Raw genomic sequence first — 57,671 nt, 5'->3', positions numbered from 1 at the left:
CGTGCGCCGGGTCGAGCACCCAGCCGATCTCGGCGACGCGACGCTCGACGTCGGTGAGCCAGAGCTGCACGTCGCCGATAGCCACACCCTCGCGCTCGATCACGAGCATGAGCGCGCCGGTATCGCCCGAGAGGCTTGTCTTCGGCAAGCGCTCGGCGACCTTCTCGCGCGCGGTGTCGCTCGTCCAGGGCTCGTCGAGCAGGAAGCGCGCGACCTCAGGAATCGCGTAGATGCGGTGCAGCGCCTCGGCGTCGGTTGAGCGGTGTGGCCGGAGCGAGAGCCGCTCGGTGTGCAGCGGAAGTCCGGTGTGCAGCGGGGGTACGTGTGAAGTCATTACCCGTAATGCTACGCGTGCCCGCCGACCCTCCGCGAACCCTCCGCACCCCGTTTTTTCTATTCCGAGCCATGCAGCGCCTGAAAAAGGCTCAGGTGAGAAAGAACGGGGAGGTGGGGATGCGGAGAGGCCGTGTGGGCCATGCGCAGCGCAAGGCAGCCCCGAAGCGTTCCGCAGGTCAGGCAGCCCGGGCCGCAAGCGCCGCCCGCGCCGACAGCGGCAGGTCCGTGATGATCGCGTCGATGCCGTCGCGCGCGAACTGTGCCCACAGTGCCGGGTCGTTCACCGTCCATGCCCGCACCGTGAGGCCAGCCGCACGAAAGCCTGCAACCGTCTCGGGGTCACCGAGCGCCGTGAAGTGCGGGTGCACCTCCTGAATGTCGAGCTCCGCGAGGTACTGCCACGGCCGGATGAGCCCATCCGCGTAGAGCGCGGCGAGTGCGAGCCCGGGCGACAGTTCGCGAAGGTCGAGCAGTAGCCGGTGGTGGAACGCGCTCACTACCACCCGGTCTGCCATGCCCGAGCCCGCTACGGACGCCGCGATGGTCTCCGCCATCTGCGGGTAGCGGCGCTCGAGGTTCTTTGCCTCGACATTGAGCCGCAGCGGCGTGGGCCGCAGCAACTCATAGACCTCATCGAGCAGCGGCACACGCCCCTCAGGCCCGGGCATTCGCGGATCCTGATAGTCGGCGAGCGCGGCGTAGTCCAGCGAGCCGATATCCCAGCCCCTCCCCGAATCATCGAAGATCACCGGGTCGTGCGCGCACACGAGCTTGCCGTCACGGGTGCGGTGCACGTCGAGCTCGAGGCCGTCGGCCCCCTCGGCGACGGCTCCCGCGAACGACGGTAGGAGGTTCGCGACGGGCTGGTGTTCGGAGCGGGCGTGCGCCCAGATCTCGGTCATTCTGCGTCTCTCTGCGTGGAGCGGGGCTCGCGGACCCTGTGGTTTGGGACGATGTGCGCGGTGGCGGCGACCGCGTCGAGCGCACGGTCGTGGTCGAGCTGTGCGATGCGCGTGTACAGGATGTCGATGAGCAGGAGCTGGCCGTGCCGTGCCGCAAACGACGCGGTCCGGTAGGTCGTTCCCGTGCCGATCGTCGTGAGGTGGACGTCAGCGGCGAGGGCGACGGGTGACGCCGGGTCGCTCGTGAGCGCGATCGTTTTCGCCCCGCGCTCCCTGCCACTCACGAGCGCTTCGTAGGTCTCGCGGGTACGCCCGGAGGCGGAGATTGCGACAATAACGTCCTCGGGGCTGCGCAGCGCGGCAGAGGTCGCTGCCGCGTGCGTTTCAACCCAGGCGCGGATCGGCACCCCCAGCCGGAACAGTCTGAGTTCGAGCTCCTGCGCGATGAGCCCACTCGCGCCGACACCGTAGACGTCGGTGTGACGTGCCGCCGCAACCATCTGCGCTGCCGCCTCGATTGCCTCGAAGTCGAGTTGCCGCGCCACGAGTTCCATGGCATCGATGTCGAGCCGCGTGAGCATGTGCGCGACCTGCTCGAGCGAGTCGTCAGGGCTCAAGCCATCAGCGAGGGGCTTCATGGGCGAAGCCCCGTGGCTCTGCCCCGCTTCTCCAGCAAGGGCGAGCAGTAGCGCCTGGTAGCTGCCGAGCCCGAGCGCCTGACAGAAGCGGGTGACGGAGGGCTGCGAGACGCCAACCTTCGCGGCCAGCTGGGCGGCCGAGAGCTGCGTCACCTGTTCGGCGTTGCGCAGCACGTAGCGGGCGATCTGTTCGTGGGCGTGGGAGAGGTTGGGCAGCGCGAGCCTGATCCGGTCGGTGATGAGCGCGCCGCGGCCCGGCTCAGCGCCGTTCGCGGGGAAATCCTGTGTCTTCATCTTGGCTCCGATCGTAGACGTGAATTGGCGTTTGCGCCCGCCCGCTGCGGCGCCTCAGCAAACCATTTCACCCAGAGTTCATTCTGCGTGTAATAATCATTCACACTCACTGAGTTAAGTGTATTAGAGATTCACCAATCGTGGATCGCAACATGCAAGGGAGAAGTCTGATGGCAGAACGCGTCGTGGAATTTCACGATGAGGTGGGGCGGCGACTCGAGCAGCTCACCCACACTGAGCAAGACGGGGGCTACGACGCCGCGATCGCGCTCATGACCGATGCGGTCGCCGCAGACGGAGTGATCCACGCCTTCGGTACCGGCCACTCCGAGGCGTTCGCAATGGAGATCGCGGGCCGCGCGGGTGGCCTGATCCCCACGAACAAGGTCGCCCTGCGCGACGTCGTGATCCGCGGAAACCGCAGCATCGATGCGCTCTTCGGGTTCCCGCCGCTCGAGCGCGACCCGGCGGTAGCAGAGGAGCTCTTCGCAACGATTCACCGCCAGCCGAACGACGTCTTCATCATCGCCTCGAACTCGGGCGTCAACGGCTCGATCGTCGGCCTCGCACTGCTTGCGAAAGCAGCAGGCCACCCCGTCATCGCCGTCACCAGCTTCGAGCACACCGCACGGGTCGAGCCGAGCCATCCGAGCGGCAAGCGCCTGAGCGAGATCGCCGACGTCGTCATCGACAACCTCGCCCCGTTCGGCGACGCGGTGCTCACGGGTGCCGTGCCCGTCGGCGCCGTCTCCTCCGTCACGTCGGCGTACATCGCGCAGCTCCTCACCATCGGCGTCGTCGATCGCCTCGCGGAAGCGGGCCACGACACCCCAGTCTTCCTGTCCGCCAATATCCCCGGAGGCGACGAGCACAACCGTCGCTTCGAAGCTCACTACGGCGAGCGCATCCGTCGCATCGCCTGACCCCACCACGAAGGACTGTCATGAAATCATCACGTTTCACCCTGTCCCGGCGCGCACTCGGCGCCGCCGCCGGCGCTACGATTCTTGCGCTCTCGCTCGGTGCCTGCGCGGCCACCCCCGGTGGCCCAACCGACCGCCCCGCGGGCGAAAGCACAGCGACTGGCGACCCAAAGAACCCCTTCGGCGTGGTCGAGGGCTCCACGGTCGACTCCGTGATCTTCGATAACGCGAATAACGTCGCGTTCTTCGATCACGTCGCACCCGAGTTGCAGGCGCTGCACGGCGTCGACCTGAAGGTCACTCCATCGACCCAGATCGCCCAGCAGGTGCAGCCGCGCTTTGTCGCGGGCAACCCGCCAGACCTGCTCCACTCAGCGGGCTCGGGATCGATCCCCGTCGCCTCGATGCTCAACGACATTGAAGATCTCTCGGCGGTCACCGAGGCAGCAAATCTCGAAGGCGACCCCATAGCCGACACACTCTACCCTGGTGTTCTCGACCTGGCGAAGTACGACGACAAGCTCGCCGCAGTGAACTACTCACTCAACGTGCACGCCCTCTGGTACTCGCAGTCCATGTTCGACAAGTACGGCTGGGAAGCACCGAAGACGTGGGACGAAGCGATGGCGCTTGGCGCGGCTGCGAAGCAAGAGGGCAAATACCTCTTCACCTGGGGCAAGGAGGCGTCGGCCTACTACCTCTCGCTCGCGATCGACACCGCGGTCAAGGAGGGCGGCAAGGATGTGCTCGCCGAGCTCGCGAATCTGGAGGCGGACTCGTGGAGCCAGCCCGAAGTGCAGGAGTCGTTTGCGGCGCTCAAGGAGATCGTCGACGCGGGCTACATGATGCCAGGCGGCGCGGGCACCCAGTTCAAGGCCGCCCAGGCGCAGTGGAGCCTGAAGCAGGAGGCCCTCATGTACCCGACGGGTTCATGGATCGAGGGCGAGATGGGCGAGGAAATCGCCGACGGCTTCGAGATGGTGGGCGCCCCGGCCCCGACCATCACCGATGATTCGGCGCTCCCCTATTCGGCAATGCGCTTCGCCGGCGGCAACCGCTTCGTGGTGCCCTCTGACGCGGCGAACGTCGCAGGCGCCAAGGAGACCCTGCGCGTCATGCTCTCCAAGGATGCCGCGACCGAGTTCTCGCGGATCAACAAGTCGCTCTCGGTTGTGAAGGACACGATCCCCGAGGACGGCTTCGGATCCACCGCGCTCGTCTCCGCGCGCGACCTGCTCGACGCCTCAGGCGAAGACGCGTTCGCCTGGGACTTCACCGACGCTTACCCCTTCGGTGACGACAAGACCCGCATCTGGAACGATTTCCTCTCGGGCAACATGGACGTACCCGAGCTCACGAGCGAAATGCAGAAGCTCTCGGACAAGATCCGCGAGGACGACTCGATCGTGAAGATCAAGGTGAGCAAGTGACCCCATCCGTCACCGCACCACACGGGGCCCCCGGACGCACTCGCGCCCGGGGGCCCCGCGGGGGCTTCGACCGCACCTCGATGCTCGTCGTGTTCGTCGGAGCTCCCCTCGCGCTCTACCTCGCGTTCGTCATCTGGCCCATGCTCCAGGCGACCGTGTACTCGTTCACCGACTGGAGCGGCTTCAGTAGCACGTTTTCTTTCCTCGGCATCGAGAACTACGTCAAGCTGTTCGCCGATGAGTCGTTCCTCATCGCGATCCGCAACAACCTCATCATCCTGCTCGCGCTCCCCGTGCTCTCGCTCACAATCGGGCTCGCCCTCGCGGTAATGGTGTCGGTCGCCGGATCGTCTCGCGGCGGAGTGCGCGGGGTTCGCGGTTCGGGGTTCTATCGCGTCGTCGCGTTCTTCCCAGCGGTGATCCCGTCAATCATCATCGGCATCATCTTTGCCCAGGTGTACGACCCGAACAACGGCATCCTGAACGGCGCACTTACACGGATCGGGCTCGAGCAATTCCACTCGTTCGCTTGGCTCGGCGAGGCGTCGACCGCGATGGCTGCCACGATCGCCGCGATGGTGTGGGCGACGTCGGGCTTCTACATGGTGCTGTTCATCGCCGCGATCCGCGGCATCGACACCGAGCTGTTCGAGGCAGCGCGGCTCGACGGCGCGGGCCGCGCACGCATCACCTGGTCGATTGTGCTGCCCGGAATCGCAGGCAACGTGAAAACCTCCTACGTTTACGCTGGCATCGCTGCACTCGACTCGTTCGTGTTCTTGCAGGCCTTTAACCCGAGCGGCGGGCCGCAGCGATCCACCCTCGGCATCACCCAGGAGATCTATTCGACCGCGTTCCAAGACGGCCAGTTCGGTCTCGCCTGCGCGATGGGGATCGTCCTCACCCTGATCACCTTTGCCTTCGTCGGGCTCGTCACCCGTACCGGAAAGAGAGACAAGCAATGACCCTCACCGCAACGTTCCGGCGAGACGCCGCGGCTTTGCGTCCCGCAAGCAGACGCCGTCAGGGCGTACGCTCCTCTGAGAAACTCGTCGGGGTGAGCTCGCAGGCGATCCTCATCGCTTGGACCGCGGTGATCGCAGTTCCGCTGCTCTGGACACTCATGAGTTCGTTCAAGACGAGCCGCGAAATCCTGGCTTCTCCGTTCTCACTGCCGAGCGAGTGGTCGTTCACGAACTACGTGAACGCGTGGACAGATGCGAGAATCGGAGAGTTCTTCGCGAACACGCTCATCGTCGTCGCCGGGGCGCTCGTGTGCACCATGCTGCTCGGGGCAATGTGCGCCTACGCGCTCGCTCGCTTCGAGTTTCCCGGCCGCACCGCGATCCGGAACCTCGTGCTCGCCGGCCTCACCTTCCCCGTGTTCCTCGCCGTCGTGCCGCTGTTCTTTGTCGTACAGCAGTTCGGACTCATGAATTCGCTCGCCGGCCTCATCATCACATACACCGCCTACGCGCTGCCCTTCACTGTGTTGTTTCTTACCGCATTTTTCGAGCGGCTGCCCAACGAGATCGCCGAGGCCGCCTCAATCGATGGAGCCTCGCAGTGGCGCACGTTCTTCTCGGTCATGCTACCGATGGCAGGGCCAGGCATGTCGGCGATCGCCCTCCTGAACTTCGTGGGGCTGTGGAACCAGTATCTGCTGCCGGTCATCCTCATCACCGACCCATCAAAGTCGGTGCTCACCCAGGGCATGCAGGTGTTCGCCGTGCAGGCTGGCTTCAACGTCGACTTCGGCGCGCTGTTCGCCGCCGCTGTGATGACGATTGTGCCGGTACTCGTCGTCTACGTGATCTTCCAGAAACGACTGCTCACGTCGGTGTCGCAGGGGGCGCTCAAGTGACGCTGCTCGCCGTCGATGCGGGCGGTACGCACACCCGGGTTGCCTGCGTAAGCTTGAGCGGACGGCTGCTCGGGGTCGGCACCAGCGCTTCAGGAAACCCCACGGCTGTGGGCATCGAGGCTGCAGACAACGCAGTCGCTGCGGCGATCCGCGGGGCACTTGCCGCGGCCGGTCTGCCCGCGAGCGCGGTGCGCGGCGGGGCCGTTTGCGCGGCGGGAGCGCAAACACCCGGCCGGCTGCGTGCGGTGGCAACGGCGGCCGGCCTTCCTCCCAAAGCACCCTTCGTACTTGTGGGTGACGCGGTCGCCGCGTATCTCTCGGTTGCCGACGAGCACACTGGATTCGCCCTCGTCGTCGGAACGGGCAGCATCGCCGCGCGAGTTGAGGGCACCGCCGCTGTTTCAGTGAGCGATGGCGCGGGCTGGTTGCTTGGCGACACTGGGAGTGGGTTCTGGATCGGTCACCAGATCGCTCGCGCTGTGCTCGCGGACCTCGACGGGCGCGGGCCGTCGACCGGCCTCACCGCACGGCTGATGGAGCGGATCGCGGCGGAGGGAGTGGACAGCTCAGCGCCAGTCAGTTCTGGATCTGGATCTGGATCTGGATCTGGCAGCACTGGATCAGGCAACGCCGACAGCAACGCTGCTGCCTCGCTCGCTTGGGGTCAGGGCCGCACGAACGCCGTGAGCCGCCTCCTCGCGGCGGTGTACGAGCGCCCCGCCGTTGAACTGTCAAGGTTTGCCGACCTTGCCTTCGTCGAATCTCCCGGCGACGCGGTGGCAGCCGAGATCGTGCGTACCGGGGCGAGCGCGGTCGCCGCGACGCTGCGCACCGCTCGCCTGGGCTACGCAGACGCTCCCATCGCGGGCACCGGATCGGTTCTTCTGAAGGGCTATCTTGCGCCCGCGATCCCGGCAAACGAGCTCACTCGGGAGCTCGCTGACGCAGACCTTCGGCTCAGCGCCAACGGGCTCGTGGGTGCTGCGATGCTCGCGCTGCGCTGCGCTGGCCGCCCGACAGGAGGAACGGTCCGCCGTAGCTTCACCGCGGAGCTGCAGCATTGGGACGATCGCTGAGGGATACGGCTACACTCATTCTCACAAAGCTACATGCGGGCGGAGAACAATGAAACGACGGCTGCCTTCCCCGCAGGAGCCCCCAGTTCCGTCATCCGCCGCTACGCCGCGGCCAGCACGGGCGGTTGAGTCGGGGAACCACGGGGGCTGATTGCCCGTCAGGAGATCATAGAGGTAGACGTTCCCCCACATGGGCAGCCCGAGCTCAAATCGAGCCTCACCGCAGCGCTCGCCGAAAGACCCGCTCATAGAATCGTCTCTCTCACGATGGCCGCCTACGGCGAGTTCCCCTTGCACTACCGGATTCTCGCCGTCATCGAATACGTCTGAAACGACAGATCCTCCCCGCAATGACCTGAAGAACCCCATTGACTCTTTGTAACACGATCCGTGCCGAGGCATCCGGCTCCAGCGCTGCAGTGACGCGACGACTCATAGACCGAGCGGCGTTCGTGCCAGCAGGCGAGGTCGACGCGCGTATCCCTGCGGTCCCTGGCTTGTACGCAATACGGATCAACGAACGAACCGCTCTGCCTCGGCATTTCGCCGCACTGAGCGCAGAGCGCGGGCACGATTTCGTCTACGTCGGGAAGGCAAGCCGAAGCTTGCGTCGACGGCTGCTCGAGCAGGAGCTACGAGCTAAAGGCCACGGCACATTCTTCCGGAGCATCGGCGCGGTGCTCGGCTATCGCCCCATTCCGGGCAGTCTCATCGGTAAAGGCAATCAGCGCAACTACCGTTTCAGCCCCGCTGACGAAGCCACGCTCATCGCATGGATTAACGAGCACCTCAGCATCAATTGGGTCGAGCTCGCCGCCGAAGATCAGTCAGCTATCGAAGCGGGGTTGATTCGTGAGTTACGACCCATTCTCAACCTCGCCGGTAACCCGGCCGGCTCTCCCGAACTGTCTCGGCTCAGAGCCGAGTGCGTACGTATCGGGCTCGCAGAAGTATAGGATTCTCGCTGCAACGCAGGGCGCACACAGCGTCAGGACTCCTCTGAGATGTCTCGGGCAGGGTGATCGCTCAGGGACTCGCCACCAGTCTCCGCGACCACAGAGTCGCGGCGGTCGCGCTTCTCCTGCTTGCGCGTCTTTCGCTTCTTGGCCGGTATCACGAGCGCGAGCACGAACGCGCCGGTTGCACCGACAAGCAGCAGCCCCCAGAGCGGGAAGCCAGCCTTCTTGCCGGTGCCGGGCACCTCGTACTTTTCCTGGTTCGCAAACGGTGGGTCCACCCGCTCGCCGCGGACCAGCAGCCGGTGCGAGTTCACGGCGACCGGCGTGCAGGTAATGAGCGTGAGGTAGTCCTTGCCGTCGACCGTCTGCACGGCGTCAGTCTCGTGCGGCAACACAGTTTCGATCTGATCGACACGGTAGTAGAGCGTCTCGCCGAGCACGGTGACCGTGAACACGTCGTCGATCGGCACCCGCTCGAGGTCGGTGAAGAGCTCCGCGCTCGCGAGGCCGGAGTGCGCAGTGAGCACGCTGTGGGTGCCTACCCCACCGACAGGCAGGGCGGTGCCGTAGAGGTGGCCGACGCCCTTGGAGAGCGTCGTCTCGTCGGTGCCGTGGTAGAGCGGTAGGTCGACGCCGATCGATGCGATACGCACGCGGCCCATCGTTTGACTCCCGGGAGTGCGAAGGCGGTCGAAGTACTCTTCTGCTCCCTCACCGATCGCGGTCTCTTCGCCAGCCGTACTGTTCGCGTAGGGATCGCGCAGCGGTCCGCGCGGAAGCGCCTGACTGTACTCGCGAGCTTCAGTGAGCTGCCGCGCTTTGTCTTCCATCGGAAGCGAAGCGACGGACTCGATATAGCCGGTGACCTCGGCCTCGTGGGCGCGGGTCGAGAACCAGTTCGCTGTCATGGGGTAGAGCAGCACGAGCAGGCCGACCACCGCGATCACGATGATCCCGACGTCGGCTTTCTTGAGCTTGCGGCGCTTGGCGGAGACGTCGGTCACTTTTTCGTTCCCCGCGCTCACGGCGCCTCTGCGCTTCCCCTTGCTTCGCACACCCAGCATTTTGTCACACCGTTCACTCGTTCACTGGGGCAAGCCCCCGAGGTATGAACCTCGGGGGCTTGCCCGTTGCATCATGCGCGTCCTGCGGCCGGGCCGGCCAGCTGCGCACACTGCGGTTGTGCTTACGCGTCAGCCTTGCGGCGGCTGCGGATCGTCAGCACCACTGCGCCTGCGACAAGCAAGCCACCGACGATGGTGAAGAGTGCGGTACCAGCGCCACCGGTCAGCGGCAGCTCGAAGCCGCCGTTGTCCTTGACGTTCTTCACGGTGAGGTCGATCTTCTGGTCGGCGTTGTCGACCTTGAACATGATCGGCTGCGCGAGCAGCTCGTACTCGGCCGGAGCCTTGATCTCGGCGAGCCAGTATTCGCGGTAGTCCGCGTGGCCTTCCTTGACCTCGATGCCGTTCGCCCACTCGCTGTAGCGGAGGCCCTCGATCGTGACGATGCCGTTCTTGTCAGTGACCCACTGCTTGCCGAAGTCGATTGCGTTCGTGCCAGCCTTGGCGTCCTTCTCCGTGAGGAAGACGGCGAACTCTGCGCCCTCGAGCTTCTTGGCCTTGTCCTTGGAATCGACCTTCTCGATGGTGAGCTTGCCCCACTTGGAGATAACCTCGGGCGTCACGATCGGGCCGCCGGGCTCGCCCGGCTTCTTGTCGAACGACGGAGCGTTCGGGTAGATGACTGCCTCGTTCTTGACGTCGCCAATCGCGTTGACCGTCGTGACGATATCGAAGACGACCTTGCTCGTCTTGTTCGCGACGAGGATCGCGCGGCCAGGCTCCGTGAAGTCAACGGTTACGGTGTTCGTTGCGGGATCGTGGGCAATCGTGTAGTCGGTGCCCTCGGTGAGAGTTGCGCCGTTTGCCAGCGAAACCGTCGTGCTCACGTAGTCGAGCTTGGGGTCGAGCGCATCCGTCATCCGGTAGCCGTCGATGATCTTCTCGTTCGGGATCGTGCCCGTGATCTGGAACTTGACCTCGTCGCCGAGCTTCTTCGACGCCGCATCCTCGACGGTCTTCTCGGCGGTGGTCACCGAGTTCTTCGGGTACACGTGAACGTCGTAGAGCCACGCGTTGCGGTTGTCGGGGTCCGTGAGCGGGACCGTAACGAGGAACGGAGCAGCCGGGGTTGCGCCAGCCGGGTACTTCGTCTCGGTCACAAGGTAGAGGCCCAGCGGCAGCTCAGCGAAGGTGTACTCGCCGTTGGCGTCGGTTGCGCCGACGATTGGCGCGCCCTTCGTCTGTGCTGCTGCGGTCTCAACCGTCAGGTCTGCTGCGGCTGTCCAGCCCGCGTTGGTCTTGAGGTCGACGTTGATCTGCTGGATCGTGAACTCGACGTCAGCCATCGGCTTCAATCCAACCGGGGTCTTGACCTCGGTGCCGTTGCTCTCGATGTCGCCGTGCTCAGCGGTCTTCGCGAACTTGTGGACCGTGAGCGAGCCGGTGCGGTCTTCGATGGTGGGAGCTGCGACAGCGCTCGTAGCGCCCATGCCGAGCAGGGCGAGACCGGCGACAGCTGCAAGCGCTGCCCGGAACGGGCCCTTCTTCTTGTTAATGAACACGTGGTTCTCCTTCATTTCGTGCTCGTGGTGATGTTCGGGGCGACGGTGCCGACCCGAAGTGTGGTGTGGATGACGGAAAAGCTAGTCGTCTTCCGTAACCACGGCTTCAGCGCGGCGTCGACGCAGGAGCGCAAACATCGCGACGCTTAGAATCGCGACACCGATGACGGTGTACGCGGCGGTTCCGAGACCGCCTGAATTTGGCAGGACAAAGCCTGGGCGGTTAACCACCTTGATGGTCGACCCTTCGGAGCTGACGGCGCTCGCCTCCTCAACGGGGGTGAGCACGATGTCTCCGTTACCCCGTACTTGGAAAGGAACCGGTTGCGCGAGCAGCTGATAGGGCTGCTTGCCTTCTGCCGCTTCGGGTGACTGGGTTTCAATGAGCCAGTACCAACCGGGAGTCATGTCTGCAAGCGTGAACTTCGAGGCATCCTGCGGATCCTTCACGAGGTTCGGGCTGAGCTCCTTCCCCGGTTTCCCGGGCCGCTCAGCGCCACCACCGTCGTTGCTCTTCACAACGAACTCTGCGCCGGGAAGCGCGGTGCCGTTCTCGTTAAGCTTCTGCACGGTAATCGCGGCTCCGGTGCGATGCGTGGTCACGCAGGCGTCGACACTGGTCTCGGGCTTGCCCGTGACACATTGATCGGGCTCCGCTGATCCAGCACCGGTCACACTGTTGGTGATGGTCTGGAGCGGCTTGCCGGCCTTGACGGTCACGCTGTAGCTGAGCTTCGCGACGTCGCCGCCGTGCAGCGTCACCGCCGGCGATACCAGCGTGGTGCCGGTGAGAACGGAGTCGTCGAGCTTCTGGGTGCGCCCCATGAACTCCCAGGTGACAGACCCCTTGACGAAGTCCGCGGTCTCGAGCACACCGCTCAGGTCGTCAGTGAGCACGACGTCCCTGATCTCGCCAAGCTTGGAGGTGGCCGTCAGCGTGTAGGTGATCTTCTGCCCGGAACGCACGATCTCGGCCGCCCCGTCTTTTCCGTCAACCGCAGCGGTCTTCGCGACCGTCCAGTTCGGCTGCAGTGGGGTGACGACCTCGCAGTCGCCGGGCTCGCAGACACCGTCGCTCGAGACAACGAGGTTGTGGATCTCATTCAGCGGGTCGCCGTCATTCAGCAGCGCCTTCGCGTCGCCGACGGTCACGGTGAATGTTGCCGTATCGGTGGCGCCCGGAGCGAGGTTCTTCACCTCACGGAGGCACACCTGCCCCGCTGCGCTGTCGGCAGAAGCCGCCCGCTTGCTCTGGGTAGAGCAGCTCCAGCCCTCATTCTTCCCTGTGTAGGTGGTCCCCTCGGGGACAATCTCGCTGAGCTTGGTACTCCCCGCGATCACGCCACGGTTAGTGGTCGCGATCTGGTACTTCAGCACGTCGCCTGGCGAGACTTTCGTGTCCTCAGTCGCTTCGACCTCGGATCCGTCGACACCCGTCACCGTGAGCAGGGTCTTCTTCGTCGCCAGCTCGGCCTCACCCGGTGTGTTCGTGATGGTGCACGAAATCTTCGACATGGGGGCTGGGGTGATCGCGAACCCTGCGGGGTCAAGTGGCTGGTCGACGGGCAGGCCCTGGTGGTGGCCGGTTGGATCGAGGCACGTAATCGTCGCGCCCGGGTAGTTTGCCAGGTTCGTACCGGCAGCCCCCGCCTCAGTGATGACGTACTCAGTTTCAGGATTCACAGGGACGGCACCGGTCGCGCCGCTGCCCTTCGTCACGGTTTTTCCTGAGCCCTTGGTCGTAGCGTCCTTCACGACACCGCCTCCGGCAAGAATCTGCACAGTGAACTGATCGTTCGTTGCCACGCGAGTACCGGTCAGCGACTTATCTACGGAGAGCGTCGCCTTCGGGGAGTTCGTAAACGTGCACTCCACGTTCGGCAGCGGAGCGTTGGGCGCGGCACCAAGGCCAGGGAAGATGAACGATCCCTCGCCCTGGCTGAGCATCTGGGTCTCGACGGGAGCGTTGCCGTTCGCCACATCCACACAAGCAAGCGTCGTGCCGTAGGGGGCGAGGCTCTTCCCGCCAGTCATCGTCTCTCGAACGGTGTAGGCCTGACCGGGAATCCCGACAATCGGGCCTGCAATCGCATCAGCCTGGAGCCCGGTCGCATCGCCGGAGGTCTGCGCACGCTCAGCTCCCGCAGGGAAGCTCGAGCGGAACACCTCCAGCTGGAACTGGTCGCCAGCACTGGCGCGGTCGCCAATGTTCTTCAGCACCTGGAGACCACCGGGGTCGTTACAGTCCGCGAGGTCCGTAATGTATGCGTGCTGCGTGTACTGGCCGTTTGGGGCCTTTAGTTTGACTACGCCGCCGGCTGAGTACCACCCCTGACTCGGCCGCTGGGGATCCTGGTTCCAGGTCTGCAGATTGTCAACCAGTGTTCCGGTGTTGGGGTCAACGCGGTTCAGCGAGCCCCGCTGGCCGTCTGAGAGGCTCGTCCAGAGGTACCCATCGTTGTCAAAGGTAATACCGTTCGATGCCGGCAGCTGGGTCGGCTTCATGAGCGATGCGCGCTTAATCCCGTACTTCGCGGGGCTCAGGTCGGTGACCGTCGTTCGCCCGTTCACTACAGCGAGGCCCTTGTTCATTCCTGACAGGCGGGTCATGTCGGTATCGAGGCTCGATGCCGAGAGGAAGAGCATGTTGCCGTCCTGATCGAAAACGAGGTCACCATTGTTGCCGTACATCGTCCCGGCGCTTGCCCCACCTTGGCTCGTGAGAAAACCTACGTAGCCGTAGTTGACGTCGGTCAGAGTGTCGTAGGCCCAGAAGTGATGTCGGTATGAGCCGTCGGCCCTGTAGCTGGTCGCCGAAGCCCAGTACATACCATCGGCCGGGTTGACCCCGCCACGTACCGCGCTACCGCTTCCGTGATCAAGGATCCCTGTCGGGAACGAGAACGACGCCTTCCGCACGGGCTTGCCCGATGCTTTTGCATTGTCGAGCTCGTACAATTCGAATGAGCCGTTCCTCACAAAGTTGGCCTGCCCGACGAACAGGCTCTTCGCGCCGCCCTGAGTGATCGCTAGCGAGTTCACGTTCATCGAGTTCGCGAGCGTTCCGCTCTGAGTCTGGTGGAGGTTCGATGAGATGATCTCACCGCGGTAGTGATTATCGCGTGTCCCCGCGGCGAACAGTTCCGTAGAGATCTTGGCGATATAGCTTTCGGCCCTACCGTTGACATTCACCATTCCGTAGATCGCGCCCGCCTCACAGGTGAAGCCACCTGAGCTCGCCGCGCCGGTGCTCGTGTTGGTGATGACACAGCTCACCTGCGCGCCCTCGGTCGTCTTGAGGTCGAACGGGGAGCCTACGGGCAGCGGCTGTCCGCTCGGCAGGTTCTGCTGGATCCCCGTTGGATCGACACAGGTAATCGTCGACGTGTAGTGCGCGGTGTTCACGCTCGCCGGGGCGGACTCGCTCAGCGAGTACGTTGCACCAGCCTTCGCGCGGATCTTGCCCGAGGTTCCGGTACCGGCGTTCACGCGGGTGCCGGTTCCCTCGCTGAGCGCCGTCGCACCAGCGGCGATAACGGGCTTACCGTTTTCCTTCATAGCAACGCTGAACTGGTCAGTCGCCCACGCTCGTCCGGCCGGCAGCTCCTTCGTTACCTGGATCGTCGCTGGCGCTCCGACCGTGAGGTCGCAGTGCACGGCCGGCGCTCGGCCTCCGGGGGCCGTCGGGTAGGTGAACGTGAACTCGCCCTCGCCGCTCTTCGTTGTCGGGATCGGAGCGTTGGTCTCCTTCACCACGCACGCGAGCTCAGCGGAGTATTCAGATGTGTGCCCCTGGCGCTTGAACTCGACTTTTACCGCCACCGGTTTGCCTGGCTCGGGCGAGACGTTGCGCACGATGCCGGGCTGTGCGCCATTCGCCGATCCCGCCGTGGTCGCGGGCACAGCGCCCGATGCGGAGACCGTGAATTGGTCCGCAATGTTGATACGCGAGGTCAGGTTGGTCTGGATCTCGAAGCCTGAGTCTTTCGGAGCACAGTTCGCAAGGTCACTCACGTGCAATACCTCGGTCGTCCAGGTCTTGGCGGGAGCTGGCGCTCCGTTCTCGAGCGCGCGCGCCGACAGAATCGTGTACCGACCGTCCTCCTCCACCATCCCGAGAGGCGCGGCATCATTGCTCGCAAGCCAGGCAGCTCCGCTCGGCGAGGTTACACCCGCAGCGCCTCGTCCCGAGTGGTTCCACACCGCGTTGGAAGCGACAGCGGCGACGTCTTTCGCGGGCACCTGCACCATGGAGGTGTCGCGCGAGCCTGCGTCATTCACGAGGTAGAGATTGCCCTGTGGATCGAACGCGAAGTCACCCGTCAGTCCGCCGTATCCGGGCAGCAGGGGGACGGTTCCAACCTTGCCGATGGCCCGAGTGTTCGCCACATCGTAGGCGTAGATATGCCACGTCATGACGTTGTTGCTGACCGTCGGGTAGCCATAGTAGTAGAGGCCGTTGTAGGGGTGCACGGCTCCTGCCTGGATGCCCTTCGGCGCGGCCTCGGCGAGCTTAGTCACGCCAGAGAGCGTCGTCTGCCGCTTGGTGCCGAAATCCCACATGTAGAGCGTCGGGGTAGCTCCCTTGCTGAGCTTGCTGCCCTTGGCGTACACCGCTGCGGTGCCACCCGGCACCATTCCGAGCCCGTCAATACGACTCTTGCCGAGGCTCGCGAGGCTCTCGACACTCGCGTACGAACCCGAGTGGTTGATCGCAAGGATTTCCCACTTGTAATCGTCGCCGTCGCGGTCGAACCGCGTCTTTCCAAGTGCGTAGACGGTGTCGACCTGGCAGCTCGCCGGGGCAGCAGCAGCGGCCGCGAGCGGTGCCGCAGCAGCAGCGGCCGCTGCGTCCGGCGCAGAGAGTCCTTGCACCTCGGGTGCCTCTTCGACAACCTCGGCCTCTGGTTCCACGGCTGTTGGCAGCAGCGCCTCAGCTGGAGCACTTCCCAGCACGCCCGTTATGCCGATGGTGAGTACGCCGAGGGTCGCCAAGACCTTGGCGTACCCCCGACGCATTCCGTTTCGCTTCCCCACGTTAATCCTTCTTTTTGGCACCCCAACACCAGCGCACCACAAAGCCCCCAGGCTTCTTGGCGCGCAGAACTCGACCCGGGCTCGTATGCCCTGATCGATTTCCGACTTCAACTTTGAATTGAACCCTGCGCGGTGTTGCACCGCGGAGGCCTCGGAAAGAGCCGCCCCTATGAACGCGCGTTTACGCGCAGTTCATCCGACTCGCCCACCACGATACCCCCCGGGGTGTATGTGTGACTAGCGGAAAAGTACGAGTTTGGAGGTTTTCTCAGCGGATTCCATGCTCACGCATCAATTGAATGAGCTTTTGCCCAATTTGCTGCACTTAGCCCCCTCCGAAAGAGAGGGGCTGGGCTATGCAGATCCGATGAATCCGCTCTGGCGCCAAGCCTCGTAGCTTGCGATCGCCGCACAGTTGGCGAGATTCATCGAACGCGGGCCGGGAAGCATGGGGATTCGCAGCGCGTCAGTGATCGCTGAGTGCTCAAGGATCTCGCCCGGGAGGCCGGTTGGTTCCGGGCCGAACAACAGCACATCGCTCGCCTGGTAAGCCACGTCGGTGTAGGTCGTGGTCGCGTGTGCGGTGAATGCAAACACCCGTGCGGGCAGCAGCGCGCTCAGCGCTGCCTCAAAGGAATCGTGCAGGTGCACCACTGCCATGTCGTGGTAGTCGAGTCCCGCCCGGCGCAGCTTCGCGTCCTCAAAATCGAAGAGCGGGTTCACGATGTGCAGCTCTGCGCCCGTTCCGGCAGCGAGTCTGATCGTGTTGCCGGTGTTCCCTGCGATGCGGGGCTCAAAGAAAAGGATGCGAGTCACCCGTGAATAATACTCTCCGTAGCTGGGCTACGTCAGCGCGCCCGCCTGCACCATCGCGAGCGCGAGCGTCGCATATCGTTCGGCGAGCGCCTCAGGCGCGGAAGACCCGTCTTCGCGGTACCAGCTCGCAACGGCCCCGCCCATGTTGATGATCGCGCGCGCGGCGTCGCGCGGATGCGGCGTCGCGAACACCCCTGCGCGTTGGCCCCGTTCGATGACCTCACGGAAGACTTCCTCTTGCTCATCGCGCAGCGCGATGACGGTCTCGCGCCCCTCTCCCTCGACGCAGTGAATCTCCGACGCCCCCACCCTGGCTTCGCTCTGTCGCAGCGCATGGAACTCGACCCAGGCCCGCACAAGCTCCGCCAGCTGCGCAGCCGGGTCGCTATCTGGCACCTGCGAGACCCGACCCCGGGTCGTTGCGAGCACGTCTTTCAGCGTCGAGATCATCACAGCCTGGAGGATCTCTTGCTTCCCCGAGAAGTGGTGGTAGATGCCCGCAGGGGCAATCTGCGCCTCGCCGGCAATATCGCGCATGGAGGCTCCGAAGTATCCGCGCGCCGCAAAGCAGCGCAGCGCAGCGGCGAGTACCGCAGCTTTTCCGTCGCCCTCGCGCCCGGCCGCCCGCGGCAATCGATCCACCCGCTGCGCACCGTCGCTCGTCACCATATGTTCACACTACCCTCCCGAACGAAGGTTCGGTCGTCTCACACACTGCCCGATATTGCGGGCTATGTTAGGAATGAGGACAGCCCGGGCAACTCGCTCGGCTGAGCGAGGAGCCAAGAAATGCGCATCGGAAAAACGCTGGGAATCACCGCCGCGACAGCGGCCGCTGTCGCGGGAGGCAGCTGGCTCTGGAGAAACCAGGGCGACCTCGCGTTCAGCCGGCCACTCAACGAGTGGACCTTCACGCACATGCACCGGCTCATGCCTACCGAGGCAGTGCTGCGCCCCGCAGAGGCCCGCCCGCTCCCTTCCGCGCGCGCCCCGCTCGGGGTCTCCGGGATCCGCTACGAGTTCGCGGGCCAGCGCCGTTCCCTCGCCGAGTTCCACCGGAGCACACACACGACCGCGTTCCTCGTCGCGCAGCGCGGTGAGATTATCCACGAAAGCTACCCCGGTCGCTTCGCGTCACCGACCGCAAAATTCCAGCTGTTCTCGCTGACGAAGTCAGTGACGTCGATGCTCATCGGGATCGCGCTTGAACGCGGTGAAATCGGAGCCATCACCGATCGCGTCGCCGACTATCTGCCGGAGCTCGCGAAGACTGGCTACGGTCAGGTCACCCTCGAGGATCTCTTGAACATGTCAAGCGGCATCGGGGCCGTCGAGGATTGGACGGTGCCAGACGCGCCGATCCGCCGTTTTGAGACCGCGGTAAGCACGGGCGGCTCAGTGCTCGAAGTCATCCGGTCCACACCGAAACTGCGCGAGCCCGGAACGGCCTTCAACTACTCGACGATCGACACGCACGTGATCGGCTGGCTCCTTGAGGCGGCGACCGGCCGCACCCTCGCCGGCTACGCGACCGAGCGGCTCTGGCAGCCGATGGGAGCGGAGTCAGACGCCTTCTACTTCCTCACCCGCGGCAAGCCCCGCACGGCTCTCGGCGGTGGATCGCTCAACGCCACCATTCGTGACCTTGCCCGCGTCGGCATCATCATGGCATCGGGCGGCCGCGTTGGCGATACCCAGCTTGTGCCCGAGGCCTGGGTCGCGCGCAGCCGCGGTTCCGACCTCCCTCACCTCCAGGTCGGTGAGCTCACCGATGGCGGCGGGGCACCGCACTACGGTTACTCGAACCAGTGGTGGACGCTCGGGGGCGATCGGGGTGCTTTCACCGGGCTCGGGGTGCACGGCCAGGCGCTCTGGATCGACCCAGACAGCGAGACCGTAATCGTGAAGACGAGCGCGTGGCACGACCCCGAAGACGACGCCCGAGACCTCGAGACACGCGTGGCGCTCGAGGCCGTCGTCGAGGCGGTTGCCTCGCGCTCAGACTAGTCTTCGTCGGCGGCGGCCGCCCTGGCGGCGCGCACCCGCTTGAGCCGGCCGCGCACCGCTGGCCAGAAGACGGCAAGCACTCCGACCGAGATCAGGCTCGTCCACACCTGCGTGCGCGTGCCGTCGCCGCTCACCACCATGATGACCACGATCCCGATAACCGCGAGGATCACGAGGATGCCAAGCCACGGGTGCCACCACATCTTGAGCTCGAGGCCCGCGACCTCTTCTTGGGTCATGCGCTGACGCATGCGGATCTGTGTGGCGGCGACGAACGCGTAGACGAAGAGCGCCACGAGACCTGCCGAGTTCATGATGAAGTCGAAGATGCCCGATTCGGGTGCGGCGAAGTTCACGATCACGGCAGCGTAGCCGCCGAGCGTCGAGGCAATCACGGCTGCCACCGGCACTCCATTGCGCGAGCGCTTCGCGACGAGCGCGGGCGCAAAGCCCTGGTCAGCGAGCGCGGCAAACATGCGCGCTGCCGAGTAGAGACCCGAGTTCAGCACTGAGCACACGGCGGTGAGTGTGACCGCGCTCATGATCGCGCCCGCCGCGGGGATCCCATACAGCGTGAACACGTGCACGAACGGCCCCTCGACCTGCGGGTCGGGCAGCTGGTTCCAGGGCACAATCACGACGATGAGGAACACTGCGCCGACAAAGAACAGCAGGATTCGCCAGATCACGGTCGTGGTCGCCTGCCGCACCCCCTTCGCGGGGTCCTCGGATTCGGCTGCGGCCATCACCGCGATCTCGGTTCCGAAGTAGGAGAAGATCACGATTGCAACGCCCGCGATGACCGGCCAGACGCCGTTCGGGGCAAAGCCGCCGTGCTCCCACAGGTTCGGGATCGAGAACGTGGATCCCGGCCAGAAGCCAAGCGCAAAGAGCACGCCGACGCCGAGGAATACGACGATCGCGACGACCTTAATGCTTGCGAGCCAGAACTCGACCTCGCCGAAGGAGCGCACCGACACGAGGTTCGTCACGGTGAACACCAGCATCATGCCGATCGAGAACACCCATTCGGGCACCCCAGGTATCCAGCTGTGCATGATGGAACCGATGATCACTGCCTCGAACGCGATCACGCCCACCCAGAAGTACCAGTACAGCCAGCCGACGATGTAGCCTGCCCAGTCGCCAAGGCCGACGCGGGCGTACTCCATGAAGGATCCGGTCGTTGGTCGCGCCGCCGCCATCTCGCCGAGCATGCGCATCGCAAGAAACACCAGCACACCGCCGATGAGGTACGAGATGATCGCGGCCGGGCCGACTGCGCGGATCACGTTGCCCGAGCCGACGAAGAGGCTCGCGCCGATGATCCCACCGAGGGTGATCATCGTAATGTGGCGGGAGGCTAGCTTCTTGGGCGGCTTCTTGCCACCGGGGCCGACCACCTGGCCGACCGAGGTCGCCGGCGAAACCGGTCGATCGTAATTGGCTCTCATGAATCCCCCATCGTCGCTTCACTGCGGATGCACACAGGCTACGCAGTGCGACTTCCGCGGCTCTGCGCGCTTCTGCACAGTTCACGCCGGGCAAAGCGGGCAAAGCCGTCTATGCTTCTGAATCCTCTGCGCTGAGCGCGGACACAGGAGAAGAACGGCGTTTGCCGAGCGGAAGACAACGAAAAGCGTTGCTCGAGGTTTCACCTGGGTGATCCCCCGGATTGGGGGCAGACAGGGGTGTGGGATACGGGGATCGCTCACTCCCCGTATCCCACACCCCTCTCTCCGCCTCTACCGCCGGCTCTATCGCCGGCTCCGGCTCCGCGGAAACCGTCGCTAGAGCGTTCGGCGGCCTCGCGCCGCGAAGAGGCCGAGACCAATCAGCAGGGCGAGCACCGCTGCTCCCAGCGAGAGCGCCCAGACGGTCACGCTGAGCCCAGAGTGAGCCAGCCCACCTTCCGCATTTGGGGCGCCCTTATCCCCGCCGTCCGGTGTGGGCTTTGGGGTGATCCCGCCGTCCCCCTCGCCCTCTTCGCCGGGGACAATCGGGCCCTCCTCAGAGGCGTAAGCGATCGTGCCCGCGGCGGCCGCAGGGTCACCGACCGCAGTGGATGAGCTCGGCTCGGAGAGCGTAACGGTGAACGACCGCTCCGGATCCTTCGACGTGACCTTCGCGGTCTGCACCGTCACCGATTGAGTTGCACTGTCGCCGGCACCCCAGACGAGCGTCTCAGCAATCGGCTCGTAGTGCGTTCCAGCGACCGCTGACCCGTCTTGGGTCGATACCCGCACACTCGCCTCGCCCGTCCAGGGGTCCACCTCGGCGTCAGCCCGCGACACCGTAAACGTCAGTGTGCCACCGGCCTTCGTCGACTGATCGTCCCCCATCGCAAACACTGTCGTTCCCGGTTCCGGCGAGCGCAGCGTCAGCGTGCTCGCGGCGGGCTCAATGAGCTGCGTGTGGGCCGCTGGCTCCGGCTGCGACAGGACGACAGTCAGGTCGCGTTCCGGGTCGCCAGCTGGCATCTTGGTCGTCTCGATAACGACGTGTTTGGGCTCACTGTCGGCATCCGCCCAGGTCACCGTCTCATCGAGCGGCGCGTAGTGCGCGTTCGCCTGGGCGGTCCCGTCCTGCGTGGACACGCGCACACTCGCGACCCCCGTCCAGGGGTTCACCTGCGCATCCTCGCGACGAATCTCGAACGTGAAGCTATCGCCCGCAGCACCTGCCGCATCACCGCTCATTCCAAAACTCGTCGGTTCAGGAGTCGGGTAGGTCAGTTCCACTCCGCTGAACGCCAGCTTGGAAGGCTTCGCGTACGGCCGCGGCTGAGCGTCAGTGAGCCGGAGCGCGAATACTCGGTTCGGGTCACCTGCCTTGCCCTCGTGGGTCTGCACGCGGAAGGTTTTCCCTCCCGACTCATTAGCCTTCCAGGTGAGGGTCTCGTCAACCTCGGTGAAGTGCGTGCCGGCCTTCGCAGTCCCGTCGTGCGAGACAACGCGGATGCTCGCCTCCCCGGTCCACGGATTCTCGGCAGCGTCCTTCCGGGTGACCGTGAACTCGACGTCCGCGGTCCCCGCCTCGACGACCTGCGGTGCGCTCACCGAGAACTGGGTTGCCTCGGGGGTCGGGTAGGTGATCGTGCCGTCGCTCATGAAGCCGCCGCCGAGCTCGGTCAGCCCTTCGGGAGTGGGGTCAGAAAGCTCAAGCGTGAGCGCCCGGTCTTCATCGCCTGCCGCGCCCGCCAAGGTCTGAACAACGACCTGCTTGTCGTCCTGGTTCCCTGCCGGCCAGCTCAGTACCTGATCTACGCCCACGTAGTGGCTGCCGTCTACCGCAGTGCCGTCGTGCGTCTTCACACGCACGCTCGCCTCACCCGAGAATGCGTTCTCAGCGGCGTCGGTGCGCGACACCGTGAACGTGAGATCCGTTCCTGCCAGAGCCTGCTGGTCTTCGCCGATCTCAAAGACCGTGGCATCTGGCTGGGGAACGGTGAGATCCACACGCTGCTGCATCGTGTTACCAAGCTCGTCAGCGACTCGAAGTTCAAAGGTCCAGTCGCCCGCCCCATCCGGGGTGCCCACGAATGCGCCATCGACAACCTTCAACCAGGCGGGCGCATCCGACGAGAGCTCAAAGCTCGCAGCTGGGAAACCGGCCGTGTAGGAGATCTCTTGACGCCATGCTTCGCCGAGCGGCAGCGTAGCGCTGTCGGGGCTGGTGATCATGCTCCACACGATGGGCATCGCGACCGTGCCCGTAAAGCGATCATTGGACTTTGCTTCGTGCGCGAACGTGTACTCGAGCTCAGGCCACGCTGCTCGCACGTCAATCAGCATGATCGGCAGCTCTGGGTCGGGCTTGGGCTTGAGGTTGCCCCCGAGGTCGGGAAAGGATCCGTCACGGAGCTCAAGCTGTCCGGCAGCATCGTAGCGGAACTGTTTCGCGCCCTTCGGCACGAACACCTCGCTTCCCGAGATCTGCTGCGCGGTGACCGCGAACGTCCCGACGGAGTTTTGCTCGGGGGCCTCAGGCAGGCCAACGAGCGAACCGAAGTGGTTTCCGAGTGCCTGCAGGCTCTTCAGCCCCGTGAGGCCTGACAGCGGCTCAACTGATGTCGCACCGATCGCGTTCATGTGCACCCGGTACAGCTCGGGCTTGTTGCGGATCGCCCCGATATCGTCACCGATGTCGGGGTTGTTGTTGATGTCGAGTGTCTGGAGCTCACTCATGTCTTCAATACCTGCGAGGCTCTGCAGCTGCGCGTGGTCAACGGTCAGGAAACGCATCTTGGTCAGCTTCGAGATCGGCAGCAAGGTCGACACCTGCGTAAATTGAGCGCTGATGCTCGTGAGGCCAGTGAGCCCCGACAGCGGCTCGAGCGTGGCGACCGCGGTCTTGTACACGCTCACTGAGGTAAGCGTGTTGAGGTTCCGGAGCGGCTCAAGGTCCACCAGGTCTGGGATCTGGGAGGCGGTGAAGTCCTTCAGTTTGCCTGCGTCGCTCAGCGGCGACAGGTCAGTGAGCTTGACGTTTCTCGAGAGATCAAGCTTGCTGAGCTTGGGAAGCTTCCCCAGCGGAGAAATGTCAGAGAGCTCTGGACTGCCGGTCAGGCTAAGCGTGGAGAGCGTCGCAGCGTCTGTCAGGCCAGCGAGGGCCGCGTTCGTCACCTTCGCGTCTGTGAGCGTCAAGCTGTTGAGCTTGGGCATCTTCGCCGCGGCTTCGAGCGAGCCGGGCCCTGAGAAGTCGTGTTTCCCGCCCGCAAAGAACAGGTTCGTGATCTTCTGGGCGTGTTCGATCCCGTCGAGCGAAGCCACCGCAAACGAGTCACCGCAGGAGAGCCCGAAGATCGTGTTGAGCTCGTCGTGGGTGATGGGCTGGTCTGCTGCCCTGCCACCGCCGAGCTTTTCGTTGATGCAGGCGACGAGCTGCTTATCGGGGAAGGAAACCGGATCAGTACCTGCACTGTCCTGCGCGAGCGCTGGCGACGTCCCGGCTGCTCCGAGCCCGGTGAGGAGGGCGATGGCCGCGAATCCCGCGAAGAGTTTGCGGGTTCGTCCCGGAACTCGTGAGTTTCGAACACGATCATGATGCACGCGCGACATTGCTCCCCTTTTAGCTTTTCGCCAGCTTGGCGTCCGAAGGGCCCATTTCTGCACCCATCGTCACAGCACAGCAAGTGCCAAGCTTGGAGCAAGGAAAAGACCAGACTTGCCGGTCAGCCTAGCCCCTGAGAGCGGACGCGGTCTAGCCCTTTCTGGCAACCACGGCTGCCGTGGGGAGCCACGGGCCCGTCCACCATCCCCGCCACCCCAGCTGTCGCGGCCCAGACACCTCGAGCCCGAGTCTGCGAAGTTCGGCTGCGTACTCGTCGGCTCGTTGAATATCGACGATGAGCAGCTGGCCAGGCGTCCGCAACACCCGCGCAGCCTCCCGAACTGCCGCGCTCCGGCCAGTCTCGGTTGGAATGTTGTGCAGCGAAAGGCTCGCGGTGACAAGCGCAAACGAGCCATCAGCGTACGGCAGCCGAACCATATCGCCGGTGTCAAAGCGCACTCGCTCGGCGACCCCATTCCGGCGTGCATTCTCCTGTGCAGCCGCAGCACCGTTACCTGACTGATCCTTTCGGCGCCACAGGTCGAGACCGACCACAGTCGTGCCCTGGAACTCACGCGCAACCATGATCGCGACCGCGCCCCGCCCGCACCCAAGGTCGAGGGCCTGCGGCCGCGGCTGTGAGGGGAGCGATGCCGCGCTGAGAAGGTCCCGCCACAGCACAAACTTCCCGTGCTGCGAAACGTGCACGTGGAGCGCTACGCCAACCGCGCACACCACAGCGGTGAGCGCGAACAGCCCAGCAAACAACCACGACCACCACCCAGCCCGCCAGATCGCACTGCCGACCGCGAAGCCAGTGCACACGACTGCAAGGCCACTCCACAGCCAGAGCACCCCGGGGGCGTCCATTCCATAACTGCCGCTTGGGCGTGAGATCACAACAACCTCCATCACTACAGCTGTAGCCAATAATAACCCAAGACGTCGCCCGAGTCGGTCCCGTGGGCCGAGTTTGGCCAAAACCGGGTTAGCTAACGAGGCATATAGTTAGCTTTGCGAGATACTTCAATAAGATGGGTTGTGCGACCCACCGCCTCCCCCACCCACGATTGGAGCACTCACCATGAGCACACCCCCGCCGGTCGCTCCCGGCACGCTCCGCGAGGCAGCCACCTCCCCGCTCGTGGACATCTCGGGGATCCACAACGTCACCGACCTGCTCGCCGCCCGTTGCGCGAAGGCCCCCGATCACATCGCATTCGAAACACGGGCGCCAGGCGCGGACCTCACCGATCCGTGGCGACAGATCAGCACGCGCGCATTCGCATCAGAGGTCGAGGCGGCAGCCCGCGGCCTCATCGCGAGCGGAGTGACCGCCGGCGACACCGTCATGATCGTTGCGGGCACGCAGTATCTCTGGGCAGTCGCAGACCACGCGGCGCTGTACTCAGGGGCAGTCGTCGTGCCCGCCTACGACACCGCGCCAGAGTCGCAGCTGGCGGCGATCCTCACCGACGCGCGCCCGGTCGCAGCCTTCGTGGGTACGCCGGCGCTCGCCCGCCGCATCGCTACCGCCGCCGCAGCGGCCGGGGCTCCCGTGCCGACCCTTTGGGTCTTCGAACCGGGATCTGGCGCGGGTGCTGCCAGGGTCGGCCTCCCCATGAGCGAGCTCGCGACTCGCGGCACGCACGTCACCCCCGAGGATCTCGAAAGGCGGCGGCTCACCGCCAGCCTCGACGACGTCGCGACGGTCGTCTACACCTCGGGAACCACCGGGAGCCCGAAGGGCGCGCGCATCACCCACCGCAACCTCGTCGGGCAGGTGCTCAACACCGCGGCGGCGTACCGCGAGGTGGTGCGCGAGACGGGCAATACGATCCTCTTCCTGCCGCTCACCCACGTGCTCGGGCGAGCCCTGCAGCTCATCTGCGTCGCGAACGGCATGCGCGTCGCGCACCTCGCGAACCCGCAGGAGGTCGTGCGGGCGCTCGCGGTGCTCAAACCCACGTTCTTGGTCGTGGTGCCGCGCGTGCTCGAGCGGATCCAGGGGGCGGCCGCCGCATCGGCGCGGGAGAAGAAGCTCTCGCGCGTGTGGGACGCCGCCGTGCGCACAGCGGAGCGCTGGGGATCCTTCCTCGAGGAGCGCGACGCCGCCGACCCGGGCACCGCGGCACGCGCCCCACTCGGTCTCCGCGCACGTCACGCCCTCTTCGACCGGCTGTTCTACCGGCGACTGCGCACAGTAATGGGCAACCGCATCGAGTACCTGCTCTCGGGGGCGGCAACGCTGCAGCCCGAGCTCGCACGCTTCTTCCGCGGCATCGGGGTACCGATCATCGAGGGCTACGGCCTCACCGAGACCACCGCCCCGCTCACCGGCGGCCGACCAGGCGCGCTCGCCGCGGGCAGCGTCGGCACGCCGCTGCCCGGCAACCGGGTGAGGATCGCAGACACCGGCGAGGTACTCGCCAGCGGCATCGGAGTGTTCGCCGGCTACACCGACCCTGAGCGCAACGCGGGGGCGTTCGTCGACGGGTTCTTCCGCACGGGGGATCTCGGATCCCTCAGCGCCGACGGCACACTCACCCTGCACGGCCGCATGAACCACGTCATCGTCACGTCGACCGGCCGCACCGTCTCCCCAGAGCCGTGGGAGCAGGCGGTCGAGGCGCACCCGCTCGTCGCACACGCGGTGCTGCTCGGCACCGACCGCCCCTTCCTCACCGCGGCGCTCGTGCTCGACACCGAGGCGGCCACCGAGTGGTTCCGGCGGCGCGGCGAGACTCCGCCCGCTGAGCTCTCGTCTCCCGGCATTGCCGTGCTCGCAGACGCCCGCCTCACTGCCGAGCTGTCTACTGCGATCACGGCGGCCAACGCTACCGTGCCGCCCTCAGAGCGCGCGCAGTACTCGCGGCTCGTGACGATCGGTGCCGACCGCGCCGACGGCTTCATCACCCCCACGATGAAGCTCAAGCGGCAGGCGCTCCTCGACGCACTGCGCCCCACCATCGACGAGTTGTACGGCTGAGTCGCCAGGAGTGCGCCGTTCGCTCTAGCCGCGATCCCGAGCACCATCGCCCCAACGCCCCACAGATCCAGATCCCGATCCAACGACGACCAGGAACCAACATGATCCAGAAACGTTCGACCTCGATCCTCATCATTGCGCTTGCCGCGGTGCTCGGCGCCGCGCTCGCCGTCGCGGGCAGCCAGCACGGCTGGAGCGTCGCAGGCATCCCCGCGTTCGCGCTCGCCGTGGTCATCGCCTTCGCGGTGCAGTGGATCGCCTACGTGCCGGCCGCCATCGCGCAGACCGACCGCTTCTTCGACGCCACCGGCAGCGTCACCTACATCAGCGTCACCGTGACGCTGCTCGCGCTCTCCCCCGAACGCGACCCGCGCAGCCTCATCCTCGGCGCGCTCGTCATCGTGTGGGCGGCCAGGCTCGGCAGCTTCCTGCTCGTGCGCAACCTCCGCACGGGCGGCGACGACCGCTTCGCGAAGATCCGGGTCGCCCCGCTGCGCTTCTTCTCCGTGTGGATGCTGCAGGGGCTCTGGATCAGCCTCACCGCCGCGGCCGCGTGGATCGCGATCTCCTCGGCGAACACCGCGCCCCTCGACTGGAGCGCATGGCTCGGCGTAGCCATCTGGCTGCTCGGCTTCGGCATCGAAGTCACCGCCGACCTGCAGAAGAGCCGGTTCAAGAAGGACCCCTCGAACAGCGGCAAGTTCATCAGCACGGGGCTGTGGTCGGTCGTGCGGCACCCGAACTACCTCGGCGAGATCCTCTTGTGGATCGGCGTGCTCGTCGTCGCCCTTCCGCTGCTGCAGGGCTGGCAGTGGGTGGCGCTACTGTCGCCGGTGTTCGTGATCGTGCTGCTCACGCGGGTGTCCGGGATCCCGCTGCTCGAGGCGAAGGCCGAGCGCACGTGGGGCGACGACCCCGCCTACCGGGAGTATCGCGCGAAGACGCCGTCGCTCATTCCGGGGCTGCGGAACTCGTAGGGGCGCGGGCGGCGCTAGCCGTCTTTGCGGCGCTTGCCCGGGGTTGCTGCGGTTACTCCGCGGGCCCGTCTTGCGTCGCCCGCGCCCTGCGGCGAGCGCCGCCGCGCGTCGACCAGATCGCAGCCCAGATGAGCACCGGCTGGAAGAACAACCGCACGAAGCGCTTCGTGTCCGTGTCGAGGCCGAAGCCGTCGCGGCCGTTCGCCCACTGCGACAGGTTGCCGGGGAACACCGCGACGAAGAAGAGCGCGGCGATGATGCCGACCAGCCCGCGGTGTTTCCGGGCGACGAGCAGCGCAGCCCCAAGCCCGACCTCCGCCACCCCTGAGGCGACCACGGTCGTGTCGGGGTCGAGCGGCACCCAGTCGGGCACCTGCGCCTGAAACTCCTCGCGGGCGATCGTGAGGTGGGCGATCCCCGCGAACGTGAGAAAGCTTCCCAGGGTAATCCGAACAATCGAGCGTGCGGCCATGCCCAGAGCATACGTCGGGCATAGCCACACGTCGACCCTCAAGCCGACTGGCGCTTACCTCCCCGTGATGAGCATGTCGGCGAAGCCGTCGACCTTCAGCCGGAGCGTGTCAAGGCGGCGCTGGCGGGCTGCCGCGACGTCATAGCCGTCATAGGCCGGCGGCGAATCGTTACGGACATTCCGCGAGCACTGGAACTCTCGGCAGATGAGCGTGCCGACGGTGTTGCCGCGACGCCCGGCGTCGCCGACGCGCTTCGCACCCCAGAAGACAACCTCGTTGGGCCTGCGGACATCCTGGCACCAGTTACACATCGCGCGTGTACGCGGGGTGGCCTCCGCCTGGGTGAGGGATACACCGACGGGCTCCCCGTCAAGGCGCGGCAGAACGACGTACCCGCGGCGCGCGAACTTAGGATCGCGCCACCCCAGGAAGTCGAGCCCTGCCCAATGTGCCTCGGTGAAGTCCTCGAAGTCTGCGGGGAGGGAGAGTTCCTTCACCTCACGACGCGACGCGTTGATGAAGGAGGAACGGATAAATGATTCGGTAATGGGTTGCATGAGTGCACCTTCCGGGAGCAGGGCGCGCTGCGGCGTGAGCTACTCCCCCAAGCGTTGAGAATTGGGTTCACAAAACCAGCCGCACTTCGAGTCAGGCTCTGCGCGCGGCCGGGGCGTGGACGTCACTCACCGTCGGCAAGTGCTTCGCCGACGACCTCCTGCCGCTGTGAATACAGCTCTCGATAACTCATGGGATTCAGTGTATTTCCACTGTCTTGGCGGCGGCTGGGTGATGCTGCCGTGCGGCCCGCTTCGACGGCACCGGCTGCCGCCCACGAGCGCTTGACGACTCTTCACAGTGGAGGGTTCGAACCTCAATGACCAAGAACGACGAAAAGACATGTCCTCAACGAGGTCATGTCTTTTCTACTGCAAATTTGTCCTGACTTCGCTGAGGACATGTCTTCTGAGCGCGATCTGGGTGGGCGCGATCTGGGTGGGCGCGCCTCGCCACGAGCCATTGGCTCGGAGAGATTCAGTCGGAGGACTAGGGTGTCGCAAGCTAAGCGCCGACCTTGGAGCCGCGCAAGGCAGAGGGGACGGGAGGTGCATGTTTCGCAGCTCGCCCAGCAGCTCGGCACACGATGAGTCTCAGCGAGACACCGTCCGCAGCCCGGCAACCCGGCAACCTAGGAGCCGAAGCTACCGCCCAGGAAATAAAGGAACCCCCACGAGTAGAAGCCTCATGGGGGTTCAGCAGCGGCGTAATGACCGCTACGTGGCTCCGACCGGCATCGATCCGGTGACCTTTCGATTTTCAGTCGAACGCTCTACCAACTGAGCTACAGAGCCAGACGATCAATCGAACTGGATACCCAACTCTAGGCGATCGCCGTGAAGATGAAGAAGCCCTTCCGAAGAAGGGCTTCCCCAATCTAGCGACCCTGACGGGACTTGAACCCGCGACCTCCGCCGTGACAGGGCGGCGCGCTAACCAACTGCGCTACAGGGCCATGCATATTTAGTTGTATTCGGTAATAGTGACCCCAACGGGATTCGAACCCGTGCTGCCGCCGTGAAAGGGCGGTGTCCTAGGCCGCTAAACGATGGGGCCGAGACAATTTCTTGCCTGCTACCGAGATATGAGCTTAGGGCAGAAACCACACGGGGCGCAAATCGCGGCCCCCGTCCGGCATCCCTGGCGTGTCGCAATCACTCGCAAACGCGCTCAGAGCTCGGTAAATCACCCGCCGAGCGCACGCTGCACCCGGTTGAGTGAGATGTTTTCAAGTCGGTGCACACCGTCGCCGGTGCGCTGCTCGAAGTGGTACCCCATCTTGCCCTGGCTGAGCATGCCAATGAAGTTGGGTTCGCTCGCGTTCCACATGATCCAGGTCGGCTGCCCATGAATGTTCGGCCCGAGAAAGGTGAACTCAATCGCCTGCTTCCCGAACCGTTGAATATTCGGCATCAACCGGTCTGTGGGCAGCGCAAGCACCTTCTCGCCTTGCCGTTGCACCTCGCTCATGGCCTGATCCTATCTAACCCACCACAAAATTTCGATTGCGAACTACTCAGCCGGGCCCGGGCCCGGGGCCCGCAGTGTGGGCCCCGGCTGAGTGTCACGCTACGCTCCCGCGTAGAACGCCCCAATGGCCCGTGCGAGGCCGTGCAGGTCGTCGACGTGCACAAGCTCGCGGGCAGAGTGCATCGACAAAAGCGGGACGCCGACGTCGACGGTGCGGATCCCGAGCCGGGTCGCCGTGATGGGTCCGATGGTGGATCCACACGGCACCGTGTTGTTCGACACGAATTCCTGCGTCGGCACCCCGGCGGCTTCGCAGGCGCGCTGCCAGAGGGCGGCACCGTGCGCGTCGCTCGCGTAGCGCTGGTTCGCGTTCACCTTGAGCATCGGGCCCTGGCCTGCGAGCGGGCGCACGTTCGGGTCGTGCTTCTCCTGGTAGTTCGGGTGCACCGAGTGCCCGGCGTCTGCCGAGAGGCACCATGACGCTGCCATCGCGCGTGCGGCCTCATCAGCGGTCGCACCGAGCCCAGCACGCAAACGGGTGAGAACGTCCTCCAGGAAGGGCCCTGCGGCTCCTGAGCGGGTGTCTGAGCCGAGCTCCTCGTGGTCAAACGACGCAAACACCGAAATCGTGCCGGGGGCCGGCTCCGTTTCGAGGAGCGCGACGAGACCAGCGAACGTGGAGCTCAGGTTGTCGAGGCGGGGCGACGCAAGAAACTCGTTAAGCGCCCCGATGCGGCTCGCGGCCTGCGTGTCGTAGAGGCGCACGTCAGTGCCGGCGATATCTGCGGCAGAGATCCGGCTCCCGTCGTCGGCGGTGAGCACGGCATTCGACGGCGCATCCGCGAACGGATCCTCCCCCGGCTGCGGCTGGTTCGCGGCAGCGGCGAGCAGGTCGAGCACACTCGTCTCGGGCGACGACACGGCAAGGATCGGCTGCGTGTTGCGCTGCCTGTCGAGCGTGAGCCCCGAGTTCGCTTCGCGGTCGAGGTGGATCGCGAGCTGCGGGATGCGCGCGACCGCCTGGGTGCAGACGAGGCGCTCCTCACCCGAGCGGGTGACCACGCGCCCGGCGAAGCCGAGGTCGCGGTCGAGCCAGGAGTTGATGAGCGGCCCGCCGTACACCTCGACGCCGGCCTGCGACCAACCGGCCGCGGTGAAGTCGGGCTGCGGCTTGAGCACGAACCCCGGGGAGTCCGTGTGGGCTCCCAAGACGCGCACGGGGCTCGTCGCAGTGACGCCCGCGCCCGCGCGCCAGGCAATGATGGCCCCGTCACGCACGACGACGCCGCGGGAGCCGGCGGTAACCGGCCCCCACGCGTCTTCCTCGGCGTGCTCGGTGAAGCCCGAGCCGGCGAAGATCGCCGCTGAGAAGCGCGCCGCGTGATACGAGCTCGGCGCAGATCCTACAAAATTGATGAACTCGTCGATGTATCCGTCGCGGTTTCCCAGCAGCGTCTCAGTCATGGCGTTACTTGATCACGCTCGACTGCGGCGCATCGGTTGCGACCGGAGCGGTGAAGGCCGCCGCGAACTCCGACAGCAGGCGTGCACCGAAGCCGGTGGATCCTGCGGTGCGCCAGAGATCGTCGCGCTCACTCTCCATCGTCGCCGCGATGTCGAGGTGGCCCCACGGCACATCGCCAACGAACTCGTTGAGGAACAGCGCTGCGAGAATCGCGCCGCCGAACGGGCCGCCGATGTTCGACAGGTCAGCGACGTTCGACTTCAGCTGGTCGCGGTAGCGATGATCCAGCGGGAGCGGCCAGATGCGCTCATCGGTGAGGTCTGCTGCGGCAGCGAGCTGCTCGGCGACCTGGTCGTTGTTCGCAAGCGTCGCCGCGGTGCTCAGGCCGAGCGCCGCCATCGCGTTACCGGTGAGGGTCGCGATATCGACGATTGCGTCGGGGCGACGCTCCTCCTCGGTTGCGAGGACGAGGCCGTCGGCGAGGACCAGGCGGCCCTCAGCGTCGGAGTTCTTCACCTCTGCGGTCTTGCCACCGCGGAAGGTGAGCACGTCGCCGATCTTCGTTGCGGTGCCCGAGAGCATGTTGTCGGTGCACATGAGCCAGCCGGTGACGACGCTCTCGACACCGAGCTCGCGCAGCGACAGCATCGACGCGAAGACCGCGCCTGCGCCCATCATGTCGAGCTTCATGCTGCCCATCGAGTTCGCGGGCTTCAGGCTGATGCCGCCCGAGTCGAACATGATGCCCTTGCCCACGAGAGCGAGGTGCGGTGTTGCGTCGGTCGCGCCAGCGGGGGTGTACCGGAGCTTGATCATGCGGGGCTCTTCAACGCTGCCCGCGTTCACGCCGAGGAGTCCCCCGGTGCCGAGCTCGATGAGCGCGTCGCGGTCGAACACCTCAACCTCGAGGCCGTAGTCGGGGCCGAGCTTCTCAGCGATCTCAGCGAACTTCTCTGCGCTGAGGTGGCGCGGCGGGGTGTTGCCGAGGTCACGCGAGATGGCGGCGGTGCGTGCGAGCACGAGGCCGCGATCCACACCCTCCTGCGCGGCTGCGGCGTCTGCCGAAGCAAGCAGCAGCTGCTCGAGAGCGACGTGCTTCGACTCGCCCTTGAACGACTCGAAACGGTAGCGCGCGAGCACAGCGCCCTCGGCTGCGGCGAGCGCGGCGTCGCGCTCCGAAAGCCCGGACGAGGTGATCTCGCCGAGGTCGAGCGCAAGCTTTGCTGCGTCGCTCGCTGCGCGGGTGAAGCTGGCGACGGCGTCGCGCACGTTGGCGACGGTCTTCAGGCCCTCGCCGGTGCCGACGAGCACGCAGAGCGTCTCACCGGGGAGGCGGAGGGTCTGGCCGGCCTTGCCGGTGAAGCCCGCGGCGGCAAGTGCCTCGCGGGTGATGCCAGCGAGGTGATCGCATGCTGGCAGATCCCCCTCGGCGGCGATAAAGCACGCACGGACGGGGGCTGCGGCGACATCGGCAGCGGAGCCGATGACGACGTCAGTCGTCTGTGCGAGCGAGGGGACAGGATCAAAGGATGGGTCAATCACTACACTCATGGCCCCAGCCTACCCCCGCCCCCTCTCTGCCGATCAGTCGATTGCGAGCGCGGTCACAGGCGACACCCGTACCGCGCGCCGCGCGGGCGCGGCCGCAGCAATCATCGCGAGCAGGATCCCGAACACGACCACTCCCGCGACCAATACCCACGGGATGCTCGGTGCCGTGAAACCGACCTGGGAGCCGAGCAGCGACTGCGCGGCAATCCAGCCGTAGAACACGCCGAGCACGAGCCCGAAGCCGAGGGCGGCGAGCGTCATCTGGGCGCTCTCGGCGAGCACCATGCGCCGCACCTGCGAGCCGGTGAAGCCGAGCGCGCGCAGCAGCCCGAGTTCGCGGGTGCGCTGCAGCACACTGAGCGAGAGCGTGTTCACCATGCCGACGGCCGCGATCACCGCGGAGAAGCCGACGAGCCCGGTGAAAATCGCGGTCGTGATGTTCAGGGTCTCGGTGAGGATCGCTTCCATCGCCGGATCATTGTCGAAGGCCGCGAGCGTCATGGTGCGGTAGCTCTCCATCGCGACCGCGAACATCGTGACGAGGGTGACGCCGATGACGAGGCCGATCGTGGACCTGGCGCTCCGCTCGGGGAAGCGCACCGCGTTCGCGGCGGCGAGGGATCCCGTCGGCCCGCGGTCGATGAGCTTGCCGGTGAGGCGGAGCACGGGCGGCATGATGACGTGCGCGCCGACCGCGATTCCGGTGAACGAGAACAGGCCTCCGAAGAAGCTCACGAGCAGTGCAAGCGGGCTCACGATGCTCATGAACAGCCCGAGCGCGATGAGTGCGGCACCGATCCCGAGCAGGATCCACGCCCACACCGTGCGGGCGGTGCGGCCGCGGGCATCCTCGGCGCGCAACTCAACTGCGGCGCCCGTTGCGGCGATCGGTGAGACCGCTGCGACGCGGCGCGAGCCGGCCCACGCGGCGGCCCAGGTGGTGATCGCGACGATCACGACGGCGACGATCGCGAGCGGGTCGAAGAGGGGGTACTCGCGGCCCGCGGGCAGCCAGCCCCAGTCGGGCCCAAACGCGGTAATGACGAAGACCAGGCCCTCGGCGAGCGCGAAGCCGATCACTGCGCCGATGGTGCCCATGAGCAGGCCCTCAGCGGCGACGCGGGAGCGGATCCTCGCCGACGTGGATCCCACGAGCCGGTACAGCGCGATCGTGCGGGTGCGCCCGGCGATGATCGTCGCGAAGGTGTTCGCGGTGACGATTGCGCCGACGTACAGCGCGATCACGATGAACACGAACGACACGATGAGCAGCATCATGCGGAACGTGCCCGAGCCTTCAACGAGGTCGGCGTCGAGGGCGGCGGTGAGTACCCCGGTGACGAGGATGAGGGTCACCGCGAAGAGCGTACTCAGGGCGGAGACGACGACGGTGGCCGCGTGTTCGCGCAGGCCAGAGCCCGGAGCCGCCCCACGCGCGGGGCGGCGGGGCGCGGGAGTGCTGGGTGCAGCGTATGCGGGGGCTGAGGCGCTCATGCTGCGTTCGCCTCCATGTTCAGCATCGTCTTGGAGATCTCCTCGGCGGTCATCGCCGGGCGGTCTGCGACCACTTTGCCGTCTGCGAGGAACAGGATCCGGTCGGCGTAGCTTGCCGCGATCGGGTCGTGCGTGACCATCACGATGCTCTGGCCGGAGTTCGTCACAGCCGAGCGCAGCAGCTTGAGCACCTCGCGGCCCGTGCGCGAGTCGAGCGCGCCGGTCGGCTCGTCGGCGAAGATGACGTCGGGGTTCGTGGCGAGGGCGCGCGCGATGGCGACGCGCTGCTGCTGCCCGCCCGAGAGCTCGTGGGGGCGGTGGTCGAGGCGCTCCGCGAGACCGAGCTGGCCGAGCAGCGCGTCGATCCACGCCATCTCTTGCAGGCTCGGCTTCTTGCCGTCGAGCTGGAAGGGCAGCATGATGTTGCCGCGCACGTCAAGCGTCGGCACGAGGTTGAAGGCCTGGAAGATGAAGCCGATCCTGCGTCTGCGCAGCTTCGTGAGCTCGGTGTCGCCGAGGCGCGTGATCTCGTCGCCGCCGAGCCAGACGCGGCCCTCGCTCGCGGTGTCGAGGCCGGCCATGACGTGCATGAGGGTCGACTTGCCGGAGCCGGACGGGCCCATGATCGCGGTGAACTGGCCGCGCCCGACCCCGATCGAAATGTCGTGGAGCGCGACGACGCGGTGCGCCCCGCTGCCGTAGTACTTCCCAAGGTTCGCGACGCCCACGACTGCCTCGGCCTGACCTGTTGATGCTGGTTGCGTGTTCATACTTCGAAGTTACGGGCGGGGCGGGCGGGGCGGATCGGCCCGCGGTGCCGCCCGGGTGGTACCCCGGTACCGCCTCGCTGCGCGGCCCGGCCTGGCCCGGCCTAGCCCTTCACGCTCTCGCTCTCCGACGAACCCGTCCCAACACCCCCGATTAATCCTGTCCGACTCTTGCACAGCCCGAACAAAGCTCGGGAAGGATTAATCGGGGGTGTGAGGAGGTCGAGATCCGGCCCGCGACCGGCACCGCCCGCAAACCTACTCGGCAGCCGCCGCAGCAGGCGCCACAGCCGCCCCAGGTCCCGCAGGTACCGCAGGCGCCACCGGGCGCCCCTTCGGCACCAGGAAGGCGAGCACAATCACGATGACCGAGCTGATCGCCGCGAGCACAAACGCCCCGTGAATGCCCTGCGTGGTCGCCGCGATCTCACCGAGCCCGGCCCTCGCACCAGCCGCCGTTCCGACCGACATGATCGTGACAAACACGGCCGTCCCTGCGGCCCCCGCGAGTTGCTGCACGGTCGAGAAGATCGCCGATCCGTGGCTGTACAGGTGCGGCTCGAGCGAGCTCAGCGAACCGGTCATGAGCGGGGTCATGAGCAGGGCGAGCCCGAAGTACAGCACAATCATCGCGACAACAATGACCCACATCGGCGTCGTCAGCCCGAGCTGCGTGAGAATCACGAGGCCACCGGCGACGATGAATGCGCCGGGGATCACGAGCGGGCGCGCCCCCACCCGGTCGAACAGAATGCCAATCACGGGTGCCGTCACGCAGATGACGAGGCCACCCGGCAGCACCGCGAGCCCGGTGGTGAGCGGCGACAGGCCGAGCACGTTCTGCATGTAGATGGGCAGCAGGATGAGGGATCCAAACATCGACAGCATCGCGACCACGATGAGGGCGACGCCGACCCAGAACGGGCGCTCACGGAACGGCCGCAGGTCGAGGAACGCGTTGCCGCGGCGCTGCAGCACGAGCTGCCGCCAGATGAAGAGCCCAAGGCCGGCGATTCCCACGAGGATCGGCACGAGCGGCGGGATCACCGCGTCGGCTACCGCGGCCTCACCGATGCTGCCGAGCCCGTAAATGAGGCCGCCGAAGGCGACGACCGAGAGCAGCGCAGAGACCACATCGAACTTCACGTCGCGACCGCGTGTGCCGGGACCGATGAGCAGCGTGCCGACGATGAGCACGAGGATCGCGATCGGCAGCACGACGAGGAACACGGAGCGCCAGCCAAGAGCGGTAATGAGCAGCCCGGACACGGTGGGTCCGAGCGCGGGGGCCGCCGACATGACGATCGCGATGAGCCCCATCATGCGGCCGCGCCTGCCCTCGGGCACGCGGGTGAGGATCGTCGTCGTGAGCAGCGGCATAATCACCGCGGTTCCGGCTGCCTGCGCGACGCGCGCCGCGACGAGCACGGCGAGGGTCGGCGCGAACGCCGCGGCGGCCGTGCCGACCGCAAACACGCTCAGCGCCGTCACGAAGATCGCGCGCGGCGTGAAGCGTTCAAGCAGGAACCCGGACATCGGGATGAGTACCGCCATGACGAGCATGTAGACCGTCGTGAGCCACTGGCCGGCAGCGGCGGTGATCCCGAACTCGGCCATGAGCGGCGGGAGCGCGACCCCCATCACGGTCTCGTTGAGCACCATCACGAAGGCTCCCGCGAGCAGGATCCAGATGAGGGCGGTGCCGCGCCCCAGGGTCGCGGGCGGGACGGGCGGGCTCGGCTGCGCGTCTGGGGTACTTGGGTTCACAATGCCTCCGTGGGTGAATTCGAATCATAATGACAGTCACTGTCACGAATGGCAGCTTATGCCAAGACGACGCTGCTAACCTGTGAACATGTCAGCGCCAACGCTTCGAGAGGTCACCCGGCAGGCCGCGCGCGAGCGCATCAGCGCCGTCGCCATCGAGCTGTTCGCGGAGCGCGGGTACGACGCCACGACGGTCGAGGAGATCGCGGCGGCGGCCGGCATCTCCGAGCGCACGTTCTTCAGGTACTTCGCGACGAAGGACGAGGCGTTCTTCTCACGGGCATCCGCCGACACCCAGACGCTCATCGACCACGTGCTCGCGCGCCCGCTCGGCGAGGCCCCGTGGGTCGCGCTGCAGTCAGCGGTGGATCGAACCTTGCAAGAGCTCGACCTCACAGAGAGCAACAACGTCTCGCAAACGCACCGCGCCATCATCGCCCGCTCCCCCGACCTGCTCGCACACCAGTTCACCCGCCTCGCAGACTCACTCGACGCGATTAGCGAGGCGCTTTGGGAGCGCTGGGCGGCCGCGGCTGGCAGCGCTGCGGAGGATCCTCACGCACGGATCCTCATCCGCACGCTCGCGAGCAGCATGCTCAGCGCACTCAACGAGGTGATGTCACTCGCGGAGGATCGCACTCCCGAGGCGCGCCGCGAGCTCGTTCGCGAGACCCTGGACGCGCTCCGCCCGGGGCGCGCGGACCTCGGCGGGGTGTCGGCCTAAGCCTGCGCCGGAGCGGCGGAGCGGCGGAGCGGCGCTGCGGTGCTGCGGCGCTGCGACACCCCATTTGTCCCGCTCCGCCCACTCCTGGTCAATTCGAGTCACGTCGCCCGCATTTTCACGCGCACAATGGCGCAAAGTGACCAGGAGTGGTAGCGGCACGGCGCGGATCGCGGATCTGGCCCGGTGATCCACCACTGTTCCGCCAGACTCAGCGCCGCGACACCGCCGCTCCGCCACTCCGCCACTCCGCACCAAACTGCATGCGCGGGAATGTAATTTGCGGCAGCTTGTTACAGCCAACATGAGATCATTCGGATTCCTATCGTTCGGCCACTACGGCCCCGTGCCCGGCTCGCGCGTGCGCACCGCCGGCGACATGCTCAAGCAGACGATCGAGCTCGCCGAGGGCGCAGACGAAATCGGCGTGAACGGCGCCTACGTGCGCGTGCACCACTTCGCGCGCCAGGCCGCCTCGCCGATCCCGCTGCTCACCGCGATGGCCGCCCGTACCAAGCGGATCGAGGTCGGGACCGGCGTGATCGACATGCGCTACGAAAACCCGCTCTACCTCGCCGAGGAAGCGGCGGCGCTTGACTACATCGCAGACGGCAGAGTCGCGCTCGGCGTGAGCCGGGGATCCCCCGAAACCGCGCTCCGCGGCTACGAAGCGTTCGGGTACACGGGTTCGCAGGATCCCCGCGGAGCCGACATCGCGCGCGACAAGTTTGACCTCTTCATGCGCGCGGTCGAGGGCGAGACCCTCGTCGAGGCCGATCCGAAGATGTCCCCTCCCGGCCGCCTCGCGATCGAACCGCAGTCCCCCGGGCTGCGCGACCGCATCTGGTGGGGCGCGGGCGGCATGGACTCGGCCGAGCAGACCGGGCGCATGGGCCTCAACCTCATGAGTTCGACACTGCTCACCGAGGCGACGGGCGAACCACTCGACGTGCTGCAGCGCAAGCAGATCGACACGTTCCGCAACGCGTACCGCGAGGCGGGCCACACCGGCAAGCCGCGCGTCTCCGTGAGCCGCAGCGTGTTCCCAATCGTCACCGAACAAGACGAACTTTACTTCGGGTTGCGTGGCGGCGGGCCGCGCTCGGAGGCACAGGATCAGATCGGCGTCATCGACGGTATCCGCTCCACCTTCGGCAAGACCTACGCTGACACCCCCGACCGGCTCATCGAGCAACTCCTTGCTGACGAGGCGGTAATGGCGGCTGACACACTCATGTTGACCATCCCAAATCAGTTGGGCCCCGAGTACAACCTGCACATCCTCGAGTCGTTCGCGAAGCACGTCGCGCCGGCGCTCGGCTGGAAGCCGAACACGGAGGGGCCTGCGGAGGGCGACGCGGTATAGCTCTTCCAACAGCGCCGAAAGGACATGTGCTCGGTGAGGTCAGGGGATTTCAGCTACCCAGCAGCCCTGACCTCGCTGAGCGCATATCTTATGAGCGATCTTGAGGTGTGCGGCTTCTCCGCTTGGGGGTGGAGCGGAGTGAGCAGGACGAAGGCCAGAGGAAGTCCCGCCCCTACCGCAGCGCGCAGCCCGCGGATACGCTGTCTCAGTATGATCTTCGATCGCAGACTCTCACCCGACGAAAGCTCGACGGTGCTTGCAGAGCTGCAGGCACTTCGAGCCGTCGACCGCTTCCACGCCCGTGCCCTCTTGCAAGCTCGCGACGAGATCGAGCAGTGGCACATAGAGGTGGATTACGCTGCGGAAACCTGGTTCGCGGCCAACGGGCTGGGCGAAACCGATGAGTTTCGGGGCGGAACCAGGCGCTTCCGTGGCGAAGCGCTCACCTACCCGACAACAGTTTCGGATTCACTGCCTTCCGCTGTCGTGCCGGCCTTCCCGGAGCGGCTGAGCTGGTGGGGCGGCCACAGCCACGGGTATCGCCCCATCATGATTGAGCGCATCGGCAAGAGGTCCATGCTGCTGACATTCGAACACGGCACAGACGCTTCAATGCGCTGCACTATGGTCGTAGATAGGGAAACCGGCATAGTTACCCGCGTTATGCACTTCGATTCGCCGTACGTCATGCTGCTCGATATCGAGCCGGGCAAATCCGTCGAGCGGAGGGTTCCGCAGTCGTTCCCCGAGCCAGAAGTGGTGTATCCGGATTACTAGGCGGTCCGCACACAAGGCACCGCAAGGGCGAGCAGCCTACCGGCGGTTCGACGCCTCCCTGACCATGCGGCAGGCGTCTTCAACATCAGCGACCGAGAGGTAGAGCCTGTCGAACGGCTTGCCGCCATCGATATCGACCATGAGCACCGACCCCTTCCCCGAGAAGTTCCAGTAGTGCCGTTCGCCCGAGGGGTGAAACGTGCCAACGAGCTTCCCGAACCCGTCGAGCCCCGGGCCACGCCATCCCATCGGCACGTAGTGCGGACGGTGCTCGATCTCAACTCCAGAAATGGCAGACAGCAGCACGGTGATCCGCCGCCGGAACCCCCAGATCTTGTCCAAGCCGCGCGGGGTCACCACGAGCGCATCGTCTTCGATACTGACGGTGTTGCGGTCTGACACGGCGGCTCCTTCGCGGGGGGCTTTCGGCGGCCCCGGAGACCATCGTGTCAGCACGCAGCGAGCATGTGCAAGCCCAGCTGGCTCACCGGGTTCGGGCTAGGCTGCAGCCATGAGTGAGGTGCGGCTGACGGGTGTTTTGCGGTGCGAAGACTCCGAGGAGTCGAGCCTGGTGGCGAAGTATCTGCCCGCCCACGTGGAGCTCACGCGAGCCGAGCCCGGCTGCATCTCGTTCGAGGTCACCCGCACGGATGACCCGCTGATCTGGGCAGTCGCGGAGCGCTTCTCCGACGCGGCCGCGTTCCGGCTGCACCAGTCGCGCGCCTCGGCAAGCGAGTGGGGCCAGCAGACCACCGGGATCGCGCGCGCCTACACGATCTCGGGCCTCACGGACTAACACCACAAGCTGCGCAGCAAGAGCCGCTCGATTCTCGGGTTCGTTCAGGCCGAAGCCGTTCGACAAGGGGCCCTCAGTCCCGAAGCCCCAAATATCCGTCCAAGCTTGTACAGAAACCGGCAAGCCCGGCGAAACCCCTCGATAACTCCGCCGAACTTTCGTAGCCTGCGACTATGAACGTGACACACACCCTGCGAACCCATCTGGACAACAACCGCGCCAGCGTCTCAGTGGCCGCGTACGAGGCGAGCAGGACGCTGCCGTCTCGCCAGGGCGCAAGCTGGGGAATTTGGGGAGAAAGGACCGGAGATCTCTCCGTATTCTCTGACAGCGCCGAGGCGGCACCACGCCTGCGCCGCGACGTAGTGCTCATCGGCGCGAACTTCGGGCTCGGGGGCGACGTTGGGGAGTTCAAGGCCTTCCAGAACTTCCACGCCTCCTCGAGCGGCGGCGACACGAAGCTGCGACGCGGACTCACCGGAACCGTGCTCGAGGGCGCGTTTCTCACCGACATCGTGAAGGACTATCCCACGAAGTACGCGAACAAGCTCGCCGCGGAGATCAAGGCCGGTCACCTCGACACTACAAAGCATGTAGCGGAGGGCTTCGCTGCCGAGCAGGAAGCGTTGAGCCTCGGGCCCGACACCCTCTACATTCCCATGGGGGTCAGGACGCGTGAGCTCTGGGATCTCCTGGTAGCGCGCGGCGTACTCCCGGCGAATCAGCGGGTGTTCCACCGCGAATACGGCAACGGTCCACTATTCAAGGGGAAGCCTGTGCGAAACCTCACCCACTACGCTGCGGCAGTGAACATGGTCGATGCCGTCGCGGCGCTCCTCGATCAGGAGTCGCTGCACTAATATCCTTCGTCGTCCCCGTACCAGGGCTCAACCAGATCCCGTGGCGTCACGGCCGCGCACACGACGCCGTAGAGGATCGCGCACATCGTGAGAAACATCGCGAGTCCCACTTCTGGGTCCTCCCCCGCGCCGATCGCCTGCGTGAGCTGCCAGGAGCTCAGCAGCAGAGTGACGAGGACCGCGGCAAGAGCACCGAGCGCGCCCCGCTGCCAGCGGCGGTTCGCCTTCCAATTGTCGCGGGTGCCGAGCACCCCGATCCACGCGCACAGCAGCGCTGCGGCGAGGGCGAGCGCCGAGAGGATCCACCCCGCGTCGCTGCGCAGCAGCTCCCCGTCTTGCGAGAAGAACACGGCGAGGTCGCTCGACCAGACGGCGGGGCGCAGTAGCACGAACGCGCCTACGATGCCGAGGGGCAGGATCATGAGCACCAAGCTGACGCACTCCCTCAGCGTCAGACCGCGCAACCTCAACAGCTTCACACCACCGACTCTATAGGTCACCCTGATACCCTCGCTTCGTGATAGCAGACGTGCGCGGCGAGGGGATCCCCCTCATTGCGGTGCACGGCTTCGGCGTGGATCACCGCATCATGCTGCCGCTCGAGGGCTGGGTGCCAGAGCGCGGCTGGCGGCGCGTGTACCTCGACCTGCCGTGGGCGGAGGGCGCCGAAGACACCGGCGAGAAGACCTCGCGGGAGGTCGCAGACCGGGTGCTCGCCGAGGTGCGGCAAATAGCGGATGGCGGGCCCTTCGCGATCATCGGCAACTCATACGGTGCGATGGTCGCCAGGCACGTCGCGCACACTCTCGCGGAGCAGTGCGCGGGGCTTGCGACGCTCGCTGGCGCGTTCGAATTGGATCGCACCAAGCGCATCCTCCCGCCGCGCGAGGTCGTGCTGCGCGACGCGGCGGTGCTCGCACTCGCGGGCGACGCCCGGAACGAGTTCGAGGAGATGGCCGTGGTGCACACTGAGCAGGCGCTCCGCTACTTTGAGCGGTACGCGCTGCCCGGGATCCGCGGCGCAAGCCTCCGGGTGCTCGCGCGCTTGAACGCGTCGTACACCGACGCTTACGCGCCAGAGTTGGGTGCGACTGGGCCGTTCCGCGCTCCTGCGCTGCACGTGTTCGGCCGGCAGGATCACGTCGTTGGCTTCGCTGACGCTTTCCCGTTCACCGAGCACTACGTCCGAGGCACCTTCGCCGTGCTCGACCGGGCCGGCCACAACGTGCACCTTGAGCAGCCGGAGGCCGTCGGCGGGCTCGTGCGCGACTGGCTTGAGCGCGCACTTTCGGTTGTCTCAGCTGTGTGAGTCGGTCACGAAATGGCACGATTCGCGCGGCCACGAGAGAGGCAGTCGAAACCAAGTGCCTTGTCCAGTCTTGTGCCATTTCGCGTCATTCACCCCAAATTCTCGTAGAAAGCGCCTACGGTGGGGAACAATACGCCTGACACCCGTCGGGCGGTTGGGGTAGCGATATGACACTGACACGCGCGGGGGCGGGGCTGCAGCTAGCGGCACTCGCCGCGCTCCTCCTGGCGAGCCTCGCTGCCCTCGCCGGGTGCCACCCTGCAGAGCCAGGCACTCCCAAGCAGGTGGGGGTACCGCCAAAAACGATCACCGTTGAGCCGCCCGAAGAACCCGCGCCCCTCGCGCTTCCCGAGTGCGAGGCCATCAATCTTGCCGCTGAGGCAGAACAGCAGGCGTTCCTCGACTCGGTCGGTCCCGAGAACATCACGGGGAGCTACGGGGAGACCGACCGAGCGCTGTTCACCGAGTTCGCGAGCCCGGCGGCGCTCACCGCAGTCGAATCGGTCGTGCAGGAGCGCAACTGTAACTGGGTGATCTATCTCGACAGCGTGTACCTGTTCCAGTTCACTGCCGAACTACCGCAGTCAGCAATGGCACCGCTGTTCGCAGAGCTCCGCAACGAGGGCTTCACCGAAACGGAGCGCGGCGACGCACGCGTGTTCACAGTCGCGCTCGCCACGGGTGACATGCGCGGCATCATGGGTGTCACGCATGCCTTTATCGGCGATATTTGGATCACCCTCGTTGAGAACTCTGTCGGCGACTACGCGCAGTCAGCGCTCGAGTCCGTTGTCGCAGCGAACCCCGAGCTTGCGGACTCCCTCGGCGCGCTCCACGGTGAGCACCCAGCGGATCCTGACGCCGAATAGTCCCGACCCGGTCGCGCTGGCTACAGGCTGTCCCTAGGCGAGGGTCGGACGCGCGGTCGCCGCCTCAGTGAGACTAGTCGTCGTCCTCGTCGTCGTCGTCGTCAGAATCATCGTCGTCAGAGCCCTCCTCGAAGTCCTCGTCGAGGTCAACGCCATCAAGGTCGTCGTCGAAGTCCGCGTAATCGTTTTCGAGCGCATCTTCGTCTGCGTCATCGAAATCAGCGAGCTCTTCCGCCGCTTCTTCAGCGGCAGCCTGCTCTTCAGACGACTCCCTGCGCTGCCGCGACTGGGCGTCACGGTACTGCGCAAGCCGCTCGGACCAGGGCACCCACTCGGGGGCGAGCATCGATCCTTCGCCCGGCAGCATCTCAACCTCAAGCACGGTGACCGGCGATTCCTCGTCGACGCGCGCAATCGCCGCGGCCCACCGCCATCCCGGGTACCCGGGGAGCGTGCTCTCAAAGAACAGGGTGACGGTGCGCGAGTCGTGTACCTCGTGCCCGGCTGCGGCGCCGATGGTCGCGGGGTCGCCGATTTCGCCTAGGGCAGCGCGGGCCTGCGCTCGCGCCGCGTCAGAGAGCAGTACGGGATCAGGATCGACCGGCTCCGCCGGAGCCGGTTCGGCTGCGGCGAGCGCTGCGTCGTTGGCGTCCGCAGTTGCCGCGTCGTCGACGCCGCTCACCTGCGACTCCTCAGATGCAGTCGATACTGCGTCCTCAGAAGCGAGCTGCTCCGCGGGAGTGGTCTCAGCGGTCTCTTCCGCGCGCGACTCAGACATCGAAATCATCCGCTACGCGGCGCAGCATCTCGGCGACCTGGCGTGAAGCCTGACGCTCGGGGTACTGACCTGCCTTCAGCTTGCCGCCAACCGAGTCGAGAAACTTGACCAGATCTTCAATGATCACGGCCATCTCGTCGGCTGCCTTCCGGGTGCGCTTCGCCACCAGCGGGGTCTCAAGCACCCGAACCGAGAGCGCCTGCGGGCCCCGACGGCCCTCGCCCACGCTGTACTCGAGCCGACTTCCGGCCCGCACCTCAACGCCCTCGGGAATCACCGAAGCGTGCAGGTATACCTGCTGGCCGTCTTCACCCTGGATGAAGCCGAAGCCCTTGTCCTCGTCGTAGAACCTGACCTTGCCGTTCGGCATGTCTCGCCCTTTCCTTTCGCGGCATGCGCCGCCGCGGCGGCCTCACGGCCGAAAGCTTTCGAGTACGGCCGTCTAGCCGTACATGCTCTAGCAGTCTAGCTGTTCGGCTCTAGCAGACCCTGCGGAATCCCCGCAGGGAGTCACCGCACATCTGTAAGCGCTAAACTCTGTGGAATGAGCACCGAAGACATTAGTAGCCCGTCGCTCTTCGAGCGCATTCTCGCCTACGCCACGATCACGATCATCGTGGTGGCCCTCGGCTCGTTCTTCGCGACGCTCATCGTCGGCATGAATGATCGGCAGGCAGTCGCAGAGGGCCTCTGGCCTGTCGTCTACGGAATCTCAATGTTCGCTCTCCCCATCGGCTTTGTGCTGCTCATCGCACTCCTCGTCTTCGCGCAGCTGCGTCGCAGCCGCGACGCCCGCCGCGGGAAAAACTAGCGCGGCCCGCGCTATGAGTGGCACGCTCGCACTATCTTCACTCGTCGCATCGCTCGACCGGGCGGAGCTGTCCGAGCTGGTGCGTTCGCGCCGTATCGCGGCTCCCGCCTCTGTGAAGGATTCGCTGGATCTCGCAGCTGAGCTCTTAAAGCCCGAATCTCTCACGCAGGCGCTGACACTGCTCCCCCGGGAAGAACTGCTGCTGCTCGCGAGTGGGAACACCGGTTTGGCCCAGGGCACCGCCCAGGCACACGCTCGACTGCGGTCACTGGGGCTCCTGGGTACGAACGACGCGATCCTTCCCGAGGTGACCGAAGCGCTCACCGCGCTGCTGAGCAGTCGCGGCGTGAGCCTCGAAGAGTTTCACGAGTCCCCCGCTCCCGCCCCCGTGGTCGAGCCGGATCCCGCCGATACCTCCTCCTGGTTCGCCGCCGCGCTCACCATCACCGGCCAGGCTGCCTGGGTGCTGCGCGATATGGAGCGCTCCCCCGCGAAGCTCAACCGCAACGGCGACGTCGCCTCGGCGTGGCTCCGGAACGCCGAAGAGCGGCTCGCAATCGACGCGGCCGACGAGGTCGTTGAGCTGCTGCGCGCGGCAGACCTCGTGACCCCCGCAGAGAACTGGTGCGTCTCGCAGGGAGCTGAGTGGCTCGCCTCCGAGGGCGCGGAGCGCTGGGCCGAGCTCGCGCTCGCAGCGGTCTCGCTGATGCCGGTGCAGTTGCGGGAGCAGCTTGCCTCGGCAGCTCCCGGATCCTCCTTGGGCCCCGTCATCACTGACTTCCCTCGCCGCTACCCGCTCGCCACCGAACCGACCTTCACGAGCATCGAACGCGCTGCCGGGCTCTGGGAGCGCGTAGGTATCACCGTCTCAGGCCGTTTCAGCGAGGCTGGCATCACGGCTATCGAACACTCGCTCGCACCCGCCGGGTCGCCGCCCGCGGTCTTCCCCGACCTCGGCCTCCCCGAGCCCGCCACCGGCATCTACATTCAGCCTGACCTCTCGGTCGTCGTTCCCGGCCCACTCACCGCTCGCGACGAAGCTGCAATCTCCGCGATCGCGCTTCCCGAACAGCTCGGTGTCGCGTCGACCCTGCGGATCTCTGAGGCGACGCTCTCAGAGGCATTCCATCGTGGGATGCGCGGCGACGAGATCCGCAGCCTCATCGGGGGGCTCGCGCTCACGGGCATTCCGCAGCCCGTCGAGTACCTCATCACGACCCTCAGCGAGCGCGCGGGCAGCATTGTGGTCTCACCGTTTTTTGGGGAGCACGGTCGCGCAAAGATCGATTTCGCTCGGCCCGAGCTGCGTTCGACAGTGCTCGTTGACCGGAGGCTCGCGCACCTGCAACTGCAGGAGGCACCCGCAAGCGATCCAGCGACGCGCGACTCCCGACCACTCCTGTCGCGGCTGCGCGCGGACCACGTGCTCGCGGCGCTGCTCGACGCACGTTATCCGGCGCGCGGCGGTGGAGGGATCCTCACCCCCGCCGATACCCGCCAGCCGGAGCCGGAGGCACACACCCCGGAGTCCGCGCCCGCTTCGCCGGCGACGCGAGCTCTGGCCGCGTCAGAGGCGCTCATCGAGCGCGTGCTGGAGTCGGCGAGCGACGGCCCCACTGACATCAGCCGTCAGGTGACTCTCGCGATTCGGGATCGCACGCGACTCCAGGTCACGGTCGAAATACGCGGCGAGGTGCGCAGCTTTACGATTGTGCCGGTGTCACTCGCCGCCGGCCGAATGCGTGCGCTCGACGAGGCTGCCGGCGTTGAACGAACGCTCCCGCTCGACGCGATCACCGAGGTCGTGCAAATCGGCTGACGCGCCCTCGGCGAGCGCTGTCCCGGCTCCTCAGCAACGGCTACACTTGCAAAGTCTGCGTATAGCTTGAGGAGTTTCAATGCTGAAGTTTGCCGGGGTCGCTCTGACGAGTGCGCTCATCTTTGGTGGCGCGATCACGGTGCCGCCCGCGGCACCGCTCACAGTGCCCGCGGCCGAGCCCTCCTCCGCGGCCGCCAACATTCCCGCTGCCGCCGACGTTCCCGCTGCCGCCGACGCACCCGCGGATCCCGCGACACCGCCGGATCCAGCGACACCGACGGACCCCGCGACACCGACCGGCCCCGAAGGCCCTGCGGGTTCCGAAGATCCCGAGGTTCCTGATCTCATCGGCCCGCCGAGCGTTGCCCCGCAGATCGCGGGCGGATCCGCCACCGTCGGGATCAACGCGGACGCAACCTCCGGAACCTGGGAGCGCGACGACCTCACATTCTCCTACCAGTGGCGCATCAACGACGTCGATGTTCCCGCAGCGACGACGACGCGCTTCACCCCTCGCGGCGAGCACGCGGGCAAGGCCCTCAGCGTCGTCGTGACCGCGCGGTCGGAGGGCGGCACCGTATTCGCCGCAGCATCCGCGCCGGTCACCGTGCGCCCGGGCACGCTCACGCTCGGAGCCGTGAGTATCTCGGGGACCGTGAGCGTCGGAAAAGCGCTCGACGTAAAGCTCGCGATCCCTGCCCCCGCAGGCAGCGCCGTCACCTACCAGTGGCTGCGGGGCGGATCCGCCATCGCAGGAGCGACCTCGGCGCGCTACACGGCAACCTCCCTCGACCTCGGGAAGCCCCTCAGCGTCACCGTCAGGGCGACACTCAGCGGGTACACCCCTGCGGTACGCACCTCGGCGGCGACGAAAGCGGTCGCCGCTGGCGCGCTCGCCACCGCGAAGCCAAGCGTGACGGGCACAGTCGCCGTCGGCTCCACGCTCACCGGTAAGGCCGGCACGTGGGGGCCCAAGCCCGTGAGGCTGAGCTACCAGTGGCTCCGGGGCGGGGCGGCGATCCCGAAGGCGACCGGCTCAACCTACCGGCTCGTCGCGGCAGACGCGGGCAAGCGCATCTCGCTCCGGGTCACCGGGTCACTCGCGGGGTATACGACCTCCTCGCAGACCACACCGCAGACCGCCGCAGTGCTCCGCACACTCACAGGCGCTCCTGTACCGACAATCAGCGGCACCGTCGCCGTCGGCAAGAAGCTCTCGGTCAACGCCGGCACCTGGAAGCCGGCCCCGGTCGCGCTCTCGTACCAGTGGCTCCGCAACGGGACCGCGATCACGGGCGCAACGAAGTCGAGTTACACCCTCGCGGGAGCTGACGGCGGCGCGAAAATCACCGTGCGCGTCACCGGCAAGAAGTCGGGGTACCTGACGGTCTCCAAAACCTCCGCAGCGAAGAGCGTCCCGCGAGTACTCAAAACCGCGAAGCCCACGATCTCGGGGACGAAGCTCGTCGGCTCGCGCCTCACCGTGAACCGCGGCACCTGGACCGCGGGAACCAAGCTGTCGACGCAGTGGCTGCGCGGCGGCGCGGCAATCAAGGGAGCGACCGGCACGAGCTACACCCTCACGGGCAGCGACGTCAGCAAGACCATCTCCGTGCGCGTGAGCGGCACACAGGCCGGCTACACCTCAGCCTCACAGACCTCGGCGAACACCTCGAAGGTTGCGTACCCGTCGCGCACCAAGCCCTCGGGCTCCTCGTGGAACTGCCCCGCCTGGGCACCCATCAAGGGCAACGCGAGCTCGATGATTTACCACGTGAAGGGCGGCGCGTTCTACTCACGCACCAACCCCGAAGAGTGCTTCACGACCGAGGCCGCCGCCCGGAAGGCGGGCTATCGCGCGTCGCTGCGGTAATTCCGTCGCAGCGTTTGCCGGCGCAGTGTTTGCCGGCGCAGTGTCGTCCGACCACTTATCGAATCATTCGCTGCGGGCACACTGCCCGCGCGCAGCGACCCGGAGTAGAATGGCCTGTTATGACTCTCGGCCCCCTCATCGTTCAGAGCGATCACACGGTGCTTCTCGAAGTTGCGCACCCCGACGCTGAAGACGCGCGCCACGAGCTGGCGGTGTTCGCGGAGCTCGAGCGCGCGCCCGAGCACATCCACACGTACCGCGTCACGCGGCTCGGGCTATGGAATGCGCGGGCCGCCGGGCACACCGCCGAGGAGATCCTCGAGACGCTCAACAAGTACGCCAAGTTCCCGGTTCCCAGCGGCGTCGCCTCCGAGATCGGCGACACCATGCGCCGCTACGGCCGGCTCACGATCGAGCGCGACGAAGAGGGCCAGCTGCTGCTGCGCTCCGACGACGCGCCAACGCTGCGCGAAGTCTCGAGCGCGAAGAAAGTCGCGCCGCTACTCGGAACCAAGATCGACGACGTCACGATCATGGTCGAGCCGTGGGCGCGCGGCGAACTCAAGCAGCAGCTCGTGGCGCGCGGTTGGCCGGCCGAGGATCTCGCGGGGTACCGACCCGGCGAGCCGTACGACATCTCGCTCGACGAGAGCGGCTGGGAGCTGCGCGACTACCAGGCGAAGGCCGTCGAGGCGTTCCAGCGCGGCGGGTCGGGCGTCGTCGTGCTCCCCTGTGGCGCGGGCAAGACCCTCGTGGGTGCCGCGGCGATGGCCGCGGTCGGCGCGAAGACGCTCATTCTCGTGACGAACGCGGTCTCGGCACGCCAGTGGCGCGACGAGCTGCTGCGCCGCACGAACCTCACCGAAGACGAGATCGGCGAGTACTCCGGGCAGGTGAAGGAGGTCAAGCCGGTCACGATCGCGACCTACCAGATCCTCACGAGCCGTCGGAAGGGCGAGTACGCCCACCTGTCGCTGCTCGACGCGCAGGACTGGGGCGTCATCGTCTACGACGAGGTACACCTGCTCCCCGCCCCCGTCTTCAAGCTCACCGCCGACCTGCAGGCGCGCCGCCGCCTCGGCCTCACCGCGACGCTCGTGCGCGAGGACGGCCGCGAGGGCGACGTGTTCAGCCTCATCGGCCCGAAGCGCTACGACGCGGCGTGGAAGGACATCGAGGCGCAGGGCTTCATCGCCCCCGCGGAGTGCTTCGAGATCCGCATCGATCTCCCCGAGAGCGAGCGCCTCGAGTACGCGATCGCGGAGGATCAGGACCGCTACCGTATCGCGGCATCGACCGCGCAGAAGGAACGCATCGCGCGCGAGATCATCGACCGCCACCCCGGCGAGAGCATCCTCGTGATCGGGCAGTACATCGACCAGCTCGAGTCCATGGCCGAGGCGCTCGGCTGCCCGCTCATCACCGGTCAGACGCCCGTCGACGAGCGCGAGCAGCTGTTCAACGCGTTCCGTTCGGGCGAGGAGAAGATCCTCGTCGTCTCGAAGGTCGCGAACTTCTCAGTTGACCTGCCCGACGCATCGGTCGCGATCCAGATCTCCGGCTCCTTTGGGTCCCGACAGGAGGAGGCGCAGCGCCTCGGCCGACTGCTGCGGCCGAAGCAGAGCGACGTAAAGGCCTCGTTCTACACACTCATCGCACGCGATACGGTCGACCAGGACTTCGCGCAGAACCGGCAGCGCTTCCTCGCCGAGCAGGGCTACGCGTACACGATCCTCGACGCCGAAGACCTCGCGGGCGTGCGGAGCTAGTGCCGTAAGCCTGGCCGCAGCCGCCGCGCACCACCAACACGCGAAGAACCGAGCTTCCAGCAAGTTCATAGCAAACCATCAGAGACTGGCATTATGAACATTGAACGAAAAGGCCCCAGGATCCTCATCGTCGATGACGAGCCGAACATTCGCGAGCTGCTGAGCACGAGCCTGCGCTTTGCCGGTTTCGGTGTCCGCTCCGTCGGTAACGGCGCGCAGACAATCTCGGCGGTACTCGAGGAAGAGCCAGACCTCATCATCCTCGACGTCATGCTCCCCGACATGAACGGGTTCAGCGTGACGAAGCGGCTCCGCTCCGCCGGATACACCGCACCCATCATCTTCCTCACCGCGAAGGACGACACCGAGGACAAGGTTGAGGGTTTGAACGTCGGCGGCGACGACTACGTCACCAAGCCCTTCAGCCTCGACGAGATCATCGCCCGGATCAACGCGGTGCTGCGCCGCACCATCCAAGAAGACGAAGAGACGATGCTCGAGGTCGGGCCCATCAGCCTCGACCAGGACACCCACGAGGTCTCGGTCGCCGGAACCTCCGTCGAGCTCTCCCCCACCGAGTTCAAGCTGCTGCGCTACCTCATGCAGAACGCGAACCGCGTGCTGTCGAAGGCGCAGATCCTCGACCACGTGTGGGAGTACGATTTCAACGGCGACGCCGGCATCGTCGAGTCCTACATCTCGTACCTCCGTCGCAAGCTCGACCCGCTCACCGATGAGTCACTCATCCAGACGAAGCGCGGCTTTGGCTACATGCTGAAGGCAGACTCCATCTAGTGACTCAACTTCGCGACTTCGGGAGCCGCTGGGCGGACGTCTCACTCCGCACAAAGATCACCATTGTCACGGTGTTCATACTCTTCCTCGGCCTCATCGTCGCGGGGGTGGGCACTTTCTCGGTGCTCCGCCCCATCCTCATCAACCAGCAGAGCGCGGACCTCTCGCGCATCCGGAGCGATCCGTCAGAGGTCCTCGCGCCCGCCGCAGACAACTCGCAGCTCACCGAGGACGACGTAATCGCTGCGAACGGTCGCTACTACGTCGCGATTCTGGATCCGGCAGGGCAGGTACGCATCGACAACTCGCGCGACCGGCGCCCGTCGTCGCTGCCCGCGGCAGACAAGCTGGGGCTCACGCTCCAGAACGTGCTCGCCGGCGACCTCGACAGTGGCCCGCCCGTGAGCGTGGTGAGCCCCGACGGGACCCACTGGCGGTACGTGACGACCCTCATCCTCGTGAACGGCCAACCCAACGGCGTGCTGCTCATCGCGGACTCGACGACCACGATCAACCAGCTCGTCGCACAGTACGTCATCGTGTTTACCGGCTTCGGCATCGCCGTGATTCTCCTCGGGGCGGCGCTCACCAGGATCCTCATCACGACGACCCTGCTGCCGCTCGCCGAGGTCGAACAGACCGCGCTCGAAATCTCCCGCGGCGACTTCTCGAAACGCATCCTCGTCGCCAGCCCGCACACCGAGGTCGGTCACCTGGGCGACTCGCTCAACGTGATGCTCGACCGGCTCGACGGCTCCCTCGAGGAGCGCGAGCAGACCATCGACCGCATGCGCCGCTTCGTCGGCGACGCGAGTCATGAGCTGCGCACCCCGCTGGTCTCGGTGCGCGGCTACGCCGAGCTCTACCGGATGGGCGCGCTGCAGACGCCCGAGCAGGTCGGGCAGGCGATGGAGCGGATCGAGAAAGAAGCGATCCGCATGACCGCGCTCGTAGAGGATCTGCTCGCGCTCGCCCGCCTCGACGAGCGGCGGCCGCTGCAACTCGCGTCGCTGCCACTCAACCAGCTGGCGCGCGACGCCGCCCTCGATACCCGTGCCGGAGCGCAGGATCGCGAGATCACGGTCGTGGAGGATCCGCGCGACCCGCACGCCCTCGGCGACGACAACAAGATCCGCCAGCTCATCACGAACCTCATCGGCAACGCCAAGCAGCACACTCCCGAAGGCAGCCCCATCGAGATCGTCGTGAGCACCGTGCCGGGGCCCGAGCCCGTGCCGAGCGGTGAGGCTGTGCCCATGCCGCCCGCGACCGGCAACGGCAGGCGTACCGGGGCCATCGCGCTCCCGACGAACACTGCGCCCGTGCAGACGCCACCGCCCGCGATGACGCGCATCGAGATCGTGGATCACGGCGAGGGCGTTCCCGAACAGGTGCGCGACAAGATCTTCGGCCGCTTCTGGCGGGCCGACAGCTCACGTAACCGCGAGACCGGCGGCTCCGGCCTGGGCCTCGCCATCGTGAAGTCGATCGTGGAGGCGCACCGCGGCGACGTCTCGGTGCATGACACCCCGGGCGGTGGCGCGACGTTCCGCGTCGATCTGCCCGCGGCTCCCGCGCCGGAGCTGTCCTTCCCGCCGCCGGCCCTGCCCGGCGCGTAGCGCTCGGCCTCTGGGGGCGTAGCGCTGGCCCCTCGCGTCCTTACCACCCCGATTAATTCAGACCGACTGTTGCACGGCCCGAAAAGGGGTCGGAATGGATTACTCGGGGGCGTCAGGATGCGAGTGCGGCAGCATACTGCGAGGCTGCGGCTGGGCGAGGCTGACGTGGGCGCGGTGCGCCCGCGCCGATCGTTGCCGCGGGCACACCGCGACGCGCCAGCGCCAAGCCCGCACCAGCCAAGCCCGCGCCAGCACCGCACCCGCACCGAGCACCAGCGCCGAGCACTGACGCGAGCCCCTGCAGCGAAGAGGGGCCCGGTAACTCCTGCTAGCCCGCGTTGCGGCGGCGACGGAGCACCTGATCCAGGTCAGGCATCCCCTCGCTCGTGTCTCCGACGACGCCCAACTGGCTCATCTGCGAGCCCGGGCGGGCCGTGCGGGCGAGCTCCGCGGCCTCGGCCTTCGCGCGGGAAACGGCGGCTTCCGCGGCGCGCGTAGCCTCGGCGGCATTCGCAGCGGCGGCGCTCGCAGTGCCAGCACCAGCCGGCTCCTGGCGCGCTGTACTACTGTTCACTGCCCCGCCAGCCCCGCGCTGCTCGCGCGCGACCTGCTCGCGAACCTCGCGGAGCAGCATCGAATCTGGCTGGTTCTCACGCGGAGCGTAGGCGCGTGCCTCGCGCTGGCGTGCCATCGTGCGTGCGCGCTCGATGCGTTCGGCTGCCGCGCGCTGGGCTGCGGCATGCGCGGCTGCGGAGTCACGGGTCTCGCCCGTCGCACTCACCTCTTCGAACGCGGGAGTCTCGGCAACAGTCTGTGCAACGGCCTGCTCCGCCGGAATCGGCGCAAGCTTTGCGCGCCCGGGAGCCAGGATCACGAGCGACCCGAGCCCGACGGTGAATGCGAGGAGGGATCCGAGCAGCACGCCCGGCCCGATGCCTGCGATCAGCATGCCGAGGCCGACGAGCGAGCCGATGACGCCGAGCAGGCCGAGGAGCGCCGCAATTGAACGCACACGTCGCACAATCGGCCTCCGAAGCTTCGCCGCCCGGTTCATCGCTACCTGCTTTCTCTGCATTTGCTGCGCATGGATCTCTGCCCGCACTTGTTCGGCCCTGGCGCTCGCGAGTTCGGCCTCGCGCTCGGCCTCCTGCCGCTTCTGCGCGGTGCGGAGGAGACGCTCATGCGCGAGCGCCTCTCGCGCCGTCGCTTCAACGCGCACCTCTTGCGGTACCTCCGCGGTCTCCGCGAGCACCCGGAGGGTCCGCTGCAACCGAAGGGCATTTCGCTCGGCCGCGTTAAACTCGCGTCGCCGAAACCAGGCCGGAACGAGCACTGCACCCCAGAGGAGCGCGATGACGATGAACATCACCCCGCCGCCCAGACCTCCAGTACCCATGGGGCAACTGTAACCAGCGAGGTGCGGGGCGCGCCCGTCGGCGCGCCGCAAAGCACTGTGTTCTCAGGCCAAATTTCGCCGAAAGGCCCCGATCCAACGCCGAAAGCAAGTTGACGAAGCGAAGCGGCCGACGAGCGAGTTAGGCGGGCACGGTGCCCTGCGGCACGATCCGCTCCAGCACCGAGCCACGCACCTCCTCGCGCGTGATCGCGAAGCTGTCGTGATCGCGCCACGCGCCGTCGATGTGGATGTACCGCAGCCGTCGCCCTTCGTAGCGCATGCCGAGCTTCTCGACGATCCGTAGGGACGCAGCGTTTTCGGGCCTGATACAAATCTCGACCCGGTGCAGGCCGAGACCCACGAAGAGGTAATCGATCGCGAGGGCGACGGCGGTGGGCGTAATGTTCTTGCCCGCGTGCGCGGCGTCGATCCAATACCCGATGCTCGCCGACCAGAGCGCGCCCCGCGAGATATCTGACGCGCTGAGCTGCCCGACGACGACACCGTCATAGGTGACAACGAACGGCACCCCGCGGCCCTCAGCATGCTGCTTCCGCAGTCGCTTGATCGCAGGTCTCATCGAGATATCGCCCGGGCTCGCGCCTGGAACCCCTGGGTAGGTCGCTTCCCAGGGGCTCAGCCAGGCCCGGTTGTCGCGCAGCAACTGTTCAAGCCTGCGGGCATCGCGGCGGTGGATCAGCCTGATGCCGATCCTCCCCGCGCCCAGAGAGCTAGGCAGCTCTCCCCCGCTAGCGTTGAACACGTCGCTGCACGCTTCTGCTGTGTGGCTACTCGGCGCGGAGCTTGTCTGCGAAGCTCAAGACCCACTCGCGGATCTCGTCGCCGAGCTCAGCGTGATCGACCCCGAGCAAGACGTTCGCCTTGATCCAGTCTGCACGGTCACCCGTGTCGTAGCGGCGGCCCTTGAAGACGACGCCGTACACGGGTGCTTCGCCGTCGCCGGCCGCGAGCACGTTCAGTGCGTCGGTGAGCTGGTACTCGCCGCCGCGGCCCGGCTCAAGGTCGTCGATGATGTCGAAAATCTCGGGGCGCAGCACGTACCGGCCGATCACCGCGAGGTTTGACGGAGCCTCTTCGCGGCTGGGCTTCTCGACGAGCGCGGTGATCCGCACGACGTCTTCCTCTTCCGTCGCCTCCACTGCGGCGCAGCCGTAGAGGTGGATGGACTCCGCAGGAACCTCCATGAGCGCGACAACGGTCGCCTCGCGGGTGTTGTGGACCTCAACCATGCGGTCGAGCAGCGGGTCGCGGGAGTCGATGAGGTCGTCGCCGAGTAGGACTGCGAAGGATTCGTTGCCCACGTGCATGCGCGCGCGGCCAACGGCGTGGCCGAGTCCGAGCGGCTGCCCCTGGCGGAGGAAATGCACCTCCGCGAGTTCGCTCGCCTCGTGCACCTTTCCGAGCTTGTTGTTGTCGCCCTTGTTCTTGAGCGTGTACTCGAGCTCGGGAACACCGTCGAAGTGGTTGACGAGGTTGTCCTTGTTGCGGCCCGTGATGATGAGCACGTCGGTGAGGCCAGCGCTTGCGGCTTCTTCGACGACGTAGTGGATCGCGGGCTTGTCCACGATAGGCAGCATTTCCTTGGGCATCGCCTTCGTCGCGGGAAGGAAGCGGGTGCCAAGGCCTGCGGCCGGGATCACTGCTTTCACGACGTTTGGTCGGTTTTCTGTCATAGAGGCAAGCCTATCCCGGCGGGAGCTGGGTAGGCCGCATTGTGGCTGAATCTCGTAGGCTGGGGGCATGAAGGAGAAGCGGCAGGTCCGCGCCGCTGTGCGGGCAGGGCGGCTCGCAAGGGTGGCGATGGTTCCATCGCCGCTCCCCTCGCAGGCATTCACCGCGTCGCTTTCGCGACTCACCCGCGAACTCGGAGCGAGACGTGTCTCGGCCTTCGTCAGTGTCAACGGCGAGCCGGCAACCGCCGGCTATCTCGCGTGGGCGCTCGAGCACGGCGTCGAGGTACTGCTGCCCCGGGTGCTCGCCGACGGCGCGCTCGAGTGGGCAGTGCACCAGGAGGGCGCGTTCACTGCTGGAGCCTACGGGATCCCTGAGCCTACGGGCCCCGCGAGCCCGGTGGGCGCTGCGGACAACTGCGACCTCATGCTCATCCCCGCGGCGGCCGTTGATCGCGCGGGAACCCGGCTCGGCTGGGGCAAGGGCTTCTTTGATAGGGAACTCGCGCGGATCCCGACCACTGCGAGCACCCAGCGGCCCGCAGTCTTTGCCGTGGTGTTCGAGGATGAGGTCTTTGAGAAGCTCCCCGCGGAACCGCACGACGTGCCGGTACACGGAGCGGTCACTGAGGAAAGAATTCACCACTTCGGGTAGGCTCGTCCATTGTGCCTACTTATGCTTACCGCTGCGCCGACTGTGGGCACAGCTTTGACATTTACCAGTCGTTCTCAGATTCAACGCTGACCGAGTGCCCCGAATGCAAGGGCGATTTGCGGAAGGTCTTCGGATCCCTCGGCGTCACCTTCAACGGCTCGGGCTTCTACCGCACGGACTCGCGCGCGGACTCAGCTGGTTCTTCGGGCTCGTCGAGCTCCTCGAGCAGCGACTAGCGCCCACCCATACCTCCCCGATTAATCCTGTCTGAGCCTTACTGAGGCTTTGCAGGGCTCGGA

50 protein-coding genes and 3 tRNA genes (1 of these 53 running past the window's edge) are annotated in these 57,671 nt (G+C 66.2%); 24 read left to right on the top strand and 29 right to left on the bottom strand.

Annotated features, from left to right (window positions below; genetic code table 11):
• The 3 genes from ACI1US_RS05830 to ACI1US_RS05820 all read right to left on the bottom strand — a co-directional run.
• Positions 1–334, bottom strand: partial view of a GNAT family N-acetyltransferase gene (locus tag ACI1US_RS05830; protein ID WP_461638917.1) — the 5' portion only. The gene continues 254 nt to the left of window position 1, outside the view; 334 of the gene's 588 nt are visible here — the first part of the coding sequence; it begins with the start codon at positions 332–334; its stop codon lies off the left edge, out of view.
• A gap of 178 nt (positions 335–512) precedes the next feature.
• A complete protein-coding gene (locus ACI1US_RS05825; protein ID WP_461638915.1) occupies positions 513–1,238 on the bottom strand; it encodes a glycerophosphodiester phosphodiesterase in 726 nt (241 codons plus the stop codon).
• The gene (locus ACI1US_RS05820; protein WP_461638913.1) at positions 1,235–2,170 is read right to left on the bottom strand and encodes a MurR/RpiR family transcriptional regulator; all 936 of its coding nucleotides are present in this window, start codon (positions 2,168–2,170) and stop codon (positions 1,235–1,237) included. The genes ACI1US_RS05825 and ACI1US_RS05820 overlap by 4 nt, the downstream gene beginning before the upstream one ends.
• Before the next feature lie 170 nt (positions 2,171–2,340).
• Here ACI1US_RS05820 and ACI1US_RS05815 point away from each other — a divergent pair, with 170 nt between their 5' ends.
• The 6 genes from ACI1US_RS05815 to ACI1US_RS05790 all read left to right on the top strand — a co-directional run bounded on the left by ACI1US_RS05815 (position 2,341) and on the right by ACI1US_RS05790 (position 8,419).
• Complete coding sequence (locus ACI1US_RS05815) at positions 2,341–3,093, top strand: sugar isomerase domain-containing protein (protein WP_461638911.1); 753 nt, start codon at positions 2,341–2,343, stop codon at positions 3,091–3,093.
• Between the two features lie 20 nt (positions 3,094–3,113).
• On the top strand, positions 3,114–4,523 hold the full coding sequence (ngcE, locus tag ACI1US_RS05810; RefSeq protein WP_461638909.1) for an N-acetylglucosamine/diacetylchitobiose ABC transporter substrate-binding protein: 1,410 nt from the start codon (positions 3,114–3,116) through the stop codon (positions 4,521–4,523).
• Positions 4,520–5,488, top strand: a complete 969-nt coding sequence (locus ACI1US_RS05805) for a carbohydrate ABC transporter permease (protein ID WP_461638907.1) — start codon at positions 4,520–4,522, stop codon at positions 5,486–5,488. Before ngcE ends, ACI1US_RS05805 begins: the two co-directional genes overlap by 4 nt.
• Positions 5,485–6,387 carry a carbohydrate ABC transporter permease gene (locus tag ACI1US_RS05800; RefSeq protein WP_461638905.1) on the top strand — a complete coding sequence of 301 codons (903 nt, stop codon included), beginning with the start codon at positions 5,485–5,487 and terminating at the stop codon, positions 6,385–6,387. The genes ACI1US_RS05805 and ACI1US_RS05800 overlap by 4 nt, the downstream gene beginning before the upstream one ends.
• Positions 6,384–7,463 (top strand): N-acetylglucosamine kinase, encoded by a 1,080-nt coding sequence (locus tag ACI1US_RS05795; protein WP_461638903.1) that lies wholly within the window; start codon positions 6,384–6,386, stop codon positions 7,461–7,463. The genes ACI1US_RS05800 and ACI1US_RS05795 overlap by 4 nt, the downstream gene beginning before the upstream one ends.
• A gap of 419 nt (positions 7,464–7,882) precedes the next feature.
• Positions 7,883–8,419 (top strand): GIY-YIG nuclease family protein, encoded by a 537-nt coding sequence (locus tag ACI1US_RS05790; protein WP_461638901.1) that lies wholly within the window; start codon positions 7,883–7,885, stop codon positions 8,417–8,419.
• A 32-nt stretch (positions 8,420–8,451) separates the two neighbouring features.
• On the opposite strand, the gene ACI1US_RS05785 is transcribed toward ACI1US_RS05790, so the two are convergent.
• The 5 genes from ACI1US_RS05785 to ACI1US_RS05765 form a co-directional block, all read right to left on the bottom strand.
• Entirely contained in the window at positions 8,452–9,426 is a 975-nt protein-coding gene (locus ACI1US_RS05785) for a class C sortase (protein ID WP_461638899.1), read from the bottom strand.
• 182 nt (positions 9,427–9,608) lie between these two features.
• Positions 9,609–11,048 carry a SpaH/EbpB family LPXTG-anchored major pilin gene (locus ACI1US_RS05780; RefSeq protein ID WP_461638897.1) on the bottom strand — a complete coding sequence of 480 codons (1,440 nt, stop codon included), beginning with the start codon at positions 11,046–11,048 and terminating at the stop codon, positions 9,609–9,611.
• An 81-nt stretch (positions 11,049–11,129) separates the two neighbouring features.
• Positions 11,130–16,085 (bottom strand): DUF7927 domain-containing protein, encoded by a 4,956-nt coding sequence (locus tag ACI1US_RS05775; protein WP_461638895.1) that lies wholly within the window; start codon positions 16,083–16,085, stop codon positions 11,130–11,132.
• A 354-nt stretch (positions 16,086–16,439) separates the two neighbouring features.
• On the bottom strand, positions 16,440–16,901 hold the full coding sequence (locus tag ACI1US_RS05770; RefSeq protein WP_461638893.1) for a tRNA (cytidine(34)-2'-O)-methyltransferase: 462 nt from the start codon (positions 16,899–16,901) through the stop codon (positions 16,440–16,442).
• 27 nt (positions 16,902–16,928) lie between these two features.
• On the bottom strand, positions 16,929–17,570 hold the full coding sequence (locus tag ACI1US_RS05765; RefSeq protein WP_461638891.1) for a TetR/AcrR family transcriptional regulator: 642 nt from the start codon (positions 17,568–17,570) through the stop codon (positions 16,929–16,931).
• Between the two features lie 120 nt (positions 17,571–17,690).
• On the opposite strand from ACI1US_RS05765, the gene ACI1US_RS05760 reads away from it, so the two are divergent.
• On the top strand, positions 17,691–18,908 hold the full coding sequence (locus tag ACI1US_RS05760) for a serine hydrolase domain-containing protein (protein ID WP_461638889.1): 1,218 nt from the start codon (positions 17,691–17,693) through the stop codon (positions 18,906–18,908).
• Here the strand turns inward: ACI1US_RS05760 and ACI1US_RS05755 are convergent.
• The 3 genes from ACI1US_RS05755 to ACI1US_RS05745 form a co-directional block, all read right to left on the bottom strand.
• Entirely contained in the window at positions 18,905–20,362 is a 1,458-nt protein-coding gene (locus ACI1US_RS05755) for an amino acid permease (protein WP_461638887.1), read from the bottom strand. The two genes, ACI1US_RS05760 and ACI1US_RS05755, sit on opposite strands and share 4 nt — an antisense overlap.
• A 336-nt stretch (positions 20,363–20,698) precedes the next feature.
• Positions 20,699–23,968 (bottom strand): Calx-beta domain-containing protein, encoded by a 3,270-nt coding sequence (locus tag ACI1US_RS05750; protein ID WP_461638885.1) that lies wholly within the window; start codon positions 23,966–23,968, stop codon positions 20,699–20,701.
• Positions 23,969–24,110: 142 nt separating this feature from the next.
• On the bottom strand, positions 24,111–24,860 hold the full coding sequence (locus ACI1US_RS05745; protein WP_461638883.1) for a class I SAM-dependent methyltransferase: 750 nt from the start codon (positions 24,858–24,860) through the stop codon (positions 24,111–24,113).
• Between the two features lie 184 nt (positions 24,861–25,044).
• Here ACI1US_RS05745 and ACI1US_RS05740 point away from each other — a divergent pair, with 184 nt between their 5' ends.
• Both ACI1US_RS05740 and ACI1US_RS05735 read left to right on the top strand, forming a co-directional pair.
• Complete coding sequence (locus tag ACI1US_RS05740) at positions 25,045–26,949, top strand: AMP-dependent synthetase/ligase (RefSeq protein WP_461638881.1); 1,905 nt, start codon at positions 25,045–25,047, stop codon at positions 26,947–26,949.
• 101 nt (positions 26,950–27,050) lie between these two features.
• Positions 27,051–27,926, top strand: a complete 876-nt coding sequence (locus tag ACI1US_RS05735; protein ID WP_461638879.1) for a DUF1295 domain-containing protein — start codon at positions 27,051–27,053, stop codon at positions 27,924–27,926.
• Between the two features lie 52 nt (positions 27,927–27,978).
• On the opposite strand, the gene ACI1US_RS05730 is transcribed toward ACI1US_RS05735, so the two are convergent.
• The 11 genes from ACI1US_RS05730 to ACI1US_RS05680 form a co-directional block, all read right to left on the bottom strand.
• Positions 27,979–28,398 (bottom strand): DoxX family protein, encoded by a 420-nt coding sequence (locus ACI1US_RS05730; RefSeq protein WP_461638877.1) that lies wholly within the window; start codon positions 28,396–28,398, stop codon positions 27,979–27,981.
• A 54-nt stretch (positions 28,399–28,452) separates the two neighbouring features.
• Entirely contained in the window at positions 28,453–28,956 is a 504-nt protein-coding gene (locus tag ACI1US_RS05725) for an FBP domain-containing protein (protein ID WP_461638875.1), read from the bottom strand.
• A 719-nt stretch (positions 28,957–29,675) separates the two neighbouring features.
• A tRNA-Phe gene (locus ACI1US_RS05720) sits at positions 29,676–29,748 on the bottom strand.
• 87 nt (positions 29,749–29,835) lie between these two features.
• A tRNA-Asp gene (locus ACI1US_RS05715) sits at positions 29,836–29,909 on the bottom strand.
• Between the two features lie 28 nt (positions 29,910–29,937).
• A tRNA-Glu gene (locus tag ACI1US_RS05710) sits at positions 29,938–30,010 on the bottom strand.
• A 129-nt stretch (positions 30,011–30,139) separates the two neighbouring features.
• Positions 30,140–30,424, bottom strand: coding sequence for a hypothetical protein (locus tag ACI1US_RS05705; RefSeq protein WP_416549854.1), 285 nt, complete (start codon positions 30,422–30,424; stop codon positions 30,140–30,142).
• 99 nt (positions 30,425–30,523) lie between these two features.
• Complete coding sequence (locus tag ACI1US_RS05700) at positions 30,524–31,888, bottom strand: M18 family aminopeptidase (protein WP_461638873.1); 1,365 nt, start codon at positions 31,886–31,888, stop codon at positions 30,524–30,526.
• 4 nt (positions 31,889–31,892) lie between these two features.
• Complete coding sequence (locus ACI1US_RS05695) at positions 31,893–33,440, bottom strand: leucyl aminopeptidase family protein (RefSeq protein ID WP_461638871.1); 1,548 nt, start codon at positions 33,438–33,440, stop codon at positions 31,893–31,895.
• Positions 33,441–33,473: 33 nt separating this feature from the next.
• Positions 33,474–34,934 carry an ABC transporter permease gene (locus ACI1US_RS05690; protein WP_461638869.1) on the bottom strand — a complete coding sequence of 487 codons (1,461 nt, stop codon included), beginning with the start codon at positions 34,932–34,934 and terminating at the stop codon, positions 33,474–33,476.
• Complete coding sequence (locus ACI1US_RS05685) at positions 34,931–35,704, bottom strand: ABC transporter ATP-binding protein (protein ID WP_461638867.1); 774 nt, start codon at positions 35,702–35,704, stop codon at positions 34,931–34,933. The genes ACI1US_RS05690 and ACI1US_RS05685 overlap by 4 nt, the downstream gene beginning before the upstream one ends.
• A 255-nt stretch (positions 35,705–35,959) precedes the next feature.
• Entirely contained in the window at positions 35,960–37,468 is a 1,509-nt protein-coding gene (locus ACI1US_RS05680; RefSeq protein ID WP_461638865.1) for an MDR family MFS transporter, read from the bottom strand.
• Positions 37,469–37,556: 88 nt separating this feature from the next.
• Here ACI1US_RS05680 and ACI1US_RS05675 point away from each other — a divergent pair, with 88 nt between their 5' ends.
• The 3 genes from ACI1US_RS05675 to ACI1US_RS05665 all read left to right on the top strand — a co-directional run bounded on the left by ACI1US_RS05675 (position 37,557) and on the right by ACI1US_RS05665 (position 40,332).
• A complete protein-coding gene (locus ACI1US_RS05675) occupies positions 37,557–38,192 on the top strand; it encodes a TetR family transcriptional regulator (protein ID WP_461638863.1) in 636 nt (211 codons plus the stop codon).
• Between the two features lie 301 nt (positions 38,193–38,493).
• Entirely contained in the window at positions 38,494–39,555 is a 1,062-nt protein-coding gene (locus tag ACI1US_RS05670) for an LLM class flavin-dependent oxidoreductase (protein WP_461638861.1), read from the top strand.
• Positions 39,556–39,765: 210 nt separating this feature from the next.
• The gene (locus tag ACI1US_RS05665) at positions 39,766–40,332 is read left to right on the top strand and encodes a hypothetical protein (RefSeq protein WP_461638859.1); all 567 of its coding nucleotides are present in this window, start codon (positions 39,766–39,768) and stop codon (positions 40,330–40,332) included.
• A gap of 36 nt (positions 40,333–40,368) precedes the next feature.
• Here ACI1US_RS05665 and ACI1US_RS05660 read toward each other — a convergent pair whose 3' ends face one another.
• Positions 40,369–40,734 carry a hypothetical protein gene (locus ACI1US_RS05660; protein ID WP_461638857.1) on the bottom strand — a complete coding sequence of 122 codons (366 nt, stop codon included), beginning with the start codon at positions 40,732–40,734 and terminating at the stop codon, positions 40,369–40,371.
• A 109-nt stretch (positions 40,735–40,843) separates the two neighbouring features.
• Between ACI1US_RS05660 and ACI1US_RS05655 the strand changes: the two genes are divergently transcribed.
• On the top strand, positions 40,844–41,128 hold the full coding sequence (locus tag ACI1US_RS05655; protein ID WP_461638855.1) for a putative quinol monooxygenase: 285 nt from the start codon (positions 40,844–40,846) through the stop codon (positions 41,126–41,128).
• Positions 41,129–41,301: 173 nt separating this feature from the next.
• Positions 41,302–41,988, top strand: a complete 687-nt coding sequence (locus ACI1US_RS05650; RefSeq protein ID WP_461638853.1) for a hypothetical protein — start codon at positions 41,302–41,304, stop codon at positions 41,986–41,988.
• On the opposite strand, the gene ACI1US_RS05645 is transcribed toward ACI1US_RS05650, so the two are convergent.
• Positions 41,985–42,419, bottom strand: coding sequence for a hypothetical protein (locus tag ACI1US_RS05645; RefSeq protein WP_461638851.1), 435 nt, complete (start codon positions 42,417–42,419; stop codon positions 41,985–41,987). The two genes, ACI1US_RS05650 and ACI1US_RS05645, sit on opposite strands and share 4 nt — an antisense overlap.
• 86 nt (positions 42,420–42,505) lie before the next feature.
• Here ACI1US_RS05645 and ACI1US_RS05640 point away from each other — a divergent pair, with 86 nt between their 5' ends.
• Positions 42,506–43,297 carry an alpha/beta fold hydrolase gene (locus ACI1US_RS05640; protein ID WP_461638849.1) on the top strand — a complete coding sequence of 264 codons (792 nt, stop codon included), beginning with the start codon at positions 42,506–42,508 and terminating at the stop codon, positions 43,295–43,297.
• Positions 43,298–43,464: 167 nt separating this feature from the next.
• A complete protein-coding gene (locus ACI1US_RS05635) occupies positions 43,465–44,166 on the top strand; it encodes a hypothetical protein (RefSeq protein WP_461638847.1) in 702 nt (233 codons plus the stop codon).
• Between the two features lie 73 nt (positions 44,167–44,239).
• Here ACI1US_RS05635 and ACI1US_RS05630 read toward each other — a convergent pair whose 3' ends face one another.
• Entirely contained in the window at positions 44,240–44,944 is a 705-nt protein-coding gene (locus ACI1US_RS05630) for a DUF3027 domain-containing protein (protein ID WP_461638845.1), read from the bottom strand.
• Positions 44,937–45,314 (bottom strand): cold-shock protein, encoded by a 378-nt coding sequence (locus ACI1US_RS05625; protein WP_461638843.1) that lies wholly within the window; start codon positions 45,312–45,314, stop codon positions 44,937–44,939. The genes ACI1US_RS05630 and ACI1US_RS05625 overlap by 8 nt, the downstream gene beginning before the upstream one ends.
• Positions 45,315–45,488: 174 nt before the next feature.
• Between ACI1US_RS05625 and ACI1US_RS05620 the strand changes: the two genes are divergently transcribed.
• The 6 genes from ACI1US_RS05620 to ACI1US_RS05595 all read left to right on the top strand — a co-directional run bounded on the left by ACI1US_RS05620 (position 45,489) and on the right by ACI1US_RS05595 (position 53,630).
• Positions 45,489–45,755: a hypothetical protein gene (locus tag ACI1US_RS05620; protein WP_461638841.1), complete on the top strand. Its 267-nt coding sequence runs from the start codon at positions 45,489–45,491 to the stop codon at positions 45,753–45,755.
• Positions 45,756–45,768: 13 nt separating this feature from the next.
• Positions 45,769–47,574: a helicase-associated domain-containing protein gene (locus ACI1US_RS05615; RefSeq protein ID WP_461638839.1), complete on the top strand. Its 1,806-nt coding sequence runs from the start codon at positions 45,769–45,771 to the stop codon at positions 47,572–47,574.
• Between the two features lie 79 nt (positions 47,575–47,653).
• The gene (locus ACI1US_RS05610) at positions 47,654–49,447 is read left to right on the top strand and encodes a sunset domain-containing protein (RefSeq protein ID WP_461638837.1); all 1,794 of its coding nucleotides are present in this window, start codon (positions 47,654–47,656) and stop codon (positions 49,445–49,447) included.
• Between the two features lie 119 nt (positions 49,448–49,566).
• Entirely contained in the window at positions 49,567–51,216 is a 1,650-nt protein-coding gene (locus ACI1US_RS05605; protein ID WP_416549855.1) for a DNA repair helicase XPB, read from the top strand.
• 93 nt (positions 51,217–51,309) lie between these two features.
• Complete coding sequence (locus ACI1US_RS05600) at positions 51,310–52,011, top strand: response regulator transcription factor (RefSeq protein WP_416549856.1); 702 nt, start codon at positions 51,310–51,312, stop codon at positions 52,009–52,011.
• Positions 52,011–53,630, top strand: a complete 1,620-nt coding sequence (locus ACI1US_RS05595) for a sensor histidine kinase (protein WP_416549857.1) — start codon at positions 52,011–52,013, stop codon at positions 53,628–53,630. Before ACI1US_RS05600 ends, ACI1US_RS05595 begins: the two co-directional genes overlap by 1 nt.
• Positions 53,631–53,958: 328 nt before the next feature.
• Here the strand turns inward: ACI1US_RS05595 and ACI1US_RS05590 are convergent, their stop codons facing one another.
• From ACI1US_RS05590 to galU, 3 genes are all read right to left on the bottom strand, one after another.
• Positions 53,959–55,026 carry a hypothetical protein gene (locus ACI1US_RS05590; protein WP_461638834.1) on the bottom strand — a complete coding sequence of 356 codons (1,068 nt, stop codon included), beginning with the start codon at positions 55,024–55,026 and terminating at the stop codon, positions 53,959–53,961.
• A gap of 139 nt (positions 55,027–55,165) precedes the next feature.
• Positions 55,166–55,789, bottom strand: a complete 624-nt coding sequence (locus ACI1US_RS05585) for a GNAT family N-acetyltransferase (RefSeq protein WP_461638832.1) — start codon at positions 55,787–55,789, stop codon at positions 55,166–55,168.
• A 25-nt stretch (positions 55,790–55,814) separates the two neighbouring features.
• Positions 55,815–56,720, bottom strand: a complete 906-nt coding sequence (gene galU, locus ACI1US_RS05580) for a UTP--glucose-1-phosphate uridylyltransferase GalU (RefSeq protein WP_461638830.1) — start codon at positions 56,718–56,720, stop codon at positions 55,815–55,817.
• A 67-nt stretch (positions 56,721–56,787) separates the two neighbouring features.
• On the opposite strand from galU, the gene ACI1US_RS05575 reads away from it, so the two are divergent.
• Both ACI1US_RS05575 and ACI1US_RS05570 read left to right on the top strand, forming a co-directional pair.
• Complete coding sequence (locus ACI1US_RS05575) at positions 56,788–57,372, top strand: 5-formyltetrahydrofolate cyclo-ligase (RefSeq protein WP_461638828.1); 585 nt, start codon at positions 56,788–56,790, stop codon at positions 57,370–57,372.
• An 11-nt stretch (positions 57,373–57,383) separates the two neighbouring features.
• Positions 57,384–57,608: an FmdB family zinc ribbon protein gene (locus ACI1US_RS05570; RefSeq protein ID WP_461638826.1), complete on the top strand. Its 225-nt coding sequence runs from the start codon at positions 57,384–57,386 to the stop codon at positions 57,606–57,608.
• Positions 57,609–57,671: the final 63 nt, after the last annotated feature.

Source organism: Leucobacter sp. BZR 635 (assembly GCF_048061935.2).
GTDB lineage: Bacteria > Actinomycetota > Actinomycetes > Actinomycetales > Microbacteriaceae > Leucobacter.
The sequence above is the reverse complement of the archived record's forward strand: the minus strand, read 5'-3'. Positions and strand labels throughout refer to the sequence as shown.

Bases quoted from the DNA above. Each gene is read 5' to 3' on its own strand.
- ACI1US_RS05630 (WP_461638845.1), bottom strand. From the start codon at position 44,944: ATGTCTGAGTCGCGCGCGGAAGAGACCGCTGAGACCACTCCCGCGGAG.
- ACI1US_RS05690 (WP_461638869.1), bottom strand. From the start codon at position 34,934: ATGAGCGCCTCAGCCCCCGCATACGCTGCACCCAGCACTCCCGCGCCC.
- ACI1US_RS05735 (WP_461638879.1), top strand. From the start codon at position 27,051: ATGATCCAGAAACGTTCGACCTCGATCCTCATCATTGCGCTTGCCGCG.
- ACI1US_RS05590 (WP_461638834.1), bottom strand. From the start codon at position 55,026: ATGGGTACTGGAGGTCTGGGCGGCGGGGTGATGTTCATCGTCATCGCG.
- ACI1US_RS05765 (WP_461638891.1), bottom strand. From the start codon at position 17,570: ATGGTGACGAGCGACGGTGCGCAGCGGGTGGATCGATTGCCGCGGGCG.
- ACI1US_RS05700 (WP_461638873.1), bottom strand. From the start codon at position 31,888: ATGACTGAGACGCTGCTGGGAAACCGCGACGGATACATCGACGAGTTC.
- ACI1US_RS05800 (WP_461638905.1), top strand. From the start codon at position 5,485: ATGACCCTCACCGCAACGTTCCGGCGAGACGCCGCGGCTTTGCGTCCC.
- ACI1US_RS05605 (WP_416549855.1), top strand. From the start codon at position 49,567: ATGACTCTCGGCCCCCTCATCGTTCAGAGCGATCACACGGTGCTTCTC.
- ACI1US_RS05730 (WP_461638877.1), bottom strand. From the start codon at position 28,398: ATGGCCGCACGCTCGATTGTTCGGATTACCCTGGGAAGCTTTCTCACG.
- ACI1US_RS05615 (WP_461638839.1), top strand. From the start codon at position 45,769: ATGAGTGGCACGCTCGCACTATCTTCACTCGTCGCATCGCTCGACCGG.
- ACI1US_RS05670 (WP_461638861.1), top strand. From the start codon at position 38,494: ATGAGATCATTCGGATTCCTATCGTTCGGCCACTACGGCCCCGTGCCC.
- ACI1US_RS05655 (WP_461638855.1), top strand. From the start codon at position 40,844: ATGAGTGAGGTGCGGCTGACGGGTGTTTTGCGGTGCGAAGACTCCGAG.
- ACI1US_RS05705 (WP_416549854.1), bottom strand. From the start codon at position 30,424: ATGAGCGAGGTGCAACGGCAAGGCGAGAAGGTGCTTGCGCTGCCCACA.
- ACI1US_RS05750 (WP_461638885.1), bottom strand. From the start codon at position 23,968: ATGTCGCGCGTGCATCATGATCGTGTTCGAAACTCACGAGTTCCGGGA.
- ACI1US_RS05695 (WP_461638871.1), bottom strand. From the start codon at position 33,440: ATGAGTGTAGTGATTGACCCATCCTTTGATCCTGTCCCCTCGCTCGCA.
- ngcE (WP_461638909.1), top strand. From the start codon at position 3,114: ATGAAATCATCACGTTTCACCCTGTCCCGGCGCGCACTCGGCGCCGCC.
- ACI1US_RS05665 (WP_461638859.1), top strand. From the start codon at position 39,766: ATGATCTTCGATCGCAGACTCTCACCCGACGAAAGCTCGACGGTGCTT.
- ACI1US_RS05625 (WP_461638843.1), bottom strand. From the start codon at position 45,314: ATGCCGAACGGCAAGGTCAGGTTCTACGACGAGGACAAGGGCTTCGGC.
- ACI1US_RS05740 (WP_461638881.1), top strand. From the start codon at position 25,045: ATGAGCACACCCCCGCCGGTCGCTCCCGGCACGCTCCGCGAGGCAGCC.
- ACI1US_RS05820 (WP_461638913.1), bottom strand. From the start codon at position 2,170: ATGAAGACACAGGATTTCCCCGCGAACGGCGCTGAGCCGGGCCGCGGC.
- ACI1US_RS05815 (WP_461638911.1), top strand. From the start codon at position 2,341: ATGGCAGAACGCGTCGTGGAATTTCACGATGAGGTGGGGCGGCGACTC.
- galU (WP_461638830.1), bottom strand. From the start codon at position 56,720: ATGACAGAAAACCGACCAAACGTCGTGAAAGCAGTGATCCCGGCCGCA.
- ACI1US_RS05825 (WP_461638915.1), bottom strand. From the start codon at position 1,238: ATGACCGAGATCTGGGCGCACGCCCGCTCCGAACACCAGCCCGTCGCG.
- ACI1US_RS05755 (WP_461638887.1), bottom strand. From the start codon at position 20,362: ATGAGAGCCAATTACGATCGACCGGTTTCGCCGGCGACCTCGGTCGGC.
- ACI1US_RS05650 (WP_461638853.1), top strand. From the start codon at position 41,302: ATGAACGTGACACACACCCTGCGAACCCATCTGGACAACAACCGCGCC.
- ACI1US_RS05620 (WP_461638841.1), top strand. From the start codon at position 45,489: ATGAGCACCGAAGACATTAGTAGCCCGTCGCTCTTCGAGCGCATTCTC.
- ACI1US_RS05675 (WP_461638863.1), top strand. From the start codon at position 37,557: ATGTCAGCGCCAACGCTTCGAGAGGTCACCCGGCAGGCCGCGCGCGAG.
- ACI1US_RS05635 (WP_461638847.1), top strand. From the start codon at position 43,465: ATGACACTGACACGCGCGGGGGCGGGGCTGCAGCTAGCGGCACTCGCC.
- ACI1US_RS05760 (WP_461638889.1), top strand. From the start codon at position 17,691: ATGCGCATCGGAAAAACGCTGGGAATCACCGCCGCGACAGCGGCCGCT.
- ACI1US_RS05610 (WP_461638837.1), top strand. From the start codon at position 47,654: ATGCTGAAGTTTGCCGGGGTCGCTCTGACGAGTGCGCTCATCTTTGGT.
- ACI1US_RS05600 (WP_416549856.1), top strand. From the start codon at position 51,310: ATGAACATTGAACGAAAAGGCCCCAGGATCCTCATCGTCGATGACGAG.
- ACI1US_RS05685 (WP_461638867.1), bottom strand. From the start codon at position 35,704: ATGAACACGCAACCAGCATCAACAGGTCAGGCCGAGGCAGTCGTGGGC.
- ACI1US_RS05725 (WP_461638875.1), bottom strand. From the start codon at position 28,956: ATGCAACCCATTACCGAATCATTTATCCGTTCCTCCTTCATCAACGCG.
- ACI1US_RS05575 (WP_461638828.1), top strand. From the start codon at position 56,788: ATGAAGGAGAAGCGGCAGGTCCGCGCCGCTGTGCGGGCAGGGCGGCTC.